Consider the following 56,757-nt stretch of genomic DNA (forward strand, 5'->3'; position numbering starts at 1 on the left):
CAGACCCTGCCGGCCGGTACCGCCGCGCCATCGGCCAGCGCCGATTGTCCCTCCAGGTGGCCGAACGCGCCCACTGTGGTATTGCCTTCCAAAATTGCGTAAGAGCTGATGCAGGCATCGTCGCCGATGCGGATCTGGCCCAGCAACAGGCGGCCCCGCTCGACCCTGGCGTTTTCAAAGTTGACGGCATTGCCCACGCTGACGTTGTTGCCGATGGACAGCAGGTCGGGCGCGCGCAGGGTCATCGAGCCGATGACCACTTCCTTGCCCACCTTCGCGCCGAGCGCGCGCAGCCACCAGCTATTCAGGGACGAGCCGCTGAGCAGGTAGGCGGGCGCCGATTCGACCAGGCGGTCTGCCAGCCACCAGCGGTAGTAGGTGACGCCCCACAGCGGATAGCTGCCCGGCTTCAAACGCCCGGCGATCAGCCACTTGCCGGCAATCGCAATGGCAAATTCGGCCAGGGTCGCCAGCAGGAACACGCCGATCGAGGCGGCGATGGCGCGCGGCACGGTATCTCCCGTGTCGCCCGTGAAGAAGTGGTAGGTGAAGAAGGGCGCCATCCACTGCGCCATGCGCAGGGTGACAAGGCCAGGCACGGCTGCCGCCTGCGCGGCGCCGCAGATCCAGCGCTTCAGGGTGGACGGCGGCGTCCATTCCGCCTCCGGCGTGGCCAGCGCGGGCGCCTCGCTCAAGACGGCGGCGATCTTGCCGATCTGCCGGTTCTGGTAAATGTCGCGCACCGTCATGTGAGCGTAGGCCGGATCCGCGCGCAGGGCGGAGGCCAGGCGCGCGGCCAGGAAGGAGTGGCCACCGAGGTCGCTGAAAAAGTCCAGCTGGCGCAAGATCGCCTGGCCCGGGAACAGCTTGGCCAGAGCCGCGAACAGGGCCGCTTCGGCCGGCGTTTCCGGCACGTCCGATTCGCCTGCCTCGCCTGCCGGCGGCGCGGCCAATGGCATGGCCTTCAAGGCCTTCCTGTCGATTTTTCCCGAGGTCAGGCGCGGCATCAGCGGCAGCAATTCAAAACGGCCCGGCACCATGTAGGGCGGCAAATGCAGGTTCAGGGCGGCGCGCAGGGTCTTTGCCGCCAGGGCGTCCTCGGGCGCCTCCTCGCTGCCGACGATGTAGGCCACCAGGTGGTCGATGCCGTCATCCTTGCGCAGCAACACGGCTACCGTACCCACGCCCGGCTGCTGCGCCAGCACGGCCTCGATCTCGCCCAGCTCCACGCGGAAGCCGCGAATTTTCACCTGGTCGTCGGCGCGGCCCAGGCACAGCACCTGGCCGTCGGCATCGATGCGGGCCAGGTCGCCCGTGCGGTACAGGCGCGCGTCATCCTCGCTGGCCGCCCATGGATTGGGCAGGAATTTTTCCACCGTCAGGTCGGGCCGGCCCAGGTAGCCGTCGGCCAGGCCGGGGCCGATGATGCACAGCTCACCCGTCTCGCCGCGCGGCAGCAGGGCCAGGGGACGGTTTTCTCCCGGCTCGGCCACCTGCAGCACCAGCAAGCCGTAGTTGGGCAGCGGTGTGCCGATGGTCACCGGTTCGCCGGGCCGCAACCGCGCCAGGCTGCACGAGACGGTCGCCTCCGTGGGGCCATAGGTGTTGAACATGGCGCGGCCCGGGCGCGACCAGCGCTCGACCAGGGACTCGGGGCACATCTCGCCGCCCAGGTTGATCAGGCGCAGGCTCGGCACTTCCTCGGCGAACAGGGCCAGCAAGGTCGGCACGGCGTGCAGTACGGTGACCTTGTTTTCGGCCAGCGCGCGCGGCAAGGCTTCCGGGTCGCCCGAGATATCCTTGGGCCCCAGCCACAGGGTGGCGCCCACCAGGTAGGCGATCCAGATTTCCTCGAACGACATGTCGAAGGCGACGGAAAAGCCCTGGTAGACGGTGTCGTCTTGCGTCACTTCCAGCACGGCGTTTTCGCTGCGCAGGAAGTGGCAGATGCTGCGTTGATTGATCAGGATGCCCTTCGGTTTGCCCGTGGAGCCGGAGGTGTAGATCACATAGGCCGGGTGTTCCGGCAGCACGGCGCCGCGCGGGGGCAGCACTTCGCCCGGCGTGGCGGGGGCCAGCAGGCTTTCCGCCGTCCACACGGGACGCTTGACGCCGGCGTCCAGCAGGCGTGGAGCGAATTGTGCGCAGCTGACGACGCCGGCACCGCTGGCGTCATCGAGGCACACCTGCAGGCGCTCGACGGGCGTGTCTTCATCGACGGGCAGCCAGGCGGCGCCCGCCTTGGCGATGGCTGCCTGCATCAGCAGCAGATGGGCGCCGCGCGGCAGCCACAGGCCCACGATGTCGCCGGGCTTGACGCCGGCCGCCACCAGGCGCGACGCGGCCAGGCCCGCCTGCGCATCGAGTTCCGCATACGTGATGCGGCGTTCGCCGTCGATCAGGGCGGTCTGTTGCGGGCAGCGGCGGGCCGTCGCTTCCAGCAGGTCGGCCAGCACTTCCTCGCGCAGCAGATCCGGTCGCGGCGGGCCGTACAGGATGTCGGCGTGGGTGGAGGGAGTGCCTGGGCTGACTGCGGTGAAATCGTTCATGGATGACGCTTATCTGTAATGCGGAGTGAAGAATCTGATGGGCTGCGCATGGCGCGCGGCACAGTTGATACATTACAGCACGCAAGACATTTCAGCGTTGCAGAACGGGGAATTTTGTAGAGCTTTCAGCAATTATGTGGCGGCAGGATCAACCGCCATGATTACGGAATGTAAATCGCGGAAACATGGCGCCGATTTGTGCCAAAGTAGGCGCCGCCGGATAGCCGTGCAGGGGGCGGCCGGACAGCGCCGCGTCCGCGCATCCTTCGGCGCGGAATTGCTGCAGCACGTAGTTGTCGACGCCTTTCGCGGCCAGGGTGGTGGCCAGGGACAGCAACTGTTCGTCCGGCAGCAGGTCCGGGTGGGTGGTGGTGCGGCATTCGTAGGCGACGCCGCTGGCCAGGATGGCGTCCAGGCAGGCGCGCGCCGGGTCGCCGCTGCCGGCCACGCGGGTCACATGACGATAGTCGGCAAACGGCGCCTTGATGTCGAAGCCGACCCAGTCGACCAGGGGCAGCACTTCCTGCAGGCGCTGCGGATAGATGCAGGCCGTGTGCAGGCCGATGCCGAACCCCAGTTCCCTGACGTCCTGCATGGCCCGCCCCAGCGCCGGGTCCATGCACGCTTCGCCGCCGCTGAAGACGACGGCGTCGACCAGGCCTGCGCGGCGGCGCAGCCAGGTCAACACGTCGTGCCAGGGCATGGCGCCTTCCGGCGTGCGCGCCTGCAGGTGAGGATTGTGGCAATAGCCGCAACGCCAGGGGCAGCCCTGCACGAACACTACGGCCGCCAGCTTGCCAGGGTAGTCGGTGGCGGAAAAGGGCGTCAGGCCGCCCACTTTCAGTTCAAGCGCCATGGCAGGCGGGCTGGCCAACCCGGGCGCTCGCTTCCGTAAAGTACTGGCGCTCGTGGAATTCGCCCTGCTTGCCGATGTTGAACGAGGCGACGGGGCGGTGATAGCCCATCACGCGGGTCCAGATTTCGCAGCGCTGGCGTTCGGTGTCGAGCAGGGTGATGGCGGGAGTGAAGTCGGGACGTGCGTTCATGGCGTTTCCTTGAGTGGGTGAGCGAGATCGGACTGCTTGCGCGCGATCAGTTCTGCGTCGCAGGTGGGGCAGAATTCATGTTTGCCGGCCAGGTAGCCGTGGCGCGGGCAGATGGAAAACGTGGGCGTGACCGTGATGTAGGGCAGCGAGAAGCGGCTCAAGGCGCGTTTCACCAGCTCGCGGCAGGCATTCGCGTCCGATAGCGCTTCCGTCATGTACAGGTGCAGTACCGTGCCGCCCGTGTACTTGCGCTGCAGCGCGTCCTGCAATTCCAGCGCCTCGAACGGGTCGTCCGTATGGCCGACGGGCAGCTGCGACGAATTCGTGTAGTACGGGTTGTCGACCGTGCCCGCCTGCAGGATGGCGGGGAAGCGCTTGCGGTCTTCGCGGGCGAAGCGGTAGGTCGTGCCTTCGGCCGGCGTCGCTTCCAGGTTGTACATATGGCCCGTCTCTTCCTGGAATTGCACCATGCGGGCGCGCACGTGGTCGAGCAGGCGCACGGCCAGCGCATGGCCCTCGGGACTCGTGATGTCATGGGCGTCGCCGCTGAAATTGCGGATCATTTCGTTGATGCCGTTCACGCCCAGGGTGGAGAAGTGGTTGCGCAGGGTGCCAAGGTAGCGCTTCGTGTACGGGAACAGGCCTTGCTGCATCAGTTCCTCGATGGTGCGGCGCTTGATTTCCAGGCTCGTCTTGCCCAGTTCCAGCAGGCGGTCCAGGTCCGCCATCAGGGCTGGCTCGTCGCCGCGCCATCGGTGGCCCAGGCGCGCGCAGTTGATCGTCACCACGCCCAGGGAACCCGTCTGCTCGGCGGAACCGAACAGGCCGTTGCCCCGTTTCAGCAGTTCGCGCAAGTCCAGCTGCAGGCGGCAGCACATGGAGCGGATCATGTTCGGCTTGAGTTCCGAATTGATGAAGTTCTGGAAGTAGGGCAGGCCGTAGCGGGCCGTCATCTCGAACAGGCGTTCCGCGTTTTCGCTATGCCAGTCGAAATCCTCGGTGATGTTATAGGTGGGGATGGGGAAGGTGAAGACTCTGCCCTTGGCATCGCCCGCCATCATGATCTCGATGTAGGCGCGGTTGATCATGTCCATCTCCACCTGCAGCTCGCCATAGCTGAATTCCATCTCCTGGCCGGCGATGACGGGAATCTGCTCGCGCAGGTCGTCCGGGCAGACCCAGTCGAAGGTGAGGTTGGTAAACGGCGTCTGCGTGCCCCAGCGCGATGGCACGTTGAGGTTGAAGATCAGCTCCTGCATGTACTGGCGCACGTCTTCGTAGCGCAGGCTGTCCTTGCGGATGTAGGGCGCCATGTAGGTGTCGAAGGAGCTGAACGCCTGCGCGCCGGCCCACTCGTTTTGCAGGGTGCCGAGAAAATTGACGATCTGGCCGATGGCGCTCGACATGTGCTTGGGCGGACCTGATTCGATCTTGCCCGGCACGCCATTCAAGCCTTCGTGCAGCAGGGTGCGCAGCGACCAGCCGGCGCAATAGCCGGCCAGCATGTCGAGGTCGTGGATGTGCAGCGCCGCTTCGCGGTGCGCCGCGCCCACTTCCGGCGGATACACCTGGTCCAGCCAGTAGTTGGCGATGACCTTGCCCGACACGTTGAGTATCAGGCCGCCCAGCGAGTAGCCCTGGTTGGCGTTGGCGTTGACGCGCCAGTCGCGCCGCTCCAGGTATTCATTGATGGACGCGGCGACATCGACCTGGCCGCGTGTGGGGGAAACTGCATTTGTCGTCATGAAACCTCCAATAAACACAACATGCGGTGTTTTTATGGAGGTTAATCACTAAATATAGTGGCGTCAAAGGGCGCGTGCAGTTGCGTGACGAATCCTTGATGCAGGTGAAAAAAGCGCCCCCGTTTACTTTTTCGCGCGGCCCTGGCGCAGGATGAAGCAGCTCAGGCCAAAGTACGCGGCGGCGCAGACGGCGATGCTGATGGCGGAGGCTGGCAGCACGTGCGCCCAGATTTCCAGCGGCGAGAAGGTGCTCCAGCTGGCGACGCGGATATCGAAGGTGACGTAGTTCGCCAGCAGCCAGTAGACGGCCAGCAGGCCCGTGCTGATGGCGGTCTGGCGCGGCACCGGCATGGCGCGGCGCGCGAAGACGGCTTGCAGGAACATCAGCAGCACGCCCGGATACGCGCCCAGTATCTCGGGCGACAGGATGGAGAGCTTTTCTTCGACATAGCCGTCGGCGGGCGCGGCCCACTGCACTTGCAGCACGGTGAGGAACAGGGTGAGCAGGAAGATCAGCAGCGGTTTGCGGGGCATGGCGGGCAATCGAAGAGGGAGAAAAGTGGGGCATTTTACAGCCAGGTCAAGCAAGTTGAACGCGCGCCAGCCATGCATGCATTCCTTCACCTGCGTCAAGGACTGGCCAGCATGGGCGGGGCTATAGTCTGCACCCTGAGCCGATACAGGACTGTGAATATCATGATGCTTGAATCAACCACCGCCACCCGCGTGGCCGGACCGCTGGAACTGGTCTGCCCCGCCGGCAGCCTGCCCGCCTTGAAAGCAGCCGTCGACAATGGCGCCGACACCGTTTACCTGGGCTTTCGCGACGCCACCAATGCGCGCAATTTCGCCGGCCTCAATTTCGACGAGAAGGCCATCACCGAGGGCGTGCGCTACGCCCACCAATATGGGCGCAAGGTGCTGCTGGCGCTGAATACCTATCCGCAGCCGCACAACTGGGCCGTGTGGCGCAGCGCCATCGACCGCGCCGCGCAGGCCGGCATCGACGCCATGATCGTGGCCGATCCGGGCCTGATGGCCTATGCGAGCGAGCATCACCCGCAGCTGCGCCTGCACCTTTCCGTGCAGGGCTCGGCCACCAACTACGAGGCCATCAATTTTTACCATGAGCACTTCGGCATCGCCCGCGCCGTGCTGCCGCGCGTTCTGTCGATGGCGCAGGTGGAGCAACTGATCGCCAAGACGGAAGTCGAGATCGAGGTCTTCGGCTTCGGCTCCCTGTGCGTGATGGTCGAAGGGCGTTGCGCGCTGTCGTCGTATGCGACGGGCGAGGCGCCGAATACCCATGGCGTGTGCTCGCCGGCGAAATCCGTGCGTTGGCTGGAAACGCCGAACGGCCTCGAATCGCGCCTGAACGGCGTGCTGATCGACCGCTATGCGCCCGGCGAAAACGCCAGCTATCCCACCCTGTGCAAGGGCCGTTTCGAAGTCAATGACGAAGAGTATTACGCCATCGAGGAGCCGGCCAGCCTGAATACCCTGGCGCTGCTGCCGCAACTGATCGCCATGGGCGTGCGGGCCGTGAAGATCGAAGGACGCCAGCGCAGCCCTGCCTACGTGGCGCAGGTGACGCGCGTGTGGCGCGAGGCGATCGACGCCTGCCGCGAAGGCAATGCGCGCTACGCCGTCAAGCCGGGCTGGATGGCGGCCATGGACAAGCTGGCCGAAGGCCAGCAGCACACATTAGGTGCTTACCATAGATCTTGGAAATAGAGGATGAACATGCTGAAGCTTTCACTGGGCCCCTTGCTGTACTACTGGCCGCGTGCCACCGTCTTCGAGTTTTACCAGCAGATCGCCGGCACCGCCGTCGATATCGTGTACCTGGGCGAAACCGTCTGCTCGCGCCGGCATGAGGTGCGCCTGGCCGACTGGCTCGATATCGCCGACATGCTGGCCGCCGCCGGCAAGGAAGTGGTGCTGTCGACGCAGGCGCTGATCGAGGCGGGCGCCGAACTGGCGACCCTGCGCCGCATCACGGGCAATGGTCGCTACGGCGTCGAGGCCAACGACATGGGCGCCGTGCACTGCATGGAAAAGGGTACGTCCTTCGTCGCCGGTCCCCATTTGAACCTGTTCAATGGCCCCAGCCTGCAACTGCTGGCGCGCCTGGGCGCGCGGCGCTGGGTGATGCCGCTGGAAATGGGGCAGACGGCGCTGGCCGAGATGCAGCGCCAGAAGCCGGAAGGGCTGGAGACGGAAGTATTCGCCTATGGCCGCATGCCGCTGGCGTTTTCCGCGCGCTGCTTCACGGCGCGCAACCGCAACCTGCCGAAGGACGATTGCGGCTACAGCTGCCTGGAAGAGCCGGACGGCCTGCTGCTGCGCACGCGCGACGAAGTGCCATTCCTGGTACTGAATGGCACGCAGACGCAGTCGGCGCTGGTCTACAACCTGGTGCGAGAACTCGACGCCATGCGCGACATGGGCGTGGCGGTGGCGCGCATCAGCCCGCAAGCCATGCATACGGAACAAGTCATCGCCATCTTCGACCGCGCCCGCCGTGGCCAGGTCAGCGGCATCGGCGCCCAGGCCCAGCTGGCGGCCTGCCAGCCGGCCGGCGCCTGCGACGGCTACTGGCACGGCCAGCCCGGCATGGAACAGCACGCCGCACATTGAACGCATCGAAAGGAAGCACCATGCAAGATCAACTGGAAAGATTGCCGATCCCGGCCAAGCCTCCCATGAGCAAGCCCGGCGTGTCGTACCGCTTGCCGGAACCGCTGGCCGAATTGCTGTCCAAGCTGCCCCCGTATCCCGCCTCCTGGCTGTTCGTGCAAGGCTTGAACCGCCTGCTGGCGCCGCAATTGCCCGACGACGTGCGGCGCAGCCTGGAAGGGCGCAGCCTGCGTTTGCGGCTGCTGGACGCGGGCATCGCCTTCGATTTCGAGTGGCAGGGCACGGTGTTCGTGGCCGAGCGCTATGTCGACGTGCCGGACCTGTGCATCGCGGCCAGCGTGCATGATTTGATGCTGCTGGCGCGGCGCCACGAAGATCCGGACACCTTGTTCTTCAGCCGTCGTTTGAGCCTGGAAGGCGATACGGAACTGGGCTTGCTGTTCAAGAATACGCTCGACGCCATCGAGTTGCCGCCGTTCGACCTGCAGGCGCTGGGACCGCGCCGCGTGCTGGCGCATCTGCGCGACCGGGGCGCGCGCGAAGGCTGAGCGGGAAAAGGGAGGGCAGGCGCTCAGTGGCGGCAGTGGCCGCAAGCGCCGCTGCACGATGCCAGCTGTTCTTCATCCGTCGCTTCGCCCATGAAGCCGGCGTCGTTGACGGCGGCCAGCAGGCGTTCCTGCGTGGCCAGACGTTCGTCGAACTGCACCGTGGCGCCGTGCCGCGCCAGCGAGACGCACACGGTGCTCACGCCCGTAACGGCTTCGAGCGCGCCCGTCAGCCTGTCGGCGCAGCCTTCGTGATCCATCCCGATAATATTCAAGCGCGCTGTCTGCATGTGTTCCTCTTGTTTTTCAAATAAAAAAACAGCGTAGGCGAGGGGCGCGCATGCCGTCCAGAGCAGCACGCAAGATTTATTTCCTATTTGCGGTTTTATTGATCTGGATTAACTCCAGCCTCTCGGCTGCAGTCTGAAACTGCTGTTGTTTTGTACACAGTTGCCGTATTCCAGTCGACAAGCGTGCTCTGCTGCGCGATACTGTCATTCTGATAAGAACGCTATGAATGCGCTGGAAAGGAGGGGCTATGCGGCGCCGCCCCCTGCTCAAGCTTGCCGCCCTGTGGCCGTTGGGCGCGGCCATCGGCGCGGTGCCGCCGTTGCCGCTCGTGTATCCGCGCCATCAGGCGCTCGACGACCCGCAGCAAGGCTATGTGACGGCCTTGCTGCAACAGGCGCTGGCCCGTTCGGGCCAGGCCTATGTCTTGCGCCGCTCCGCACTGCGCATGGTGCAGACGCGCGCCATGCAGGAAATTGCCATGGCATCGGGCAGCGTCGATGTCGTCTGGGCGATGACGAGCCGCGCGCGCGAAACGCAATTGTTGCCAGTGCGCATCCCCATCGACCGCGGCCTCATCGGCTGGAGAGTGGCATTGATCCAGGCGCGCCAGCCGCAACTGCTGCGCGATGTGCGCAGCATTGCCGCCCTGGCGCGGCTGTCGGCCGGGCAGATGCGCGACTGGCCCGACTCCGCCATCCTGCAGGCGAATGGCTTGCGCCTCGATACGTCGAGCACCTATGAAGGCCTGTTCCAGCAACTGGCGGCGGGGCGCATCGATTACTTTCCCCGTTCCGTGATCGAGGCGCAAAGCGAGCTGGCGAGCCACGCGCAATTGCCGCTGGCGCTGGACACTCACCTGGTCATCCGCTACCCGGCCGCGCTGTACTTTTTTGTCGGCAAGCACCGGCCGGAACTGGCGCGCCACATTGAAACGGGACTGGAAACCATGCTTGCCGACGGCAGTTTCGCGCAGCTGTTCCAGCGCCATTTTGGCCGCCTCGCGCAGGGCCTGAATCTGTCCCGGCGCCACGTGCTGGAGCTGGCCAATCCCGACTTGCCGGAAGAGACACCGCTGGCGCGCAAGGCACTTTGGTATCGTCCAAGACATTACTAATAGTTTTGTTGATCGATGTCAAACAAGTGCGTCAATCGTGCGCAGGATGTTTGATGAAAAGCAAAGCAAGTTCAACAGAACACCTGTTGACACTTGTAAAATTTTCACCGAACATAATTCCTCGTAACAACATTTCTCCGGCGCAAGCGTTTATCGCAAGTGCCGTGCAGGATCCGTGCGCCCGTTCAACAGCCAGCTGCCGTCAGCCGCCGAACGCTCTGTTCTCTTGTAACCATCCGTTATCTTTTCGAAGGTTTGTCCATGCTCGATTCGATCACGTCCATATTGCACCAGGTGCCGGAACTGGCCCTGTTCCTGGCGCTGGGGCTAGGCTACGCGGTAGGGCAGATACGCTTCGGCCCGATCCAGCTGGGCGGCGTGTGCGGCACCCTGATCGCCGCGCTGCTGATCGGCCAGCTGGGCATCACCCTGGACGCCAGCGTCAAGAATGTCTTCTTCATGCTGTTCATCTTTGCCCTCGGCTATGCGGGCGGTCCCCAGTTCTTTGCCAACCTGAATGCCAAGGGCTTGCGATTAGGGCTGCTGTGCCTGATCGAAGTGGTGGTGGTGCTGGCGCTGGTGCTGCTGGCCACGCGTTTCCTGGGCCTGGACCAGGGTACGGCGGCCGGCATGATGGCGGGCGCGGCCACGGAATCGGCCGTCGTCGGCACGGCCACGGACGCCATCTCGAAACTGGCGCTGCCGGCGGCCCGCATCGCCGAGCTCCAGGCCAACGTCGTCACCGCGTATTCCATCACCTATATCTTCGGCCTGATCGCCATCGTCATCGCCACCAGCCAGATCTTTCCGCTGTTGTTGCGCGTCAACCTGCGCGAGGAAGCCGATAAATTGTGGGAAAAGATGGGCGGCGCGCAGACCGATGGCGATGGCGTGCAGGCGACGCCGGAGATGGTGGGCCGCGCCTACCGCATCAGCCGTGGCGCGGGACGCCGTCTCGATGCCTTGCAGCATATTTTTGCGGGTCGCGCCAGCATCACGCGCGTGCGCCGGCACGGCAAGGTATTGCCCTTGGAACCGGAACTGCGCCTGCGCAACAACGACGAAGTGCTGGTGATCGGCCACCGTCCCGCGCTGGTGGCGGCCGAAGCCATCCTGGGCGAGGAATTTGCCGACACGACGGGCTTGAACATGGCTGTCTCGGCCGTCGAAGTGGTGCTGCAGCAAGCCGCGCTGGTGGGCCAGCCCTTGCGCCAGCTGGCCTTGCCTTCCGGCGTGCACGTGGCGGCCGTCGTTCGTGGCGAACACAGCATGCCGCCGCTGCCTGATCTTTCCTTGCAGCGCGACGACGTGCTGCGCCTGTACGGCACGACGGAAGGACGCGAGCTGAACACGGCGCTGGCCGCCATCGGCAAGCGCGTGCCCACGGGCGACCGCAGCAATATTGTCTACGCCAGCATCGGCATCGTGCTGGGCGTGTATATCGGCGGCTTTTCCGCCAAGCTGGGCGGCATTCCGTTTTCGCTGGGCACGGGCGGCGGCGCCTTGCTGACGGGCCTCGTGTTCGGCTGGTACCAGGCGCGCAAGCCGGGCATGCAGGGCATCCCGCCCAGCGCGCTCGACATGATGAAGGATATCGGCCTGGCCACCTTCATCGCCTGCGTGGGCCTGGCGTCGGGGCCGCAGGCGATCGATCTGATCCGCCAGTACGGGCTGTCGTTGCCGCTGATGGGCGTATTGATCGCCGTCATCCCCGCCTCGCTGTCCTTGCTGGTGGGGCACTTTTTCCTCAAGCTGGAAGCGCCCGTGTTGCTGGGCGCCATCGCCGGCCAGCAGTGCAGTACGCCGGCTTTGTCCGCCGTGCAGAACGCGGCCGGCAATTCCACGCCCTTGCTGGGTTACACGATTACGTATGCCATCTCGAACGTGGTGCTGCCCCTGCTGGGGCCGCTCATCGTGGCCTTGGCCGGCTCCGTCCACGCATGAGCAGCCGGCAAGGGCACACGCAGTAAAGAATTCCTTCAACACGAAAGGCGGTCCGCATGGAATGGTTGCATGAGTTATTCAAGAAGTCGCCCGAAATTGCCTTGTTTCTCTCCCTGGCAGCGGGTTACTACATCGGCAAGATCAAGTTCGGCTCGTTCCAGCTGGGCGGGGTAGCCGGTTCACTGCTGGTGGCGGTACTCGTCAGCCAGGTGGGCGTCGCCATCGATCCCGGCGTCAAGTCGGTGCTGTTTGCCCTGTTCATTTACGCGGTTGGCTATGAAAGCGGGCCGCAATTCTTCAATTCGCTGGGGCGCCAGTCCGTGCGTGAAATCATCCTGGCTGTCGTGCTGGCCGTGACGGCGCTGCTGACGGTGGTCATTCTGGCCAAGGTGTTTGGCCTGGACAAGGGCCTGGCAGCGGGCGTGGCGGCGGGCGGCTTGACGCAGTCGGCCATCATCGGCACGGCCGGCGACGCGATCACCAAGCTGGGCCTGGCGGCCGACGAGGTGGCGCGCTTGCAGGGCAACGTGGCCGTCGGCTATGCGGTCACATATGTGTTCGGCTCGTTTGGCGCCATCATTGTCTGCGTCAATATCTTGCCCAAGCTCATGGGCCGCACCATCCGCGAAGATGCGATCAAGGCGGAAACGGCGCTGCAGGCGGGTGTGCAAGTGCTGGGGCCGGGCCAGACGCCGGCCGCGCCTGACCTGATCGGCCGCATCTACGACGTGGGCCCCGGTGCCGGCCGCTCCGTGGCGGACATCGAAAGCGCCAATCCGAACACGGCCATCACCATCGAGCGCGTGAAACGCAATGGCCAGATCATCGACGTCAGCCCGGATCTGGTGCTGGCGGCCGACGATATCGTGCTGCTGGTGGGCCGCCGCGAAGCCATGCTCAGCGTCTCTTCCCAGCTGGGCAAGGAATTGCTGGCCGTCGAAGGCATGGAACTGGTGATGCAGCGCCGCGACATGGTGCTGACCAACAAGGCTTACCACAACAAGACCGTGGGCGAAATCCGCAGCGCCACGGCGCCGGGCGTGCGTCACGGCATCTTTGTCGTGCAGCTGAGCCGCATGGGCAAGATTCTCCCCATGCAGGCGGAAACCGTCGTGCAGACGGGCGACGTGGTGACCATCTACGGTGCCGAGCAGGACGTCAAGCGCGTGGCCGCCGAAGTGGGTTACATGATCGTGCCGAGCGCCAAGACGGACTTCGTCTACATGGGCGCCGGCCTCGTCGTCGGCCTGCTGGTGGGCTTGCTGGTGGCGCGTATCGGCTCGATTCCGCTGACCCTGGGCAGCGGCGGCGGCGTGCTGCTGTCGGGCCTGGTATTCGGCTGGTTCCGCGCCAAGCGCCAGACGTTTGGCTACATGCCCAGCGGCGCCGTGCAAATCCTGAAAGACCTGGGCCTGGCCGGCTTCGTTGCCGTCGTCGGCCTCACGTCCGGCCTGCAAGCCGTGCAAACCGTGCGCGAACACGGCCTGACCCTGTTTGGCGTGGGGGTGGTGGTGACCATCCTGCCGATGATCTTGACCATGCTGATCGGCCGCTACATCTTGCGTTATGACAACGTGGCCGTATTCGCGGGCGCCTTGTCCGGCTCGCGCAGCGCCAATCCCGCGTTCGGCGAAGTGCTGAATGCGGCGCAAAACTCGATTCCCACCGTACCGTTTGCCATCACATATGCCTTGGCCAACGTTTTCCTGACCCTGCTGGGGCCGCTGATTGTGGCCTTCGTCTGAGTCTGCCTGTATGTGCAAGAACCCTGAACATTGTCAGTCTATAAGGAGTAGCAAAAATGGATTTCAGTAACCCAAGCAAACTCGCCCTGTTGAGCCCATTTGAATTGAAGGATGTGCTGATCCAGACGGCCAAGCAAAGCAACCGCCTGATGCTCAATGCGGGCCGCGGCAACCCGAATTTCCTGGCGACTACGCCACGCCATGGCTTCTTCCAGTTCGGCCAATTCGCCATGACGGAAGCGGAGCGTTCCTATGTGTACATGGACGACGTGGGTGGTTTCCCCACGCGCGACGGCATCGAGGCGCGCTTTGAAATCTTCGTGCGCCAGCATGCTGAGACGCCGGGCGTGCATTTCATCGAGGCAGCCGTGTCGTATGTGCGCGACCAGCTGGGCTTGAGTGCGGGCGACTTCATCTATGAGATGTGCGAAGCTATCCTCGGCTGCAACTATCCCGTGCCAGACCGCATGCTGCGCCTGTCCGAGAAAATCGTCGGCCAGTATATCCACCGCGAAATGATCGGCGACCATCCATTCGTCGGCAACTTCGACATGTACGCTGTCGAAGGCGGCACGGCGGCCATGACGTATCTGTTTGCCAGCCTGAAATCGAACCATATCATCCAGGAAGGCGACACGATCGCTCTGGGCATGCCGATCTTCACGCCCTACATCGAAATTCCCCAGCTGAACGATTACAAGCTGAATACCGTGCATATCGATGCGCCGCAATCGAACAATTGGCAATTCACCAAGAAGGAGCTGGACAAGCTGCTGGATCCGAAGGTGAAGGCTTTCTTCCTCGTCAATCCGAGCAATCCGCCTTCCGTCAAGATCGATGATGAAACCCTGGAATACATCGCCAAGATCATCAAGAAGCGCCCGGACCTGATCATCCTTACCGATGACGTGTACGGCACCTTTGCCGATAATTTCGTCTCGCTGTTCGCCATTTGCCCGTTCAACACCATCCTCGTGTATTCGTTCTCGAAATACTTCGGCGCGACGGGCTGGCGCATGGGCGTGGTGGCCACGCATGAAAACAATGTGCTTGACGCCAAGATTGCCAAGTTGCCGGAAACCATCAAGAAACAGCTCGATGCACGCTATCACTCCATCACGACGGAGCCGCGCGAGCTGAAATTCATCGACCGCCTGGTGGCTGACAGCCGCACGGTGGCGCTGAACCACACGGCCGGCCTGTCCACGCCCGTGCAGGCGCAGATGACCTTGTTCTCCCTGTTCTCGCTGATGGATGAAGAGCAAAAGTATAAGCAGTCGATGAAACGCATCGTGCTGCGCCGCAAGGAAGCGCTGTACCGCGAGCTGGGCTTGCCGATGGTGCACGACGCCAACTCCGTGCGCTACTACCACCTGCTGGACATGGAGTCGCTGGCCGCGCAGATGCATGGCGTGGAGTTTTCGCAGTGGCTGCTGAAAAAGCTCAAACCGAACGAAGCCCTGTTCCGCCTGGCCGAGGAAACCGGCGTCATCCTGCTGCCGGGCCGCGGCTTCGGCACCACGCATCCGTCCGGCCGCGTGTCGCTGGCCAACCTGAACGAATACGACTACGCCAACATCGGCCGCGCCATCCGCAACATGGCGTCCGAGTTCTTTGCCGTATTTGAAAAGGAAAAGGAGAAGGGTAGCAAGAAGGCGAAGAAGTAATTCGCCGGGTAGCTGCTTGAGCTCAACGGGCGCCCCGCAAGAGGCGCCCGTTTTTATGTGTCGGCTCCGGTAACCAATAGTGCAGCCTGGAATGGACATCCGTAGATATAATTGCTATTGTGAAAGTATAAACATGGCAACCCCGTGCTTTCCCCTCATTCATTGACTGGACGCTACATGGGCAGATTGCAAGGACACTTATCAATATTGCTGGCAGGCGCGCTGGGCGCGGCCCTGCCCGCCCTGGCGGAACCGCTGACATTCAACGAAGCGCTGCAGCAAGCGGCCAAGGCTTCGGGCGCCGTGCAGGGCGCCGCGCTCGACGTGCGCGCCAAAACACTGAAGGCGGAGGCGCTGTCGAATATCGACGGTCCTTCCGTGGACTTGACGGCGTTTCGCGGCCGTTTGTCGACGGACTTGAATATCGATACGAGCGGCCTGTCCGGCGTGGTGGGCGGCATCGAATCCGTGCTGCCGCCGATTCCCGGCTTGCCCACGCCGCACATTCCCAATTCCCTGAACCGCGAAGTGGTGACGGACCTGACCTCCTTCGGCTTGCTGGGCATGTGGCCCATCTATACGGGCGGGCGCCTGGATGCCGTCAAGGGCCTCGCTTCCAGCCTGACCCTGGCCGCGCAAGCGGAGCGCACGGAAGCGGAAGAGCAGCTGGCCACCCTGGTGGCGCAGCGCTATTTCCAGCTGCTGCTGGCCAAGCGGGTGGTAGCCGTGCGGGCCGAAGTGACGGCCGGCGTGACGCAGCACCAGCGCGACGCTGCCAAGCTGGAAAAGGGCGGCCTGATTTCGCGCGCGGAACGCCTGCGCGCCGACGTGGCCCTGGACAGCGCCCGCAGCGAGGAAGCGCAGGCGCGCAGCGACGAGGAAATCGCCCAGGTGGCGCTCGACCGCTTGCTTGCCGTCAACACGCAAGTGCTTCCCAGCACGCCGCTGTTCGTCAACAGCTTGCCGGTGGGTACTTTGCAATCGTTCATCAGCACGGGCATGCGCGAGAATGCGAACTGGAAAAAGATAGACAGCAAGCGCGTGCAGGCCGAGCAAGCCTTGAAACTGCACGGCAAGGAATACGCACCCACTGTCTTCGCCATCGGCAATTACAATTTGAATCGCGGCAATGAAAAACTCGTACGTTCGAACTGGGCCATCGGCCTGGTCGTGTCCGTGCCGCTCGTGCACCGCATCAATACGGGCAAGATGATTGCCGCCGCCAAGCTCGACCAGGAGCGGGTGGAAGTGGTGGCGCGCCAGGCCGAGCGCGACATTCCCACCCTGATCGAAAAGAACTGGCGCGCGCTGGAAAACGCCCGCATCCAGTACCTGTCCACGGCCTCGTCGGTGGAGCTGGCTCGCGAGAATATCCGCTTGCAAACGGTGGCTTTCCAGCAAGGGCAAGTGACGTCGCTGGAAGTGGTCGATGCGCGCCTGAACCTGGCCAAGGTCGAGACCCAGCGCGCGCAGACGGCCTATAACTATGTGATGGGGCTGGCGCAATTGCTGGAAGCGACAGGCGAGACGCAGCGCCTGGGCAGCCTGGCAGCAGCGGCCGATATCCAATTACCTGTGGACAAATAATAATGAGTACCTCCAAAAAACCCTTGGCCATAGTCGCCGCCGTCATCGTCCTGGCCTTCGTGGGCTGGGGCTTGTACCAGGCATTCCAGCCGCAACGCCTGCCCTTGCAGGGACAGATGGATGCGCAGGAAGTCAATGTCTCGTCGAAAGTACCGGGCAGGGTGGGCGAGCTGTACGTCAAGCTGGGCCAGACGGTGCCGAAAGGTGAGCTGCTGTTCCAGCTGACGAGTCCGGAAGTGGATGCGAAGATCGCGCAAGCGACGGCCGCCACGCAAGCGGCCGACGCCGTGGCGAAAAAAGCGGAAGCGGGGGCGCGACCGGAAGAAATCGCCGCCGCCAAGGCGAACTGGGAGCGGGCGCAAACGGGGTCCACCATCGCCAAGACCACGTACACCCGCGTCAACAATATGTTCGAGCAAGGCGTGATCGCCCAGCAGAAACGCGACGAGGCGCAAGCCCAATGGCGCGCGGCCGACCAGCTGGCGCAAGCTGCCCGCGCGCAATATGACATGGCGCAAAAGGGTGCCCGTCCCGAAGACAAGACGGCCGCCGCCGCCCAGGCGCGCCAGGTGGGCGCCGTGCTGACGGAAGCGCAGATCGCCCTGGCCGAGACGAAGATCGCCGCGCCCGTGACGGGACAGGTCAGCAAGATCCAGATACAGCCGGGTGAACTGGCGCCACAGGGCTTTCCCGTAATCACCCTTGTGAACCTCGACGACGCCTGGGCCGTGCTGCAAGTGCGCGAAGATGAAATGGCGGCGTTTGGCATGGGCAGCACGCATACGGCCAATGTGCCGGCGCTGAAACAGCAACTGAGTTTCAAGGTCAGCTCCGTGGCCGTACTGCCGGACTTCGCCACGTGGCGCGCGGCCCGTCCGGGCGGCACGGATTTGCGCACGTTTGAAATCCGCTTGCGTCCCGCCATCAAGGTCGAGGGCTTGCGCCCGGGCATGTCGGTCGTGTTCCCACCGCTCTGATAAGCGATGAACGAAGCGGATAAAGAGCCGGTTTCAGCGCTGGCACGCGAGTGGCGGCGCTTGCGTGGCGACTTTTGGGATATCGGCATGCTCAGCTGGATTCCGGTGGTGCTGTGCGGCATGTTGTGGCTGGTGTTTTCCGCCGGCATCGCGCGCGACTTGCCCATCGTCGTCATCGATAACGACAATTCCACCCTGTCGCGCCAGCTCACGCGCTGGCTCGACGCCTCGCCCGGCATCGAGGTGGCGGCGAAAGTGGCGTCCAGCGATGAGGCCCTGCATCGCTTGCGCGAACGCACGGCGTTCGGCTATCTGCTGATCCCGAACGATTTCGAACAGAAACTGTTGGGCGGACGGCAAGCTACCGTGCAATGGCTGTACAACGCGCAGTTTTCCTCGCACGCGGGCGCCTTGCTGCGCGACGTGCGCACGGTCAGCACGACCTTGTCGGCCGGTATCGAGATGACGGCGCGGGTAAAGAAAGGCATGTCGGGCGTGCAGGCGGCGGCCCAGTTCGAACCGATACGCACGACCTTGAACAGTTTATACAACGAAAACACCAGCTATGAAGCATTTTTGACCCTGGCCCTGATGCCGGCCATGCTGCAGATTTTCATCGTCGTTGCCGTCGTCACCAGTATCGGCCGCGAGTTGCGCGACGGCACGGTGCCGCAATGGCTGGCCTCGGCCGATGGCAGCTGGCTGCGCGCCATCGGCGCCAAGCTGCTGTTTCCCTTGCTTGCTTATTTTGTGCTGGCGCTGCTGTACTTGATGTTCTTCAGCCTGGCGCGGGGCTGGGCCGTGGCGGGCAGCTTGCCGGCCTTGCTGCTAAGCATGCTGCTGCTGGTGCTGGCCTACTGCGGCCTGGCCACCTTGCTGATCGCCGCCACCCTGTCCCTGCGTTTGGCGCTGTCCGGTGCCGCCTTCATCACGGCGCCAGCCTTTGCGTTTGCGGGTCAGGCCTTTCCCCTGATGGCCATGCCGGCACCGGCCCGCGCCTGGGCGGAAGCCTTGCCGCTCACGCATTATCTGCAGCTGCAAACGAAATACTGGCTGGCCGGCGCACCGTGGCGCTATGGCGTGCAGGAAATGCTGATACTGGCCGGCATCGCCATCGGCTGCGGCGCCGTGGGCGTATTCCTGCTGGCGCGCCGCGCGAATGCGCCTGCCGCCTGGGGACGCACATGATGTGGCCGGCCTTTGTCGCCACCTGGCGCGCCATGCTGACGGACAAGGGCGCGCTGACCTTGCTGTTCATCGGCGGCATCATCTATTCCTTCTTCTATCCGCTGCCGTACTCGACGGAAATCGTCCAGCGCGTGCCGGTGGCGGTCGTCGACCAGGACCGCAGCGCCATGTCGCGCCAGCTGACGCGCTTTGCCATGGCCCATCCGTCGCTGCACGTGATCGCCGTCACGCCGGACTTGCCCGTCGCGCAAGATTTGCTGTGGCGCGACCAGGTCATGGGCGTCTTGATCATTCCCGACGGCTTGCAGACGGACGTGCTGGCCGGCCGCGCCGCCCACGCGCAAGTGGCGGGCAATGGCTTGTATCTGATGCTGAACAAGGTGGCCTTGAACGGGCTGGCCGAAGTGGTGGGCACGGTGTCGGCCGGTATTGAACTCAAGCGTTTGGGCGCGGGCACGCCATCCGCTATCCAGGCCAACCAGCAGCGCTCGCCCATCGCCTTCGACGCCGTTCCCCTGTTTAACGTCAAGGAAGGCTATGGCGCGTATGTCGTGCCCGGCGTAGCGACCTTGATCGTGCAGCAGACCTTGCTGATTGGCATGACCATGCTGTTCGGCACCTGGTACCAGCGCAAGAGTTTCCCCGTAGCCGGCACGCGCACGGCGGGTGGGTATATGGGCATGCTGCTGGCGTTCGCCTGCGTGGCCTTCTTGAACTGCTGCTATTTCTTCGGCTTTGTCTTCTGGTTCCAGGATTACCCCCGTGGCGGGAACTTTGGCGGCATGCTCTTGCTGCTGGTGCTGTTTTCCCTGGCGGAAGCGGCCTTCGGCATGCTGCTGGGCATGCTGTTCCGCACGCGCGAACGGGGTACGCAGCTGATGATCGCCACCTCGATGCCGGTGCTGTTCCTCGCGGGACTGACCTGGCCCGTGTCGTCCATGCCCGTCGTGCTGCAATGGCTGCGCTGGCTGCTGCCATCGACGGCCGGCATCCAGGGCTTTGTCGCGCTCAACCAGATGGGCGCCTCGCTGTATGAAATCCGCCATGAAGTGGCGGGCTTGCTGGCCTTGCTGCTGGCCTGCGTGGCGCTGGGCTGGTGGCGCTGGCGCGCCGAGGCGCCAGCACCCGTCATCAAACAAGGATGAGCATGAAATCAGAGCAAGCGCTGGAGCCCCCACTGGCTGTGGCGGAAGAAAGATATGCCACGATTTTGGCATCGATACTGGCTTATACGCAGTTCTGTGACACACATGGCGACGACGACAACACCGAATACGACAGACTCGCGGATCAATTGCAGGCACTAAGCGGAAAGGATATTCCCGCTTCAATTTGCGCGAGTGGTGGGAAGAGGAGGGCGCGGAAGTGCTGGCGTTCAGGATCGCCTTGCCCGATCCAGTGAAACTCGACGGCGTCAGCAGGACGGACATCGCGCACATCGTTGCCAGGTTAGGCAGCTTCGAGTTGCCCGAAAAAGACGCCAGCGAACCACGCTTCCAGCAGATATTCAGCGCTTTTCTTGATGACTACTACCACGCCTGGCTGAAGCTGCACTGCAAGACCTACAACTACCAGAAAATATTCGGTGTGCACAAGGACAAGGACGGAAAGCGCTGGTGGCTGAGCGACGAGGAGAAGGTTGACCTGCTCTGGCCGCATCGCTAGCGACGGGATCCATCATGCCTCCTGATCTGCAATGCTGCCAGCAGCAGCTGGCAAAAACCGTCACGCACGGGGTCGGGCAGGTTGTCATTGGCCCGCAGCAGGCTGGCGACACGGGGTAGCGGCGCCAGCCGTTCCAGTGCCGCATGCCGGTGCACGCCCTGGCCCAGGTTGCGTTCATTGACCACCGCCATGCCCAGGCCGGCGGCGATCGCGGTCAGCACGCCCGCCATCGACGGGCATTCCAGGCCCACGCTCCAGGCCATGCCGGCCTGGCCCAGCTTTTCCTCGGCCAGCCGGCGGTAAAAGCAGTGCGGCCCGTAGGTGATCAGCTTGACGGTCTCGCCCGGCAAAGTCTGCTCTGCCGTGGCAGCGCACCAATGCAGTGTTTCTGTCCATAACAGCGTGTCGGCCGGCGCCGCCATGCCGGCAAAATCCTGATGCAAAATCACATCGAACACGCCGTCGGCAAAGCGTTCGCGCAATACCTGGCTTTGCTCCACCACCAGTTGCACGTCCACCTTGGGGTGGTGATGCGAGAACTGCGACAGCACCGCGCACACGTCCGTCAATGAAATCTGCTCCGTCACGCCGATGCGCAGCCGGCCATGCATCGCCGATGGCGAAAAATGGGCGACGGCGTCATCGTGGGCATCGAGTATGTTGACGGCATGCCGCAGCAGCACGGCTCCCTGGTCGGTCGTGCCAAACAACCCGCCGCTGCGCGCCAGCAGCTGGCAATCGAGCTGCTGCTCCAGTCGCTTGATTTTCCAGCTGACGGCCGACTGGCTCAGATGGAGCAGGCTGGCGGCCTGGCTCATGCTGCCGGTTTGTACCACTGCCCTGAACACACGCAGGGCATCGACGGATAGGCGCAAATTCATGGGTCATGACAAAAGTTGGATTGAAGGTCAAAAGAATGTCACTGGCGTCATGTCCAGTCAAGCCTTAGCCTGCAGGTTCCGCAAACAAAAGGACATCTGATGACGAGTCAAGAACCGCTGTTGAATGGCCACGCCCTGATCCACGGCCACCGTATCGCCACCGGCATCCATGGCGCAGGCACGCCGCTGGTGCTGGTGCATGGCACGCCGGCGCACAGCATTATCTGGCGCGAACTGGTACCGCTGTTCGTCGATGCCGGTTTCCAGGTGCACTTGTATGACTTGCTGGGCTTTGGACGGTCGGAGCGGCCCGTCGATGCCGATACCTCGGTAGCGGCGCAGGTGACCTTGCTGGCAGCCTTGCTCGACCACTGGCAACTGTCGACCACCCATTTGTTCGGCCACGATATCGGCGGTGCCATTGCGCTGCGCCTGGCGTTCGACCACGCGTCGCGCCTGCGCAGCTTGAGCATCGCCGACGCGCCCAGCTACGATTCCTGGCCGTCGCCCACCTGGAAGCATCTGCGCGATGATTTCGCCCGGCGTGCCTTGACGCCGGCCAGCGAGCATCGTGGCACGATGGCGCGTCAGCTGGGCATGGCCGTTTTTCACAAGGACAGGATGCAGGGCGAGCTGCTGCGGTGCTACCTGGAGCCGCTGTGCGGCGTGGTGGGCCAGCCCTCGTTCTACCAGCACCAGGTGGCGCACTATAACGCCTGCTATACGATGGACTTTGCCGAAAGACTGCCGCAGTTGACAGTGCCGGTACAGGTATTATGGGGCCAGCAGGACGAGTGGCAGCCGGTGGCTTACGGCCATCGCCTGCAGCGCGATATTCCCGGCGCCACCTTGCATCTGTTTGACGAGGCCGGGCACTTCCTGATGGAAGACGCGCCCTTGCCCGTCGCGGCGCAAGTCATCGCGTTTATTCATCAGATGCAGAGGAGAAGGCCATGATATTGATCGGCATGCTCGATTCGCCCTACGTCAGGCGCGTTGCCATCGGTATGAAAGTGCTGGGCCTGGAGCACGAACACCGGCCCCTGTCGGTGTTTTCCGATGTTGACCAGGTACGGAGCATCAACCCGGCCGTCAAAGTGCCGACCCTGGTCACGGACGACGGCCAGGTGCTGATGGACTCGACCCTGATCCTGGCGTATCTTGAGGAACTGGCCGCGCATGCTCCCCGCATCCGGCCGGAGCCGGGTCCGGCTCGCCTGCGCGCGCTGTGCCAAACCAGCTATGCTTTGGCCGCCTGCGACAAAGCCGTGCAGATCGTCTATGAACGGCGCTTGCGCCCGCAGGAAAAACAGCACCAGCCCTGGCTGGACCGCGTCCAGCTGCAGTTGCATGGGGCCTGGGCGCAGCTGGAGGCGTCATTGCGCGAAGAGGCGCCAGACTGCTTGAGTATTGCCGGCATCACCATTGCGGTGGCCTGGAGTTTTGCTCAGCAGATGGTGCCCGACGTGATGGCGGCCAGCGATTATCCGGCCGTGGCCGCTTTGACGGCGCTGGCCGAGCAGCAGCCGGTGTTTTTGGCCACGCCGATGGCGGGCTGAGTTGCTTGTCATCCGAACCGGTGCTTGCAGGTGGCTTGTGCAATAATTTCATTTCCTTAATGGAAGAATATTGCCATGCCGTCTTTTAACCTGTTCCAGCGCCTGTCCCAGGCCCCCACCAAACCCAAGTCCGCGCCCGCCGCGCGGCAGTTCGACGTGGCGGACCTGTACCAGGGCCCCATCGCGCTGGGAGCGGAAGGCGAGGCGCAAGCGCGGCCGTTCGATGAAAAGCTGCGCCAGGCATACTTTTGGATCGTCAACCACGCCATCATCAGTCCCCATTACGACATCGAATACAACGATGGCCCGTCGCAGACGTATTCCGTGGGCGACAGCCGCCGCACCCTGAATCTGCCGTCGGCGCAAAGCTATTCCAGTTTTATTTTGCTGCCCCTGCTGACCTTTGCCACGCGCCGCAAATGCCTGTTCGTCGGCGGGCCGGGGCGGGGCAAGACGGCCAGCGCCCTGCTGATGGGCGTGCTGGCCGGCTCCACCGTCAAGGAAGTCAAGCGCGCCATGCAGCATGGCCACCCGCAGATGACGGTGGCCGATTTGCTGGGCAATCCGCTGCCGGCGGACCTGGTGAACGCGCAAAGCATGGACGATATCCGCATCGCCTGGCGCGCCTGGCTGGGCATGCGCGTGAAAATCGTCGATGAATACAACCGCATTCCCACGCGCACGCAAAGCGCGCTGCTCACCGTCATGGGCGACAATTACGCGGAAGTGCTGAACCATATTTACGAATGCCCGGAAGCGGCCTGGTATCTGACGGCCAACGACGATCAGGGCGGCGGCACGTATCAGGTAATCGAAGCGCTGCGCGACCGGGTCGACGTGACGGTGCAGGCGCTCGCTTTCAACCCGCGCTTCCTGAACGAACTGCTGCTGCGCGTGGAAGAAAACGTGCGCCCCGAAGAGCTGGTGCCGCCCGATATCATCTTCACGGAAGGGGAGGTGGATCAGATCGGCGCATCCATCCGTCAGGTGGCCATACCCGACGCCGTACGCCGCCGCCTGGAATTCTTTGCCAGCCAGTTCGAGCTGTTCGAGACGGCCGGCGGCCAGTTTGAATACATGACCAAGGATACGGCCCGCCTGGCCGGAGCCGACCGGGGCGCCGCGCAGGCGGCCGACAATGGGCGCGACCGCCTGAAAGACCTGGGCTGCCAGACCTTGAACGGCATTTCCGTGCGCACCCTGATGGCGCTGATGATCTACGCCAAGGCCATGGCTTATTTCCGCGGCAATGGCGAGGTGGCGCTGGAAGACTTGCGCCAGGTGCTGCCGTTCGTCCTGCATAACAAGCTGCAGCCGGACCCGGATGCGCCATTTTTCGCGCTGCCGGAAAACGCCGCCTACCGCAGCGACAGGCTGGGCTGGCTGCGCCGCCTGTTCGATTTGTCGAACGATGAATTCAACCGCCTGGACCTGGACCGCGATGATCCTGTCGGCGTGCTGTCGGCCGAATTCGACCTGGGCCTCGATGGCGTCAGCGAGCGCGAGACCCTGGCGCGCCTGAACCGCATCGAAAAGCTGATCGGCGAACGCACGAAGGGCAGAAAATTGTACGGTCCCCTGTACGACGACCTGCTGAAGCTCAAATATCTGCACCAGCGCTATACGAACTACCGCACTTGGCTGCGTTCGCAATGAATTACGCTCTGAATATCGATCATTGCCGCGGGTTTCTCGATGCGCTGGCCATGTTGAACAGCGAGGCCAGCGACCTGTGCGCAACTTACGAGCTGCAACGCCTGCCCGACGCGCCAGACCTGGCCACGGCGCTGGGCTTGCGCATCGAAGATTATGCCTTGACCGTCATCGAACCCGCGCGCGACTTGCCGGCGGCCTTGTGGCAGGTCGCGGCAGTGCCGTGCGGGCGCGCGCAGCTGGAGCAGGTGTGCCAGCGCTGGTTCTTCTCGTCGGATCACATGCGCACGGCGCCGCCCGGCCGTTTTCGCGCCTGCCTCGTCGACGGCTTCCTCGAAGCGCTGGACATGTCGCTGGCCGGATTCACCGTGCATGCCGTGACGATGACGCCGCCACCTGGTGTCTGGTACGCGATTCATTGGGACGAGATCGCATTCGAGTCAGGGGATGGGCGCTATCTGCTGCACTTTTCGCACAGCGATTGACAGGCTGCGATGATTTCTCCTGCCTTTTCCTCGATACTTGCCAGCGGCCGCGCCCAGTTCAATGCGCGCGCTGTGGAGGCGCGCCGGCGCTTTCCCGCGCTCGACATGGCCGCCTTTGGCGCCTTCCTGCACGACGGCGTCGATCCGCTGGTGGTGGCCTTGGCCGCCGCCGCGCCCGAGCGCGTGGGCGGCGCTACCTTTGCCGCCTATGACATGGCGCTGGAACTGGTGGGCCATGGTCTGGCCGGGCCTGCCGTGAAAAATTCCTTCCTGAATACCGTCTGGCGCGAACTGGCGCCCTCGTTTGCGCCGTTGCTGGCCACCGCGCCCGTGGATGTATTGGGCATGCTCAGCAACGCCGCCATCCACATTGGCGCCGTGGCGGGAGCGCGGCCCGCGCAATGGCAGGCCGGGATGGCTGCCGTGGCGCCGCAAGTCACCAGCGTCGCGCAGCTGCGTGCCGTGGGCCAGGTGCTGGCCTGGCGCGCCGGCGTCGCGCATTTCCGCCTGGGCGCGCTGGCCGCCGCCGACACCTTGCCGCCAGCGCTGGCGCTGGCCGCTTTTGGCGAGCCGGGCGCGCAATGGCCGCAGGTGCATGCGCAGTTGCTGGCGAATCCCTGGCGCGGCAATGCCGAGGGCAGGGCGTTCGGCAGCTTCAGTGGCCTGGGTGGCGACTTCGGCACGCCGCCGCAAGTGCGCGCGACAAAGGACGGTTTTGTCGTGCGCAGCGCCGAGCGCCACTACCTGCTGGTGGCCGACGCCTATGGCGCCGTGCTGCACAGCGCGACGGCGCAGGAGTTCGAGCAGGCGCCAAGTGCCATGCCGGCGTCCGTGCGCCTCGAGGGGGCGACCGTGCATATCGGCGCGCGCAGCATCGCGCTCGACCTGCCGGCCGGTGATATCGCGCTTGCCGCGAATGCGCATACGCTGGCCGTCACGTCACCGTGGACGCATGCGATCCGCCTGCTGTCGCTCGCATGAAGAACGATGCCGACTTGATCGACCGCTGGCGCGCCGCCTGGCCCGAGGCCCTGGCCGCGTGGAGCAAATTTACGCGCCTGCGCGACCCGAACCTGTGCGCCAGCCGCGTCGAGGCCAGCAGGCAGGGCTTGTCCGGCAGCTTCGCCATGATCCGCTTGCTGGACCAGAGCGTGGTGGTGGACCTGCCGCTGGTGACGGAGCTGGGCCTGGACGACTATGCGCTGGAAGTGCTTGCCCATGAAATCGGCCACCACATCCTCGCGCCGGGCAGTGCCAGCGACCAGTTCCGCCTGCTGGCGCGCATGCGCCGCGCCTTGCCGACCCTGGAGCAGCATGCGCCCATGGTGGCCAACCTGTACACGGACCTGTTCATCAACGACCGTTTGCAGCGCCAGGCGAATTTGCGCATGGCCGATATCTACCGCAAACTGCAGCAGGGGCGCTCTGCGCAAGCCGATGCCAAGGGTAGCGGCGGCGTGTGGACGCTGTACATGCGCATCTATGAAAACCTGTGGCAGCTGCAAAAGGGCGAACTCGGAGGCGGTAGTGCAGACGAACGCCTGGACACGGATGCCTGGCTGGGCGCGCGCCTGATACGCGTCTACGCGAACGACTGGATGCTGGCGGCGGGCCGCTTCGCCACCTTGCTGCTGCCTTACCTGGTGGAAGACACGGATGCCTTGAGCCCGAGCCGCTATCTGCTCGACACGCGCGACGCGGCCCGTGGCTGCCAGACCTATGGCGCGCAGCAGATCGAGGACGACGAGGCGGACGGCGCCATCCACCCGGTGCACGACAAGCGCATTTCCGGCCTTGATGGCGAGGAACCTGTGACCGAGGCGCCCGCCAGGCCGGGCGGCGGGCAACTGCGCGAACCGTTCGAGCTGGGCGATATCTTAAAGGCGTCGGGCGTGAACCTGAGCGACCATGAAATCGCCATCCGCTATTACCGCGAACGGGCATTGCCGCACCTGGTGGCGTTCCCCAGCCGCCCCGCGCCCGAGTCGCAGGAGCCGCAGATGGAAGGGCTGGAAGCATGGGAAATCGGCGACCCTCTGGAAGACATCGACTGGCTGCAATCGGTGATGCAATCGCCGCGCCCCGTGCCGGGCGTGACCACCGTGCGCCGCGTGTACGGCCGCGAACCGGCGCGCGCCACCGATGCCGTGCCCGTCGACCTGGACATGTACGTGGACAGTTCCGGCTCCATGCCGAACCCGCAGGCGCATACCTCGTTCCTGACACTGGCTGGCGCCGTGATCGCCTTGTCCGCCCTGCGCGCCGGCGCGAAGGTGCAGGTGACCCTGTGGAGCGGCAAGAACGAGGTGATGCAAACGCCAGGCTTCGTGCGCGATGAAGACATGATCCTGGGCGTGCTGACGGAATTTTTTGGCGGCGGCACCTGTTTCCCCATCCACCGCCTGCGCCAGACCTATGCGGCCAGGCGCGAACGGCCCGCGCACATCCTGATGATTTCCGACGACGGTATCACCACCATGTTCGACAAGGATGAACTGGGCAACAGCGGCTGGGATATCTCGGCGAAAGCGCTGGCGCAGGGCGGCGCGGGCGGCACCATGGCCCTGAACCTGGAGCGCGGCTGGGATGGCACGGCGGCCCATAAGTGGCTGCAGCAGACCTATGACGATCTGAAGCGCGCGCGCCGCGAGCAGGGCTGGGATATCCACGCCGTCGAGCGCTACGAGGACTTGCTGGACTTTGCGCGCGCGTTCAGCCGGCGCCACTACATACAACAATGACATGCATACTCACGGTCCCCACCTCGAAACCCTGACCCACCGCCTGGCCGACACCCCCGTCGAATTCCTCGCCGAGCCGCGCATCGCCGGCGTCGCCAATGCGCAAGCCGTGGCGGTGGCGGCGCTGGTCAACGACATTTTGCTGCTGCATGGCGCGCGTGCGCCGGCCGCGTCCTTGCAGGGTTTTATCGGCGCGCAGGTGAAGGCGGACCGCAACCGGCTGGCGCTGGCCATGATCCTGTGCTGGCTGCTGGCCGACGACTGGTTCATCGGCCAGCAGTTGCCGCAGCACGATTTGTTGCAGGTGCTGGGCGAGGCGGCGCGCGAACTGGCCGCCAGTACGCCGGCCCACCAGTTCACGCAAGACCCCGAGCGGCGCGAGGAACTGGCGCGCATCGTGCTGGCGCGCCTGGGCTTTCGGCCCCGCGACGAAAGCGTGGCGCAGGCCACGGACCGCTTGTCCGCCATCAGCGGCACGGAGCGCCGCCGCCTGCTCGAAGCGAGCCGGCTGGCCGAGCAGCGCGCGCGCGAAATCCGCGAAGCGCTGGCAAAGAAGGCGGCCGAGGAATCGGCCGACAAGTGGTCGCGCGAATGAGTGTGGACGTCAATTTGCCGGACGGCGCCTGGGAATCGGACTGCGACTACTGTCCCACCCTGACGCAGGCGGGGGCGCGCATGCTGGAAAAACTGCGCAGCCATCCCGCGGCACCCCGGTACCGCAACCGCAGCGGCAACAAGCTGCTGGCCGGGGAGGTCGAAGCGCTGCGCGCCTACGAGCAGGAAGTCATGCAGGCGGAGATCGGCTGGAGCAAAGACGCGCCGCCGCCCTGGCTGGCGGATTTTCTCAGGACGACCTACGCCACCGTGCCGCATTACCGCGCCTGCGGTTCGCCGCCCGCGCGTCTTGCGGACGTGGCACCCATCAGCCGCGCCGAACTGGCCCACGACATCGCCGCCTTCGTGCCCGACGACGCGGACCTGGCGCGCATGATCAACTTCCAGACGACAGGCACGACTGGCCACCCGCTGCTGATCGCCTCGCATCCGCTGGTGGCGGGGCGCTACCTGGCCTTCCACAAGCGCGCGCTGCGCCGCTTCGGCGTCACCCTGCGCCATGGCGCGGGCCAGGTGGGCGTGATGCTGCTGGGGCATCAGCGCCGCTGCTTCACCTATGTCTCCGTCACGCCGACGATGAACGAATCGGGCCTGGCGAAGATCAACCTGCACGAGGACGACTGGCGCGACCCGGACGACCGCGCGCGCTACCTGGACGCCATGGCGCCCGAGCTGATTGCGGGCGACCCCATCTCGTTTGCCGAACTCCTGACCCTGTCCATGACGCACAAGCCGGCCGCGCTGCTGTCCGTGTCGATGATGCTGTTGCCCGGCATGCGCGCGCGCCTCGAAGCGGCGTTCGGCTGCCCCGTGCTCGACATCTATTCGCTCAATGAAGTGGGCCCCGTGGCCGTCTACGACGAGCAGGCGGGTGGCCACGTGCTGTTGCAGCACCGGCTGTACGTGGAAATCCTCGATAGCGCGGGCCAGCCCGTGCCGGATGGCGCACGCGGCGAAATCACCGTGACGGGCGGCTTCAATTTTTGCCTGCCGCTGGTTCGCTACCGCACGGGTGATTACGCCTCGCTGGCGCATGGCCCGCACGGTCCCGTGCTGATGGGCCTGGCCGGCCGCAGTCCCCTGCGCTACAGGACGATCAATGGCGAATGGATCAACAATATCGACATTACGCATGCCCTGAAACCGTTGGCCATCGCCCTGTTCGGCGTGCACCAGCATGGCGACGGCGCCATCGCGCTGCGCCTGGCGCCGAACGCCATGCCGCAGGCTGACCGGGCCCGCTCCTTGCTCGCGCCTTTTTTCGGCGCCATCGCGGTCGAGACCTTGCTGGCGGAAGACAAGATCATTCAATACACCTCGGATTTGCAGGAAGCCGTGGCATGAACCTTTATAAACGCGGCCTCGTGGTCGGTAAATTTTGTCCGCTGCACCAGGGCCATGAACTGTTGATCCATCGTGCGCAGGAGGCCAGCGAAGAACTGCTGGTGGTCAGCTACACCAAGCCCGAATTTCCCGGTTACGAGCCGGCGCGCCGGGAACGGTGGCTGCGCGCGCAATTCCCGCAGGCGCACATCGTCGTGCTGGACGATGCGCGCCTGGCCGCTCTGTGCGCGGCGCGCGGCGTGCCGGCGCGTACGCTGCCGCACAACGACGACGATGGCGATGTGCACCGCCATTTCATGGGCTGGCTGTGCTGGACGGTGCTGGTGCTGCCCGTCGACGCCGTCTTCACCAGCGAGGACTATGGCCCCGGCTTTGCCCAGGTGCTGGAACGGCATTATGCAAGCGGGCCGGTGGCGCACGTGAGCGTGGACCAGGCGAGAACTGCGGTGCCCGTGTCCGGCACGCGGGCCAGGCAAGACCCGCATGCGCACAGCGCCTTCCTGTCGCCGATTGTGCGCGCCGATTTTGTCACGCGCGTGTGCGTGCTCGGTGGCGAATCGAGCGGCAAGACGACCTTGGCGCAAGCACTGGCGGCGCATTTCGAGACGGCCTGGGTGGCCGAATATGGCCGCGAATTGTGGGAAAGCCAGGATGGCATATTGAACTATGACGATCTGCTGAAGATCGGCCGGGAACAGCTGCGCCGCGAAGCGCAGGCGCTATTGGCTGCGCGGCGCTGGCTGTTTTGCGATACCTCGCCCATGACGACGTATTTTTACTGTGTCGAGATGTTTGGCAGGGCCGAACAGGAATTGGCGCAGCTGGCAGAACACCGTTACGATCTGGTGCTGCTGTGCGCCCCAGACTTCCCCTTCATCCAGGATGGCACGCGCCGCGACGAGGATTTTCGCGCGCGCCAGCATGCGTGGTACCAGGACGAGCTGGCGCGGCGGGGGATCGCTTTTATCAATGTGTCCGGCACGGTGGCCGACAGGGTCAGGCAGGTGGCGCAGATGTTGGAGGTGCAAACGTGGCGCTGACTGCCGCCAGGATCTCATCGGAAAACGCGGCATCGTCAACGGCGCGCGCCAGCGCCACGGCGCCCACCATGGCTGACAGCATGACGATGGCTTCCTGTTGTCGGTTGCGCTTTTTCTGCCATGGAAAATGCGTGGCCAGCTTGCCGATGATGGTTTTCAGGTGGATGGTGAAGGCGGGGCGCACTGCCGGCTGCTTGCGCGCGTCGCCGGCCAGGGCGGCCAGCAAACAGCCATCGCCCGGCGCGTCTCGGTGGGCCGCGCTCACGTAATCGCGCACATACTGGCGCATGGCTTCCGGGCTTGCCGTTGCCGCATCGAGCGCCACGCGCGAGTGTTCCGAGCCATGCAGGGTGCTTTCCGCCATCAGCGCTTCCTTCGAAGCGAAGTGGTTGTAAAAGGGGCCATGCGTGAGCCCCGTCGCCTGCATGATCTGTCCCACGCTGACGCCGTCATAGCCCTTTTCACGGAACAGCCGCGCCGCTTGCGTCAGGATGCGCTGGTGCTTTTCAGCGGTTTCTTCGGCGGGATAACGCATGGCAGGCTCCTGATCGCAATTCAAAAATAATGGTTGACATCATACATGATGTTCGTCATGCTTCAACACATTAAACATGATGACCGTCATATTTAATGTGTTGAAGCATGATGACTGTCATGTTTGATGACGCCAGTCCACCCCCTATACTGAAGAAGGAATGATCATGAATGCAGTTACTACCCAAGGCACGGCCCTCGTCACCGGCGCATCGTCGGGCCTGGGCGCCGTGTATGCGGACCGCCTGGCCAGCCGTGGCTTCGATTTGATCCTGGTGGCACGCCGGGTCGAACGCCTGGGCGTGCTGGCCAAGTCGCTGGCGGAAAAGTATGGCGTGTCCGTGCGCGCCATGGCGGCGGACCTGTCCGTACCGGCCGACCTGCAGCGCGTGGCCGATGAACTGGCCAGCAATCCGGCCATCACCATGCTGGTCAATAATGCGGGCGCCTCGATCCTGGCGCCCGTCGTCGATACACCGAAAGCGGGCATCGCCACCATGGACAAGGTCAACGTGACGGCCGTGGCGGAGTTGAGCTACGCCGTGCTGCCGCAGTTCAAGCTGCGCAACAGCGGCACCATCATCAATATCGGTTCCGTGCTGTCCTTCCACATCTTGCCCGTCAGCACGATCTACAGCGCCACCAAGGGCTATGTGATGAATTTCACGCGGGGCTTGCAGCAGGAGCTGGCCGGTACGGGCATCGTGGTGCAGCTGGTGCTGCCCGCATCGACGGCGACGGAAATCTGGGAATTGAGCGGCGTGCCGTTGGCGCAGCTGGACCAGGCCACCATCATGCGCGCCGAAGACTGTGTCGATGCGGCGCTGGCGGGCCTGGATCAGGGCGAACTGGTGACCCTGCCTTCCGTCGAAGACCAGGCCTTGTGGGAGCAGTTTGACTCTGCCCGCCTGGCCCTGTTCGCAGGCGCGATGCGCGGCAAGCCGGCATCGCGTTATGGTATCGCGGGCTGATACACGCGAAAGAGGAAGCTACAGGGGCCGCACGGGGATGCAGATGTCGCAAGAGAATTCGCCGGTGGCCGGGTCCAGCGCCGTGGCCGCGGAAAAGCGCTCGAAGCACGGGCGCTCATCCCACTGCAGGCCGCTGGCCGGCAGCCATTCGCGCGTCATGCGCGTCCATGTTTCGGCAATGGCGCTGGATGGTCCCTTGAATTGCGCCACCGCATAGCGCCCGCCCGGCAGGGTGGTGATGCTGGCCCGGCCGCCCGACTGGAACGCATCGGGCACGGTGACGCAGGCGTCGTAGCGGCATTTGTCTGGCGGCGTGATGCTGGGATCGTCATGGCCGATGCCGTAGCACGTCGCGTCGCCCAGGCCGTGCGACTGCATCCATGGCGCGATGGTGTCGCGCCAGAAGGCGCCGATGGCGGGACCGTAGGGGCCGATATGGCGCTGGCACGCCACCGTGGCGGGCGGCAGGTCGAGGATGGTGACTTGCATGGGACTCTCTCTATGAAGTGGATTGGAGTGCCCATGGTGCTGGAAGTTCGGCCCGTTTTCCTGACCAGGATTGCGCATGGCCTGATCCGGATTGCTATCTTGCCGGCGCAGGCGCATGGCTGCGAGCATGGCAGCGTTTTTTGCGGCGATGCCGGCGCGCCAGGCCGTTGGCGTGCAGCCGAATTTCAGCTTGAAGGCGCGCGCAAACGCTTCGCCGGAACCGAAGCCCGTCGCCAGCGCGATGTCCAGTATCGTTTCGTCGGGGCGGCAGGCCAGCCGCAGGGCGGCCGTTTCCAGGCGCCGGCGGCGCGCATAGTCGCCCAGCGTCTCGCCCATCCAGGCGGCGAATACGCGGTGAAAGTGGAAACGTGAAAAATGCGCGACGTCGGCCAGCTGGGCCAGGTCCAGCGGCGTGTCGAGGTGGCGGTCGATATGGTCAAGCACGGCATTCATGCGCCGCGCGTATTCGGCGCGGAAATGGCCGGATGCCGGCTGCTCAGGGGGAGTAGGAGGGGAAGACATGCCGCCGATTATGGCATGAAGTCCCCTCCGGGCGGCGTGGAAAAGAGGCTTACGCCGCGTTCAAGGCTTGCTCCAGGTCTTCGCGCAAGTCGTCGATATGCTCGATGCCGACGGACAGGCGCAGCATATCTTCCGACACGCCTGCCTTCGCCAGTTCTTCGGGATTGAGCTGGCGGTGCGTGGTGGAGGCAGGGTGCGTGGCCAGCGACTTGGCGTCGCCGATGTTGACCAGGCGCGTGAACAGTTGCAGGGCGTCGAGCACGCGGGCGCCGGCCGCGCGTGGATCTTCACCAGCCGCCAGTTTCAGGCCGAACGATAAAATGCCCGAGGCGCGGCCATTCATGTATTTCTTCACCAGCGCGTGGTCCGGGTGGTCTTCCAGGCCCGCGTAATTGACCCATGCGACCTTCGGATGCTGTTTCAGGTGCCTGGCCAGGGCCAGCGTGTTGTCGCAAATGCGGTCCATGCGCAGGGCCAGCGTCTCGATGCCCTGGATCAGCTGGAAGGCGCTCAAGGGCGAAATCGCCGCGCCCATGTTGCGCAGCGGGACGACGCGCGCGCGGCCGATGAAGGCGGCGGGTCCGAACGCTTCCGTGTAGACGACGCCGTGGTACGACACGTCCGGTTCGTTCAGGCGCTTGAAGCGTTCCTTGTGTTCGGCCCACGGGAATTTGCCGCTGTCGACGATGGCGCCGCCCACGGTGGTGCCGTGGCCGCCCAGGTATTTGGTCAGCGAGTGCACGACGATATCGGCGCCATGCTCGATGGGACGGAACAGATAGGGACTCGGCACCGTGTTATCGACGATCAGCGGGATGCCGTGCGCATGCGCGATCTCGGCCAGTTTCGCTACATCGGTGACATTGCCCAGCGGGTTGCCGATCGATTCGCAGAAGATGGCCTTGGTGCGCGCGTCGATCAGAGCGGCAAAGGTCTCGGGCTGGTGCGCGTCGGCGAAGCGCACTTCGATACCGATCTGCGGCAGGGTGTGGGCAAACAGGTTGTAGGTGCCGCCATACAGCTGGCTGGCGGAGATGAAATTGTCGCCCGCTTCGGCGATGGTCTGGATCGCATAGGTGATCGCCGCCATGCCCGACGCCACGGCCAGCGCGGCCACGCCGCCTTCCAGCGCCGCGACCCGTTTTTCCAGCACGTCCTGCGTGGGATTCATGATGCGCGTGTAGATATTGCCGGCGACCTTGAGGTCGAACAGGTCGGCGCCATGCTGGGCATTGTCGAAGGCGTAGGCCACCGTCTGGTAAATGGGGACGGCGGCGGCCTTGGTGGTCGGGTCGGGGGTGTAGCCGGCGTGCACGGCCAGGGTTTCGATTCTCATGTGGTCTCCGGTTGCTATGGTATGCGGTGGTGAAATCCGCAGCCATTGTGCCATGCGCCCGTTAGCTGGTTGCTACGCTTGATAGAATTTTAATTCATAAGCTAGTGTTGTCTTGATATAAGTCATGCAGCTCTGCCAGCCCGATGAACCGTTCATGCGTGCCGTTCTGCGCGCAGGCAAATGCGCCGCCGATGGCGCCGCGGCGCATGGCGGCGTCCAGGCCCGCGCCGCCCAGCCAGGCATGCAGGAAGGCCGCCACGAACGAGTCGCCGGCGCCGTTCGTGTCCACCACGGGCAGATTCAAGCCTGCCGTCGGCGTGTGACGCACTGTCTCGCCGCCCCGTTCCAGCAGATAGGCGCCATCCGCGCCCGCCATGGCGATGACGGCCTGCGCGCGGCCTTCCGAGATAATGGCGCGCATGACGGACTCCGTGCGCTCGCCCAGCGCTGCCGTGCTGAGGAAGACCAGGTCGGCGCGCAGCGCAAAGACCTTGTGGTGCGGGTTGACGCCATCCCAGTCGTGCAAATCCGTCGACACCGTGGTGCCGCACACTCGCGCATCGTCAAATAGCTCGGCCACCCAGCCCATGATGGAAAAGTGCGCATGGCGCGCCGGGCCCAGGTAGGGAAGATAAAAAGCGGCCGGCATGCGCACGTCTTCCGGATGGCGTCCGTCGTACAGCGACAGCCGGCGTCCTTGCGGATCGACCAGGTTGACGCTGCGCCGCGTGCCCGAGGGTTCCACGAGGTGTGAAAAATCGAGCCTGGCTTCCTTGTAGCGCTGCAGGATGGCCGCGCCCTGCGCATCGTCGCCGATGAAGTCGATGAACTTGCAGCGCAATCCCAGCGCGTGGCAGCCCAGCGCCACGCCGTTGCCCGTGTGCGCCACGTAGTCGTGGATGGGCGGCACGTGCAGCGAATCGGCGACGGGCAATTGCAGGTCGGGGACGCGCACGATCGTGTCGATGCCGGCGCCGCCGACCACTAAAATGTCATAGGTACTCATGGTGCAGCTTTCTCCAGCAGGACGGTGCCGGCCGCGTTCACCGCGACGGTGCCGTTTTTTACGATATAGGTTTGATTCGTGTAAGCGTCGCGCAGACTGGTGTCGTCGGCGAACACGCCGTGCACTTTCAGTTCGAGCGGGCCTTGCGCCTCGGGCACGGCGATGATGGCGTCGCCATCCATCACGCGGGCGAATGCGTACGGTTTTTCGTCGATGAAGCGGTGTTCGCCGCGCGCCAGGGCAGGGTGGCGCAGCCGGAACTGACCCAGCTTGCGCGCATGCGCCAGGGTGGGCGCATCCATCGAGCTCCAGTTCATGTCGGAGCGGGTGGCCTGCTGTTCGTCGCCGATGGGCGCCGCGCCAGGCTGGCGCGCGCTTTCATCGCCATAGAACAGCTGTACGCCGCCCGGCGCCAGCAGCAGGGCGGACAAGCCATGTTTCAGCCGGTCGCGCGGGAACAGGCTGGTGTCGTGCGACGAGATATATGACAGGATGTCGTAGCGGGGGCCCGGGCCCTTGCCCAGCAAGCCCGCGTACTGGCGGTAGACGCCATCGATGCTTTTCCAGTCTCCGCCAGCGCGGCTTTGAAAGTCGAAATTGATCATCGAATCGAAACCGGCGTCATGCCAGCTGCTGCGCTCGGGGCCGTGGCCCCACGCTTCGCCCGTCATCCAGAACGGCGCGTCATCGATCTTTTGCTGTGGATGGCGGGTTTTCCAATCCTTGAGGGCATCGGTGGCTGCCGCGCGCAGGGCCAGCCAGCTTGCCGGCTCCACATGCTTGACGGTGTCGGCCCTGAAGCCGTCGACGCCGAATTCGCGCACCCAGTCGGCCAGCCAGTTGACAAGGTAAGTGCGGACAGTCGCATCGGGCAGGGCCACGGCGCGCGTGTCGGCCTTGCGCTGCAAAATTGGCGGCAAGCCCACGGCCTTGCCGCTCTCCGTGCGGAAGTCGGGCAGGTAGGCCAGCTGCATGGTGAAATCATCCTTGCCACCGTCGGCGTAGCCGGGCAAGCCGGCGCGCACCCAGTCCGGGCTCCACCACTGCTTGAATTCGAAGTTGTTGTAGTCGATGAAGCTGTGATAGTCGCGCAGCACGGCCTGCTCATGGCCGGGCCACAGGACCTGCACCTTGTATTCGGACAGGGTGCGCAAGTCCGCGTAGCCGGGATGGTTCAGCACCACGTCGAACAGCACGCGGATGCCTTGCGCATGGGCTGTATTGATCATCTCGCGCAGTTCCTCGCGCGTGCCCATGTTGGCATCCATGGTCGTGTAGTCGAGCGCCCAGTAGCCGTGATAGGCGTAGTGCTGGAACTGCTGCTTGCCGCCCACCACCCAGCCGTGGATCTGCTCGTACGGCGCCGTGATCCACAGGGCGTTGACGCCCAGGTCGCGGAAGTAGCCGGCTTTGAGCTGCTGCGTGATGCCGGCGATGTCGCCGCCGTGAAAGCTGCCCACATCGCCGCCTTGCGGGTCGGCGGCGCGGCCATAACTGTGGTCGTTGCCAGGATTGCCGTTGGAAAAACGGTCCGTTACGGCGAAGTAGACGATGGGGTTGTTCGCAAAGCTCCCTGCCTGCGCCGAAGCGCTGAGTAACAGGGCGGCCAGCGTAGTCAGGGCGCGGTGCATGGTCAGCCCTTCACGCCGCCAGCCGTCAGGCCGGAGATCATCCATTTCTGCGCCAGCAGGAATACGGCCGTGATGGGCAGGCCGGACAAAATGGCTGCCGCGGCGAAGTCGCCCCACAGGTATTTTTGCTCGTACAGGAACAGTTTCGAGCCGACGGCCAGGGTCAGGTTGTTCTGTTCATGCAGCAGCACGGAGGCGATCGGGTATTCGATGATGGCGCCGATGAACGACAGCAGGAATACCACCATCAGGATCGGCACCGTCATCGGCAGCAGCACGTAGATGAACGCCTGCCATTGCGTGGCGCCGTCGACCTTGGCCGCTTCCTCGATTTCGATGGGGATGGTTTGATAGTAGCCCTTGATGGTCCAGATATGCAGGGCGATGCCGCCCGTGTAGGCCAGCACCAGGCTGCCGTGGTGGTCGATGCCCAGCCACGGCACGTAGCTGCCCAGCACATCGAAGATGGCGTAGATGGCCACCAGGGCCAGCACGGCGGGGAACATCTGCAGCAGCATGAGCGCCGACAGGGTTTGCGACTTGAAGCGGAACTGCATGCGCGCGAATGCGTACGCGCAGGTGGTCGACAGCAGCACGGTGACGGTGGCGCTCATGCTGGCCACCTTGATGGAATTCCATAGCCACAGCAGCACGGGGAAATCCGGTTCGACCAGGGCGCCGTTGGGCGCCTGGTAAGACATGCCCAGCGCCAGGCGCCAGTGCTCGAAGCTGATCTCGGGCGGTATCAGGCTGCCCGAGGCGAAGTTGCCGGGGCGCAAGGAGATCGACAAGATCATCAGGAAGGGGAACATCACCAGCGCGATCAGCGCGATCACGGCGACGTGGGCCGCCAGGATGCGCCAGCGATTGGAACGGTCGACAACGATAGCCATATGCTGTCCTTTATGCTTTGTTCATGCGCGTCAGGCGCATGTTGACCAGCGAAATCGCGGCCACGAGGAAGAAGATCAGGGTCGAGATGGCGGCGGCCAGGCCAAAGTTCTGGCCGGAATCCTCGAACGCGATGCGGTAGGTGTAGGACACGAGCAAGTCCGTCGTGCCGGCCGGCAAGGTGGTGTCGAGGAAATCTGGACGCCCGCCCGTCAGCAAGCTGATTAGTACAAAGTTATTGAAATTGAAGCCCAGGCTGGCCACCATCAGCGGCGTCAGTGGCTTGATGATCAACGGCAACGTGATCTTGAAGAAATTCGTCAGCGGTCCCGCGCCGGCCAGGGCCGAGGCTTCGTACAGGTCCGACGGGATCGCCTTGATCAAGCCCATGCACACCACCATCATGTAGGGGTAGCCGAGCCAGGTGTTGACGATCAAAATCATGGCCTTGGCCAGCGTGGTGTCGGAGAACCAGGCGGGCTTGATGCCGAACAGGGCGTCGAGCACGAGGTTGATTTCGCCGAAGTTATTGTTGAACAAACCTTTGAAGACCAGGATGGAGATAAAACCCGGCACGGCGTACGGCAGGAACAGCAGGGTGCGGTACAGGCCGCGGAAGCGCAGCGCATCCCAGTTCAAGAGTACAGCCAGCACCATGCCCAGGCCCGTCGTCGTGGCCACGCTGATCAGGGCGAAAACGATGGTCCACACGAAAATGCGCAGGAAGGGGCCGCGGAACGCTTCATCGGAGAAGATTTTCACGAAGTTGGCGAAGCCGACATTGACCTTGAAGCCCGGTTCCAGCTTGGTGCCGTCCGGCATTTCATAAAAGCCCGTCTTGAAGTTCGGTGTCACGAGCTCGCCCGTGGCGATTTTCTTCAGGGTCTTGTCGGGCAGTTGTTTGTAGACATGCGCGACGGGGCCGAATTCGCGCAAGCCCACCATGCGCAGCTCGATCTTGTTCGGCATGACCAGGGTGAGCAGCTTCAAGTCCTTTTGCAGGGCGATGATGTCCTTGATGGGCAGCGGCGCGGCCAGCACGGGCGCCTGCACGGGGTCGAGCGGCGCCACTTCCACGTTCAGGGGGACGGCGCGCTTGAGGGCCAGCGGCTGCGTCAAGAGCACTTCGCCCGTGTCCGGGCTTTCCAGGCGCAGGCGGTATTCCTTGTTGTCGGCATGCACGGTCATGGCATAGCCGGCGCTTTCCACGCGCTGCGTCTCGTCGAGCAGGTATTGCGTGGCCCGCTCATACGTGAGCAGATTGCGCGAACTGAAATTGGTAAAGCCGATCGACACCGTGTACACCATCGGCAGCAGCACGAAGACGATGACCGCCGTAATGCCGGGAAACAGATAACGGTAGGCATAGGCGCGCGGCGACGTGAAGACAAACGTCGTCAGGGTCAGCAAGCCGAGGAAAACGGCGGCCAGCATGGTCTGGCCGGAAATGTACAACATGAAGAGCAGATACAGACCCAGCGCCATGCTGATGGTCAATACCGTAGGGCCGATAAACTTGCGCACGATGGATACCTGTGAAGATGGAGTGATACGAGATGGCGTAGGTCGGACTAGCGGCTATGCCGCGTAATCCGACAACATTGTTGGCTGCTGGTGTCGGATGACGGCCCTTCGGGCCTAATCCGACCTACGCCTTGACCTGCTTAATTGGCGGTCGTAATCCGCTTTGCCGCCGCATCCAGGCCATCCTTGGTCGTCTGGCGGCCTTGCGTGATGTTTTCCAGCGCCGATTGCATCGACGACCAGAAGCGGCCCATTTCCGGGTTGTTCGGCATCGGGCGGCCCGCTTGCGCGCTTTCCATCGTCGCCTGGATGTTCGGATTGGCTTTCAATTCCGCGAACAGCACCTTGTTCGCTGGCGTGCCCAGCGGGACGTCGGCGTTGATGGTTTTCAGGCCATTGATCTGCAGCATCTGGTTTTCCAGGAATTCCGTGGCCAGGTCCTTGTTCGGGCTAGCCTTGGAAATCATCGCGCCCAGCACGCCCACGAACGGGGTGGCCGTCTTGCCTGCCACGGTAGGGATCGTTGCCACGCCAAAGTTGATCTTCGACTTGCGCGCATTGTCCCACGACCATGGGCCGTTGATCATCATGGCGATCTTGCCCTGGTTGAAACCGGCTTCCATTTCCGCGTAGCCCGCGCCCTTCGGCATGGCACCGCTGTTGATCAGGGTCATCAGCGCATTCACGCCTGCCTGCGAACCGGCATTGTTCACGCCCGTTTTTGCCGCATCGTAGCGGCCGTCGGCCTTGACTTCAAACGGGAAGCCGCCGCCCGCGCCCAGCAAAGGCCACGTGAAATAGGTATTCGTGTAATCCCACAGGATGGCTTTCTTGCCTTGCGCGGACAATTTCTTGTCCAGCGCGGCGATTTCCTCGAAGGTTTTTGGTGGCGTCGGCACCAGGTCCTTGTTGTAGACGAGGGCGACGGCTTCGATGGAGATCGGGTAGCCCCAGGTCTTGCCGCCCACCGTGAAGGCATTCCAGGCCAGCGGCAGGATGGCGGCGCGCGCTTCCTTGCTTGGCGTCAATGGTTGCAGCAAGCCGGCGTCGATCCAGGTGCCGATGCGATCGTGCGGCCAGATCCAGATGTCCGGACCCTTGCCGGCGGCCGCCGCTTGCTGGAATTTGTTTGGCGCATCTTCCGGATGCTCGACGACGACCTTGACGCCCGTTTTCTTGGTGAATTCCTCGCCGACCTTGGCCAGGCCCTTGTAGCCCTTGTCGCCATTGATCCAGATCAAGAGGGTGCCTGCTTCGGCCGCGTTTGCCATGCTGACGGCGGCCAGGTTGCCGATGCCGGCCAGGGCGGCGGCGATCAGGGTGGTTTTGATGAAGCTGCGTTTCGCGTGTGTGAAGGACATGTCAATCTCCAGTGTCTTTTTTTATGTTAAGTATCAAGGCTGAGACGATACAACCAGGCCAGGCGGCGCCTGTAGCGCCTGGCCCTTTAAATTCGGAATCAGGTACGGGTCTGGCCATGCTCGTCGAACACGTGGACGCGGGCGGGCGCCACTTGCAGCGCCACGGATTGGCCAATGGTCCAGTCCGTTTCCGCATCGGCGCGCACCACCAGCGGCTCGTCGCCGCCCGGTACTTGCACATACAGATAGCTGATGTCGCCCAGTTTTTCCACCGCCTGCACGGTGGCCGTGATGGCGGCAGTGGCGCCGGGCGCGCACGCCTGCACGTGTTCGGGACGTGCGCCGACGGTGACGGGGGTGCCGCTGGCCAGCGGCTGCGTCAGGACGGCCTGCAGCATGCCGCCCGCGTTGGTGGCGATGGTGGCCACGCCATCGGCATAGCTGTGGAACTTGCCTTTGAGGAAGTTCATGCGGGGCGAACCGAGGAAGCCGGCCACGAACAGGTTGGCGGGATGGTGGTACAGCTCCAGCGGCGCGCCCACCTGTTCGATGCGGCCCGCGTTGAGCACGACGATGCGGTCGGCCAGGGTCATCGCTTCGACCTGGTCATGCGTGACGTAAATCATGGTTGAGCGCAATTCGCGGTGCAAGTTCGCCAGTTCGATGCGCATCTGCACGCGCAGCGAAGCGTCGAGGTTGGACAGCGGTTCGTCGAACAGGAAGACGTCGGGCTTGCGCACGATGGCGCGGCCGATGGCCACGCGCTGGCGCTGGCCGCCCGACAAGTCCTTCGGTTTGCGTTCCAGCAAGGGTTCGATGCGCAGGATCTGCGCGGCGCGTTGCACGGCGTCGGCGATCTGCACCTTGCTCATGCCGGCCAGCTTCAAGCCAAACGCCATGTTCTGCGCCACGCTCATGTGCGGGTACAAGGCGTAGCTCTGGAACACCATGGCGATGCCGCGCTTGGCGGGCGGCACGTCGTTCATGCGGGTCTTGCCGATGAATAAATCGCCGCCGCTGATCTCTTCCAGGCCGCAAATACTGCGCAGCAAGGTGGATTTGCCGCAACCGGACGGTCCCACGAACACCATGAATTCGCCATCGGCGATCTCCAGGTCGATGCCGTGCAGGGTTTGCACGTCGCCATATGCCTTCTTCAGGCCTGTTAACTTCAGTCCAGCCATGTCTGTCGTCCTCAATCTCACTGAATGTGCCTGGCCAAATCTACTGCGCGTCGAACTTGCTGCTGGCGATGCTCACTGTGCCTTCGCACAGCTGCGCTTCTCAGCCACAACTTTCATCCGCTCGCTATGATTTTGCCAGGCACTGATACGCTGTTGTTCGGCCCCGCTGATGCGCGGGGCTCGTTATTGTAATTGGCGGCATGGCCGCCAAAGCCTGCGATTTACGCCAGGGTGCCGAACCAGCCGCCATGCGGGGGCAGGCTGAGCTGCTGGCCATCTTTGCCGCCCGGCAAGCCGTGACCGGCCAGGTCGGCCGCTTGCGCCGCGTCCGGCCAGGAAAACGTGACGGCTTGCGTGCCCAGGTTGAAGGCGGCCAGGACGGACGGTTGGCCGGGCAAGTCGCGGCGCAGGGCCAGCACGGGTTCCGGCGCATCGAAGAAGATGATGTCGCCGCGCAGCAATTGCGGCAGGGTGCGGCGCCAGGCGAGGATGTTCTGTGAAAACTGCAATGGTGAAGCAGAATCGTTTTCTTCGACATCAACGGCGCGCGCCAGATGCTCGGGCGGCACGGGCAGCCAAGGTTTTGCCGTGCTGAAACCGCCATGCGGCGCATCGGCCACCCACGGCATCGGCGTGCGGCAGCCATCGCGGCCCTTGAACTGGGGCCAGAACGGGATGCCGTACGGGTCTTGCAGCGCCTCGAAAGGAATGTCCGCTTCCGTCAGGGCCAGCTCGTCGCCCTGGTACAGGCAAGGCGTGCCTTTCAGCGCGGCCTGCACGGCCAGCACCACCTTGGCCAGCGATGGCGACGGATTCTCGCCGCCCCAGCGCGTCATGACGCGCACGCTGTCGTGGTTGCCCACGGACCAGGAAGCCCAGCCGTCGGCCACTTGCGCCTCGAACTCTTCCACCTGGGTGCGGATGTGCGCGGCGGAAAACTCCGCCGTCAGCAAGTTGAAGCTGTAGGCCATGTGCAGCTTGTCGGCGCCGGTGTAGGCAGCCATGGTGGCCAGCGCATTGTCGTCGCCCACTTCGCCGATGGAAATGGCCTGGTATTCATCGAGCACGGCGCGCACGCGCTGCAGGTAGGCGATGTTTTCCGGCTGCGTCTTGTCGTACACGTGCGCTTGCATGCCATACGGATTGATGGCGGACACGCTGCTCGCGTCGCGCTGCACGGCGGGCGGATTGTCGCGCAGCAATTGGTCGTGATACGGGAAGTTGCAGGAATCGAAGCGGAAGCCATCGACGCCGCGCTCGAGCCAGAAACGCAGGTTGTCCAGCTGGGCCTGCTGCACGGCCGGATTGTGGAAATTCAGGTCGGGCTGGCTGGCGAGGAAATCGTGCAGGTAATACTGGCCGCGGCGCGGCTCCCATTGCCAGGCGGAACCGCCGAACACGGACAGCCAGTTGTTCGGCGCCGTGCCGTCCGGTTTCTGGTCGGCCCACACATACCAGTCGGCCTTGGCATTGTCGCGGCTGGAGCGGCTCTCCACGAACCACGGGTGGTTGTCGGACGAGTGCGACAGCACCTGGTCGATCATCACTTTCAAGCCCAGCTCATGGGCGCGCGCCACCAGGCGGTCGAAATCGGCCAGGGTGCCAAACATGGGGTCGACGTCGCAGAAGTCGGCCACGTCGTAGCCGAAGTCCTTCATCGGCGACGTGAAGAAGGGCGAGATCCAGACGATGTCGGCGCCTAGGGCGGCAATGTAATCGAGCTTGGAGGTGATGCCAGGCAAGTCGCCGATGCCGTCGCCATTGCTGTCGAGGAAGCTGCGTGGATATACCTGGTAGATGACGGCGCTGCGCCACCAGTCGGCGGGCAGGTGGGCGAGATTGTTCTGGATGGTCGGCATGAATGATTTCTTAAAAGTTGCCTGTAGCCGTGGCTATCAGGGCGGCGCTGCTGGTTGGTAGGCGAACGTCTTATTTTAAAATTCAAAGCGCTTTGGGTATGAAATGAGTATAGTTCAAAGCGCTTTGAAAAGTAAAGCGATACACGCGCCAGACATACGATTTTTTTATGAGGGTGATTCAGGACAACAATGCGACACCGCCGGCCAGGCGGCCGGCGGCGCAGGAACAGCGGAAAACGCCTAGTGCGGCACGGGCCCTGCCGACTCGCCCGGCAGCAGTTCGCACGGCCACAGTTCCTGCAGGTCGGTGACGGGCGTGCCATCCATCAGGGCCAGCAGCATGTGGATCATCTTCGCGCCGGCGCCGCGCGGGTCGGGCTGGACGACGGTGGTGACGTTGTGGCCAGCCAGGGAATCCTCCATCACGCCCCAGACGATCAGCGACATTTCGCTGCCGATGGCGATGCCCGCGTCGAGCAGGGCGCGCACGGCGCCCACGCCCGACATGTGATTGTCGACGATGACGGCCGTGGGGCGGGGCGAGCGGGCCAGCAGGCGCTGCATGGCCTGGTAGCCGGCGCGGCGGTCGTGCGCATTGTCGACCAGGTTGTCCGGGTCGACGGCCAGGCCGCCCGCCTGCATGGCGTGCTGGAAACTCTCGACGCGCTGGCGCACGAAATTCATGTCCGGCGTGGCGCTGATCAGGCCGATGCGCTGGTGGCCCAGCTGCGCCAGGCGCTCGACGGCCAGGCGCATGCCCGCCTCATTATCGTAGTCGAACCACGCGTGTGGCTGGTTCAGCTGGGTGCGGCCATGGGCGACGAACGGCATGCCCTGCTGCGCCAGGTAGGCGATGCGCTCGTCGAACGGTTTCGTGCGTCCGACGATCAGGCCATCGATGCGGCGCCCCTTGACCATGCGTTCATAGGTGTGGAATTCGTTGCCGGCCGAGGCGGGTGCGATCATCATGTCCATCTGCTGGGCTTCCAGCGCTTCCGACATGCCGCCCACGATTTCGATGAACATGGGGTCGGCCAGGTCGTTCGGCATCAGCGGGTAGATGATGCCGACGATATTCGTGCGTCCCACGGCCAGGCTGCGCGCCATGGGATTGGGACGGTAGCCGGCCGCCTGCGCGGCGGCCAGCACCCGCTCGCGCGTGCGTTCGCTCACTTCCGGATAGCCATTCAAGGCGCGGCTGACGGTGGTTTCGGATATTCCTAGCGTTTTGGCGAGATTTTTGAGGTTCATGGATGCTGCAGTTGGGGTCTATCCAGGGTGGGTCGGGAGCGATGCGGTGCGATGACGGGTAGTTTATCTGATAAATGCCGGAATGATCAGGGGTATGACAAGCGGCGGCAGCGCCCAAAAAAATACGCGGGCAAACCCAGGGGCGCCCGCGCTAAAAGAGGATACTGCTGAATCACTACATTGAAGCTGCCGGCCATCGCGTGCAGCGGCGAAATGGTGGGTCCGGATATTACTTGCCCCTGGATAAGCGGGCGGTGTTGCTGCCACTGGCAAGCGTCCGGGGACGCTTGCCAACGTTCTAGCGGCCTGCTATTACCACCAGGATTCCACTTGGAAACCGACGGAGCTGCCGTTGGTCTTGCCACCAAACACGCCCGTCGACGACAGCGCCGATTCCGCGGCGGCGGCCGACTGGGCTGCCTTGTTCCATTTGGCATAGGTGTAGAAGGCGCGCAGCACGGGACGCGACCAGAAGCTGTTGCCGGCTGACAGTTGCGGTGCGAACGTCAGCTTGGTCAGGTTGCGGCTTTCGCCGCCTTCCGGCTTGACGATGTCGTGGCCCAGTTCCACGGCCAGGCTATAGTTGTCCGTGAAGTGGTAGACGGGGCGCGCGCCGATCGATGTCCACTTGCTGCTCACGCCTGCCGTTTCCTTGTCTTCATAGACGAAGGTGCCCATGCCCGACCAGGCGCCTTTGGGCTGGATCATGATCTGTTCCGTCAGACGCACGACCTTGTCATCCTTGCCGGCGCCCAGGCTGAAGCCGCCCGTGTTGGCGGCGCTACCTTTGCCATACTGCAATGCCACCTTGTTGAAGCCGCCCAGCAGATTGCCTTGCGTATGCATGATGGTCAGCAAATGGCCGCTGGCGATGGGGGCCGCGCCTTGCGCATTGCGTTTCTGGTTGAATTGCAGGCCCAAGGTCAGTTCGCCATCGGGATTGACCTTGATGCCGGAGAAGCGCAAGTCGTGGGACAGGCCCATGCGCTTGCTGTCGCCGTCATCGGCCGTGCGCACGACGGCGTAGGCCAGCTTGGCGGCGCCCAGGTCGATGTTTTCCAGGCCGGCGCCAGGGCCGCTGTTATTCCAGAAGTAGTAATCGGTGATGTGCACGTCCTGGCGGTCGTAGTAGCGCTTGCCGACCCAGGCGCGCGCTTCGGCGAAGGCGCCCGTGCCGATCTTGTCGGCGACGACGTTCATTTCGCGCCACGACGGGTCCGATTGCTCCCAGTCCTGATTCTGGTTGACGGAGAACGCCACCAGGGTATTGATGCGGAAGGTGGTGCCGTTGGCTGCCTTGAAGGCTTCGCCGCCGAATTTCAGCTCGCCATAGGTTTCGCACTCATTGCCCAGACGATACTTGGACGAGGCGCCGGCCAGGCCGAAACACGCTTCCTTGCCGCCTTCGCTGCTGGTGCCGAAGCCCGAGCGGATATAGCCGCCGAAGTCGATCGGCAGGGCGGCCTGGGCCGACGCACTCAAGGCCATCAGCACTGCCGCTGGCAACGCTTTCAAGAAAAATTTGTTCATTGTGTCTCCAGTGTTTTTATAGGTGTGGGATCGGCGCGCATCAATTTGCACAACCAAAGCGCTTTAACTATGTTTAAAAGCGCTTTGAGTATAGTTCAAAGCGCTTTGATAAGTAAACTCGTTTTGTTCTTGAAAACTTTTGAGGTGTTGCAGAGAAACATCAAAGGCGGGCGGCGGCGCGTGGGCGCCGCCGGGTATGGCGGGGCAGGGGATGGTTGCCGCGGGAAAGCCGGGCGGCTTAGTTGGGCGCCTTGCAGGCGGGCAGGGCGGCTGTGTCCCGTGCGGCATCGGCCGCATTCGCCGGATGGCGCAGGAAGGCGAGGATCAACAGGGCCGACGCCGTCGTGATGCTGGCCAGCACATACAGCAAGTGGCGGAAGGCCGTGCCATACACTTGCGCCAGGTCGGCGGCGCCCGCCTGAGGTAGCAGGGTAGCGGCATGGCGCAGCTCGCCCAGCGCCAGGAAGGGGCCGGCATGCGCCGCCTGCTCCGCGCCGATGCCGGCAATGCCGGCGCCGCCCAGCGCCGCGACGGTGAGCGTACCCAGCAGCGCGCTGACGATGGCCAGCGCCAGGCCTTCGCCCGCCACGCGCGTCGTATTGAAGATGCCGGCTGCCATGCCGGCCCGCTCGACGGGCACGACGCTGATGGCCAGGCCATCCATCAAGCCCCAGGGCAGGCTGATACCGCAGCCGATCAGCAGCAGCGGCCCGATCAAGGTAGCGGGCGCTTGCCCTGGCGCGCAAGTGGAGAGCCACAGCAAGCCGCCCGCCGCCAGCAGCAGGCCGCTGGCGCAAATGTGGGCGGCGGCGAGGCGCTGCGCCGCCATGCCGGCCAGGATCGGCAGCACCAGCATGGGTGCCGACAGGGCGATCATCATGCGTCCCGCTTCCAGCGCGCTGTAGCCTTCGATGCCGATGAAGCGGGCCGGCAGCAGTACCAGCAGTACGACAAAGGAAAACGCGGGCGCTGCCGCCAGCAGTTGTACGCCGGCAAAAGCAGGCAGGCGGAACAGGGTCAAGTCCAGCATGGGCCGCGCCGCGCGCCGCTCCACGCGGATGAATGCGCCCAGCAGCAAGGCCGCGCCACTGAGCAGCCCCAGGCTGGCAGCACTGCCCCAGCCGCTGTCGGGCGCCTGCAGCAAGCCATAGGTGAACAAGGAGAGGGCGCTTGTAAACGTCAGGGCGCCGGGCCAGTCGACGCCCTGCGCCTGCGGGTCGCGCGATTCGCGCATGGCGCGCGCGGCGGCCAGCAGGGCGGCCAGGCCGGCCGCGGCAGTGGCGACAAAAATGGCGCGCCAGCCCGTGTGGGTGATCAAGGTGCCTGCCAGGAAGGGGCCGAAGGCCAGGCCCACGCCAAAGGCCGTGCCGATCAGGCTGAAGGCGCGCGCGCGGGCGGGGCCGTCGAATTCCTGTGCCAGGGCCGCCAGTCCGCTCGACAGGGCCATGGCGCAGCCCAGGCCCTGGACGGCGCGCAGCACGTCGAGCCACAAGATGCCGGGCGCGGCCGCCAGTGCTAGCGCGGCGGCGGAAAACACGCCCATGCCCAGCAAGAACACGCGCTTGCGGCCATAGCGGTCGGCCAGGGCGCCGGCCACCATCAGGCAGCCGCCAAAGCTGAGCATGAAGGCGTTCGTGATCCATGCCAGCGCCAGCGGCGTGCCGTGCAAGTCGGCGGCGATGGCGGGAATGGCGATGGCCGGTCCCGTAAAACTGAGCGGCATGCACAGCGCGGCCAGGCAGACGGCGGCCAGCACCAGCGTGCGCCGTGCAGTCGCTTGGTCCGGGTCTTGCGCGGGAAGATTCGTATCCATGGGAATGATTCCAGAAAGAGGGAATCCGATGATAATATGGGCGTAATCAATGAAAAAGTGGCTGAAAATCCACTCATAACGGACAAATATTCCCTAATCGAGATGGCGAGATGGCATGGATAATCTGAATGGCATTGCCGCCTTCGTGCGCGCGGCGGAAACGCGCAGTTATGTGGCGGCCGGGCGGCTGCTCGGCGTGTCGGCCTCGGCCGTGGGCAAGAGCGTGGCGCGGCTGGAAGAAAAGCTGGGCGTGCGCCTGCTCAACCGCAGCACGCGGCGCATCAGCCTGAGCAACGAGGGTGCGCTGTTTTACGAACGCTGCCAGCGCATCCTGGCCGACCTCGGGGATGCCGAGGCGGAACTGTCGCACCTGGCCGAGGCGCCGCGCGGCAAGCTGCGCGTCAGCCTGCCCGTGATCGGCTACCGCATCATCCTGCCCCTGCTGGCCGAGTTTACGCGGCGGTACCCGGAGATCGAGCTCGACCTCGATTTCAACGACCGCCTGGTCGACGTGGTGGCCGAAGGCGTCGACGTGGCCGTGCGCAGCGGCACCTTGACGGATTCGCGGCTGATGGCGCGCGAGCTGGGGCCGTTTGCTTTTGCCATCGTGGGCTCTCCCGCATATTTCGCCCGTCACGGCGTGCCGGCCACGCCACGCGCGCTGGAAGGGCACGCCTGCGTGCGTTATAAGTTTCCCACCACGGGCAAGCTGCAGGAATGGGCGCTGCAGCGGGCCGACGGCGACAGCGGCGGCGAGTTGCGCTTGCCGACCGCCTTGACCTGCAACAATATCGAGGCCTTGATCGGCGCCGCCACGCAGGGCGTGGGCCTGGCTTACCTGCCTGACTTTATCGTGCGCGACGCCATCGCGCGTGGCGAACTGCAAGCCGTGCTGGCCGATTGCCTGTTGTACTCGAGCAAGTTCTGGGTGCTGTGGCCGTCGAGCCGTCACCTGTCACCTAAAATCCGCGTCTTTGTTGACCATTTGTGTACCCACCTGCATTTTTCTCCGCCCCCTCCCGACCCTGCATCATCCCTTTGATGGCCCTGGCCGCCGCGCTGGCGGCTGCTTGGGGAATATTCCTACCCCAAAACGATTATTCCTACCGCCGCTGGATTTATATTTGCTGCGCCGCATCACGCCATGCCGCACGGCATCAACTTATGGCCTTCCTGAATACCCGTCATTCGTTATGGAAATTGCCATAAGGAATTTATTTATGTTAATTTCATATCTGTTTCTGCAACATTGCATCGGCTGGTCGCTTGCGGGAACATGTGCAGGATTAGGCGCCATAAGCGTGTAGTAACCAACAATTAAGGGATGGTAACCCCGTTCCGTTCAGGGAGTGTGCATGAAGACAGTCACTACGACGCCGCAGGATCCGGCGCCAGCCACGACAGCGAAACCGGCCCGCAAAACGGGTTTGCTGCTGGGTGGCGGCGCACCAAATTCCACCTTGATCGCCGGCGCCCTGGCTGCTTTCCTTGACGAGGGCATCGAGTTCGACGTTATTTCCGCCTCGGGTGCCGGCGTGTTGATGGGCTTGCTTTACACGACGCCGCACGAGGCCACGCCGCGCCAGGCCTTGCAAAGCTGGGCCGACACGGGCGTGGCCGACAGCATTTACAAGATGATTCCGATCAACTACAAGGTATTCCAGAAGCCGGGCATGCACGCGAGCACTTTCCGCGACGCCTTCCAGCCGCCGGCCAACAATCCTTTTTTCCAGGCATTCCAGCAAACGTTTGCGGGCGTGCCCACGGCTTGGTCGGATTGGGGCAAGCTGATGGTGTCGTCGCTGTCGCCATCGGACCTGTCGGCGAAAAGCCTGGGCCTGTGCGCGCACTTGCCCTTCCTGGAAAAAGCCGTGGATTTCTCGGGCGTGGCCCGCATGCGCCCCGATTTCTACATCAATGCCTACAACCTCAGCGAGCACCGCATGCAAATCTGGGGCAAGCACGAGATCGAAGCTATCCACGTGCGCGCCGCGTTGTCGTTTCCCTTCCTGTATGCGCCCACGACCATCGCCGGCGACGACTATATCGAAGGCGCGGCGCTCGATACGCTCAATTTCGACCCGTTTATCGAAGGCAAGGGCGAGCACCATGACGCCGATACGCTGGTCATCCTCGACATCCTCGGCGACGAGCGACTGCTGCGCAAGCCGCGCAACCTGTACGACGCCTGGGTGCGCTCCATCATCACGCCGCTGGTGAAAATTTCCAAGAGCGAGCTGCGCCTGTTCGAACTCGAACACAACACGGATGCGCGCACGGGCCAGCCCAAGCGGCGCCTGCTCAAGCTCGACTTGATGGGCGGCATCCCGGAGCAGCACTGGCCCGATACGCTGGACTGGTCCAGTTCGAACATGCAGTTGCTGTTCGACGTGGGCCACAAGGCGGGCCTGGCGTTTTGCCGCCAGCATGGCGACTTGCTGCGCCGCGCGCCCGAGGCTTCCCCGCTGGCGGCCTAGCAACCGATCCCCGGCCACCTGATCGGCAGCTACTTATCCTGCCTGGCCTTGCCAGGCTACCTTTTTACTGTGACACACCATGAATATCACCAAGCAATTAATTCTGACCCTGACCATCGCCTTGCTGGCCCTGCTATTGCTGGGCGCCGGCGGCGCCATCCAGCTGCAGCGCGCCCAGGAGCGTTTTGATACCGTGCAAAACCGCATCATTCCCAGCATCCAGGGCTTGAATGCGGCCAAGGGTTTCCTGGCCGACTCGCGTCTGGCCGGTTACCGCCTGTCCGTATTCTCGAACCTGGCCGACAAGACGGCGCTGGACAAGGCCGTGGCCGATGCCAACACGAATTTCGACAAGGTCATCGCCACCTACCGCGCCGAGCGCCTGTATGACGCGACGGACAGCAAGATGCTCGACGCCGACCAGGCCGCCATGGAAGCCTACCGCCGCGCGCTGGCGCCATTCTTTGCCGCCGCCTACGCGGGCGACATGGATGGCGTACGCGCCACCTTGCTGGCCGGCACGCCGCTGGCCATCACGGCCGCCGCCGCCAAGAAAAGCATGGATGACCATATCGCCTACAACAACAAGCTGGTCGATGACGTGAAGGCCGAAAGCCTGGCCGCCTACGACACGGCGTTCAACACCATGCTGGCCGTGCTGGGCGTGGCCGTGTTGCTGACGGGCGCGCTGGCTTGGCATATCTACCGCACCATCAGCGGCGGCCTGGGCAATATCGAACACACGCTGGAGCGCGTCAGCGCTTCGCTGGACCTGTCCGCCGCCATGCCCGTCGAGCGCATGGACGAAGTGGGCCGCACGGCCACCGCCTTCAATAAATTCCTCGAGCGCATCGTCGGCGTGATCGCCACCGTGCGCGCCTCGGCCGATACGGTCAGCGTGGCGGCCGCCCAGATTTCCGCCGGCAACGCGGACTTGTCGGTGCGCACCGAACAGCAGGCGTCTTCCTTGGAAGAAACGGCATCCAGCCTGGAAGAGCTGACCTCGGCCGTGCGCCAGAATACGGACAATGCGCGCCAGGCGAACTCGCTGGCCGTGTCCGCCTCGGACGTGGCCCGCAAGGGCGGCGCCGTGGTGGCGCAGGTGGTGGGCACGATGGGCTCGATCAACGAATCGGCGAAGAAGATCGCCGACATTATCGGCGTGATCGACGGCATTGCCTTCCAAACCAACATTCTGGCGCTGAATGCGGCCGTGGAAGCAGCGCGCGCGGGCGAGCAGGGCCGGGGCTTTGCCGTGGTGGCCACGGAAGTGCGCAACCTGGCGCAGCGTTCGGCGGCAGCCGCCAAGGAAATCAAGGGCTTGATCGAGGATTCCGTCGACAAGGTCAACACGGGCAGCGCGCTGGTCGACCAGGCGGGCGCGACGATGGAAGAAATCGTCGCCAGCATCCGCCGCGTGACGGACATCATGGGCGACATCGCCAACGCCAGCCACGAGCAGAGCGCAGGCATCGAGCAGGTGAACCAGGCCATTTCGCAAATGGACCAGGTCACCCAGCAAAACGCGGCCCTCGTGGAAGAGGCGGCCGCCGCCGCGTCGTCGCTGCAGGATCGCGCCGTGGAACTGGTCGACGTGGTGGCCGTGTTCCGCCTGCGTGGCGACACCCAGGCAAAATCGTTGACAGTGGCGGGTGGCTTGCCGGCCCCGGCTTCAGCCTCAGCCAGCCAGCGCCTGGCGCTGCCTGGCCGCAGTGCCCGCGCTTAAGTTTAGTCATTGAATTGCCCCGGTACGCCGGGGTTTTGGTGATGTCATTGTTCTATTCGGGGGGGGGCGTTGATGTTCGGTATCTGTGACGACGGTAAGTAAGGTTTCCCGGGCTGACAGGGAAGGAGGGCACTGCCCTGTTTCGCAAGTCAGGGTGCCTGCCTTTCGCACACGTGAGTCCGCTTTCGCCCCGTTGCGGTCAGTCGCGTGCGGTCACTCATCATTGAACGACGCGTAGATTTCGACTGAAAGTGCGATGTTGCGTTCGCCCAGCATCAGCAGCGACTGCGGCGATATGGCAACCCCTTCGCTTGATCCGTGCATAAACCAGCCGCAGTAAATATCGATTTCGAATCGTTTCCCTAATTCCAACCAGACATCGGTCCCTATCGGAATTTGCGCTAGCAGCTGGGAGATTTGGCCATCGAAGTCGCCGGTTTCTGAAAGGTCGGCATCAAGTATCCACGCCCCGGTTTTTCGCAGGACGGTCGCACCGGATGAAGTCGTATATTGATAACCCTTCATCCATGCCTTCGAAGGGAAATGGCCGAATAGACGGCACACCTCTTCGGGAATGAGGTCGTCGCCAAATAATCGTATCGACGCTTCACATCTGTTGATTAGGCCCATCTGTCTCCCTGTTTACGACTGACTGCTTCTGGCCGAACTCGGTCTCTAATCAAAAACAATTCGCTGTCCCACTTCGAATTCATTCTCATGGCAATAAAACAGGATAAGCGGTGTGTCGTGCGAATAGATCATCGCGTCGTCACGTGATGGGATAAAAATATCCGACCAATTCTCGACCAGGAACACAGTGCTGCACAAGAAACATTCGTCTTCTCCAAACACCACCACGACCTGCTGGTTTCCCGGCACACGGGCACGTAACCATTTGCTTGCGGTGGCCGCATCGTCTCCGGATGCGAACCGCTCGATCGAGTCAACGGTGTTTATGTTCAGGCCGAGATGGGTCTTTGAGTCGTGAAGGCATGCTACCTCATAGGCGCGGCGGGCGTCTTCGGCATTCAGCCAGGCGATATCCGCTGAGTGATGCTGTAGTTCCTGAACCCGCCAATGTGCTGTATTCATCATTTCTCAAAGTTTCATATGCTCATGGCCATGGCGAGCAGCAGCTTTCGGTCGAATCCGGAGCATCCCTTGATCCTGGCGCAAAACAAGGCTGTCATCATGGCCCGGCTTTATCTGCGACCAGTATAACCAGAATCTGATTCTATTGGCATGATAAAAAAACAGTGTATCCTGCAATTTCAGCGGATATATTTTTGTCGAGGCAAAGAAATGGCTGCGGCATTTATTCCTGCTGGCGGAGTATCTTTGAATTGGCGCAATGGCATGGCGATACTGCGTGATGAATGCTATGCCGCGGGCCAATATTCAGACACTGCATGGCGCCGGATAACAGGCCCAGTTACTTTCACACAATGATAGGGAGATCCCCCAAATTGGCGCAAATTGAAGAAAGCATCCACATTGCCGTCCCGCCTATGGTCATCGACCAGATTTGGAGCGAGGTCGACCGCTGGCACTTGTGGGATCCGGATACAAAGCAAGCCCGGCTCAATGGACCGTTCGCGGTGGGAACACAGGGCAGGATAGTTCCCAGCAAGGGGATGGGTATTGCGATGCTGGTCACGGAGCGCTCGGCAGGCCGCTCGTTCACCGTCGAGGGCTACATCCCTTGGTTCCGCATCCATTTCGAGCACACGGTTGCCGCCGTCAATGACGGATCGCAAGTCGTTCACCGCGTGTGGTTCACTGGAGCCCTTGCCTTTCTGTTCGGCCCAGGCGTTGCCAGACAAGTCCGGGACGGGCTTCCCAGGACGATGCGCTCGCTCAAGGCCTATGCCGAGAAGCGCAACGACACTCTCCACAACGCCGAGGAGGGCGGAGCTAACGCGACAACAGCCTGATAGATAGTTTCTCTTCGTCAATTCCTTGCAAACTGCCCCGTCAAATTAACGTGCCGTTCCCGTCATGATGGAATACAATTCCTGCGTGGCAGCCAGCTTGCCTGGCAAGGCCGGGCACGGCGCCTTTGACCTTGGAAAGATGTTGGCTTATGACTCTGCAGTTCCCTCAGCGAACGGCGCCTTGCGCGCCATCCACGCTCCGCATTTCACGCAAGCCCACCGTTTCCCTGTTCGTCCTGACATTTTCGTGCCTGCTGGTCACGGCGCCCGTCATGGCGGCTGCGCCTGCCAGCAGCAGTGTCATGCTGGAAGAGCTGACCAGCACGGAGTTGCGCAGCCGTATCGACCACGGCGCCACGACCGTGCTGGTGCCGATTGGCGGCGTCGAGCAGAGCGGGCCGTATATCGCGCTGGGCAAGCACAATGTGCGCGCCGGCCTGCTGGCGCGGCAGATTGCGCAAAAGCTGGGCAATACCATCGTCGCGCCCGTCGTTTCCTACGTGCCGGAAGGCGCGGTTTCTCCGCCGGCCGGCCACATGCGCTTTGCCGGCACGATCTCGATTCCGCCGGCCGCCTTCGAAGCCGTGCTGGAAGGGGCGGCCGCCAGCCTGCGCCAGCATGGTTTCCGCGACATCATTTTTCTCGGCGACCATGGCGGCTATCAAAAAAACGAGCAGAACGTGGCCAACAAATTGAACCGCGCCTGGGGCAAGGCTTCCGCCGGCAAGGATGCGCGCGCTTACGCCTTGCTCGACTACTATGACATCACGCAATCGGCCTATATTGCCGAGTTGCAGAAACGCGGCTACAGCAGCGCCGAGATCGGCCTGCACGCGGGCTTGGCGGATGCGGCCTTGATGCTGGCGACGGACCCGTCGCTGGTGCGCAGCGACGCCATGGCCCACGGACCCAAGCCCGGCGTGGCGGACGGCGTGCGCGGCGACGCGACGCGCGCCACGGCTGAACTGGGCCAGATCGGTGTCAAGCTGCAGGTGGATACCTCGGTGGCTGCCATCAAACAGCTGCTGAAACGTAATAAATAACTTCCGCTGGAAGTGCTGAACTTCCGGCTTTTGCAACGAAACGACGCGAAATCACATGAAAAAATCTCAACGACGCACCATCGTCACCTTGTCCGCCCTGGCTGCCGCACTGGCCGGCCTGGGCGTGGCCAGCCAGGTCACCGGCGCCAGCACAGCGGCTCCAGCCGCCGTCGCGCCGGCCGCCGCCTATTCGCCGCTGCCGGGCATGCCGCCGCTGGTGGATCCGAAAAACGTGTACGGCAGCATCGCCAGCAGCAATATGAGCCCCGTCGTCAAGGATCATTTGCGCCGTGTCTACGTGCCCAACCTGCGCTCGAACGATGTCTACGTGATCGACCAGGAGACCCTGAAAGTGGTCGACAAGTTCAAGGTCGGCAGCGGCCCGCAGCACGTGGTGCCGTCTTGGGACTTGCGCACCCTGTGGGTGGCGAACAATGCCGAGCGCACGGACAAGGGCAGTTTGACGCCTATCGACCCTTTGAGCGGCAAGCCGGGCAAGGAAGTGCCCGTCGATGATCCCTACAATATGTATTACACGCCGGACGGCAAATCGGCCATCGTCGTGGCCGAAGCGCGCCACCGCCTCGATTTCCGCGATCCGAAGACCATGGCGGTGCAGTATTCGATCGACACGCCCCAGTGTGGCGGCATCAA

General features: G+C 63.6%; 50 protein-coding genes (2 of these 50 running past the window's edge). 28 read left to right on the forward strand and 22 right to left on the reverse strand.

Annotation, left to right across the window (positions count from 1 at the left end):
• The 5 genes from BLT98_RS18705 to BLT98_RS18725 form a co-directional block, all read right to left on the reverse strand.
• Nucleotides 1–2,549 carry the 5' portion of a Pls/PosA family non-ribosomal peptide synthetase gene (locus tag BLT98_RS18705; protein WP_092610339.1) on the reverse strand. Its footprint begins 1,507 nt before the window's first position, so only the first 2,549 of its 4,056 coding nucleotides appear in the window; its start codon is at nt 2,547–2,549; its stop codon lies off the left edge, out of view.
• A 148-nt stretch (nt 2,550–2,697) separates the two neighbouring features.
• On the reverse strand, nt 2,698–3,405 hold the full coding sequence (locus tag BLT98_RS18710; protein ID WP_092610342.1) for an anaerobic ribonucleoside-triphosphate reductase activating protein: 708 nt from the start codon (nt 3,403–3,405) through the stop codon (nt 2,698–2,700).
• Nucleotides 3,395–3,595 carry an anaerobic ribonucleoside-triphosphate reductase gene (gene nrdD / locus BLT98_RS29705; RefSeq protein WP_092610345.1) on the reverse strand — a complete coding sequence of 67 codons (201 nt, stop codon included), beginning with the start codon at nt 3,593–3,595 and terminating at the stop codon, nt 3,395–3,397. The genes BLT98_RS18710 and nrdD overlap by 11 nt, the downstream gene beginning before the upstream one ends.
• The gene (locus BLT98_RS18720; RefSeq protein ID WP_092610348.1) at nt 3,592–5,340 is read right to left on the reverse strand and encodes a ribonucleoside triphosphate reductase; all 1,749 of its coding nucleotides are present in this window, start codon (nt 5,338–5,340) and stop codon (nt 3,592–3,594) included. Before BLT98_RS18720 ends, nrdD begins: the two co-directional genes overlap by 4 nt.
• 123 nt (nt 5,341–5,463) lie before the next feature.
• Nucleotides 5,464–5,874 carry a hypothetical protein gene (locus BLT98_RS18725; protein ID WP_092610351.1) on the reverse strand — a complete coding sequence of 137 codons (411 nt, stop codon included), beginning with the start codon at nt 5,872–5,874 and terminating at the stop codon, nt 5,464–5,466.
• Nucleotides 5,875–6,039: 165 nt separating this feature from the next.
• Between BLT98_RS18725 and BLT98_RS18730 the strand changes: the two genes are divergently transcribed.
• From BLT98_RS18730 to BLT98_RS18740, 3 genes are read left to right on the forward strand one after another with little or no spacing between them, the layout of a single operon-like run.
• Entirely contained in the window at nt 6,040–7,074 is a 1,035-nt protein-coding gene (locus BLT98_RS18730; protein ID WP_092611088.1) for a ubiquinone anaerobic biosynthesis protein UbiU, read from the forward strand.
• Nucleotides 7,075–7,083: 9 nt separating this feature from the next.
• Nucleotides 7,084–7,980: a ubiquinone anaerobic biosynthesis protein UbiV gene (locus BLT98_RS18735; RefSeq protein WP_034783050.1), complete on the forward strand. Its 897-nt coding sequence runs from the start codon at nt 7,084–7,086 to the stop codon at nt 7,978–7,980.
• A gap of 20 nt (nt 7,981–8,000) precedes the next feature.
• Nucleotides 8,001–8,528 carry a ubiquinone anaerobic biosynthesis accessory factor UbiT gene (locus BLT98_RS18740; protein ID WP_081345836.1) on the forward strand — a complete coding sequence of 176 codons (528 nt, stop codon included), beginning with the start codon at nt 8,001–8,003 and terminating at the stop codon, nt 8,526–8,528.
• Between the two features lie 23 nt (nt 8,529–8,551).
• On the opposite strand, the gene BLT98_RS18745 is transcribed toward BLT98_RS18740, so the two are convergent.
• Nucleotides 8,552–8,815, reverse strand: a complete 264-nt coding sequence (locus tag BLT98_RS18745) for a heavy-metal-associated domain-containing protein (RefSeq protein WP_070259219.1) — start codon at nt 8,813–8,815, stop codon at nt 8,552–8,554.
• A gap of 248 nt (nt 8,816–9,063) precedes the next feature.
• Between BLT98_RS18745 and BLT98_RS18750 the strand changes: the two genes are divergently transcribed.
• From BLT98_RS18750 to BLT98_RS18790, 9 genes are all read left to right on the forward strand, one after another.
• Nucleotides 9,064–9,930 (forward strand): substrate-binding periplasmic protein, encoded by an 867-nt coding sequence (locus BLT98_RS18750; protein WP_092610354.1) that lies wholly within the window; start codon nt 9,064–9,066, stop codon nt 9,928–9,930.
• Nucleotides 9,931–10,191: 261 nt separating this feature from the next.
• Complete coding sequence (aspT, locus tag BLT98_RS18755; RefSeq protein ID WP_092610357.1) at nt 10,192–11,874, forward strand: aspartate-alanine antiporter; 1,683 nt, start codon at nt 10,192–10,194, stop codon at nt 11,872–11,874.
• A 56-nt stretch (nt 11,875–11,930) separates the two neighbouring features.
• Nucleotides 11,931–13,619 carry an aspartate-alanine antiporter gene (gene aspT, locus BLT98_RS18760; RefSeq protein WP_034783003.1) on the forward strand — a complete coding sequence of 563 codons (1,689 nt, stop codon included), beginning with the start codon at nt 11,931–11,933 and terminating at the stop codon, nt 13,617–13,619.
• Nucleotides 13,620–13,675: 56 nt separating this feature from the next.
• Nucleotides 13,676–15,286 (forward strand): bifunctional aspartate transaminase/aspartate 4-decarboxylase, encoded by a 1,611-nt coding sequence (locus tag BLT98_RS18765; RefSeq protein WP_092610360.1) that lies wholly within the window; start codon nt 13,676–13,678, stop codon nt 15,284–15,286.
• A 177-nt stretch (nt 15,287–15,463) separates the two neighbouring features.
• Complete coding sequence (locus tag BLT98_RS18770) at nt 15,464–16,873, forward strand: TolC family protein (protein WP_244517569.1); 1,410 nt, start codon at nt 15,464–15,466, stop codon at nt 16,871–16,873.
• A gap of 2 nt (nt 16,874–16,875) precedes the next feature.
• Nucleotides 16,876–17,850, forward strand: a complete 975-nt coding sequence (locus BLT98_RS18775) for an HlyD family secretion protein (RefSeq protein ID WP_092610366.1) — start codon at nt 16,876–16,878, stop codon at nt 17,848–17,850.
• A gap of 87 nt (nt 17,851–17,937) precedes the next feature.
• Nucleotides 17,938–19,038, forward strand: a complete 1,101-nt coding sequence (locus BLT98_RS18780; RefSeq protein WP_244517571.1) for an ABC transporter permease — start codon at nt 17,938–17,940, stop codon at nt 19,036–19,038.
• Nucleotides 19,035–20,183 (forward strand): ABC transporter permease, encoded by a 1,149-nt coding sequence (locus BLT98_RS18785; protein ID WP_092610372.1) that lies wholly within the window; start codon nt 19,035–19,037, stop codon nt 20,181–20,183. The genes BLT98_RS18780 and BLT98_RS18785 overlap by 4 nt, the downstream gene beginning before the upstream one ends.
• A gap of 187 nt (nt 20,184–20,370) precedes the next feature.
• Nucleotides 20,371–20,703 (forward strand): hypothetical protein, encoded by a 333-nt coding sequence (locus BLT98_RS18790; RefSeq protein WP_092610375.1) that lies wholly within the window; start codon nt 20,371–20,373, stop codon nt 20,701–20,703.
• Here BLT98_RS18790 and BLT98_RS18795 read toward each other — a convergent pair.
• Nucleotides 20,700–21,584, reverse strand: a complete 885-nt coding sequence (locus tag BLT98_RS18795; RefSeq protein ID WP_092610378.1) for a LysR family transcriptional regulator — start codon at nt 21,582–21,584, stop codon at nt 20,700–20,702. The two genes, BLT98_RS18790 and BLT98_RS18795, sit on opposite strands and share 4 nt — an antisense overlap.
• 99 nt (nt 21,585–21,683) lie before the next feature.
• Between BLT98_RS18795 and BLT98_RS18800 the strand changes: the two genes are divergently transcribed.
• The 9 genes from BLT98_RS18800 to BLT98_RS18840 all read left to right on the forward strand — a co-directional run bounded on the left by BLT98_RS18800 (nt 21,684) and on the right by BLT98_RS18840 (nt 31,021).
• On the forward strand, nt 21,684–22,541 hold the full coding sequence (locus BLT98_RS18800; protein WP_092610381.1) for an alpha/beta fold hydrolase: 858 nt from the start codon (nt 21,684–21,686) through the stop codon (nt 22,539–22,541).
• A complete protein-coding gene (locus BLT98_RS18805) occupies nt 22,538–23,143 on the forward strand; it encodes a glutathione S-transferase (protein WP_092610384.1) in 606 nt (201 codons plus the stop codon). Before BLT98_RS18800 ends, BLT98_RS18805 begins: the two co-directional genes overlap by 4 nt.
• Before the next feature lie 75 nt (nt 23,144–23,218).
• Entirely contained in the window at nt 23,219–24,799 is a 1,581-nt protein-coding gene (locus BLT98_RS18810) for an AAA family ATPase (RefSeq protein ID WP_070259207.1), read from the forward strand.
• On the forward strand, nt 24,796–25,281 hold the full coding sequence (locus BLT98_RS18815) for a hypothetical protein (RefSeq protein WP_092610387.1): 486 nt from the start codon (nt 24,796–24,798) through the stop codon (nt 25,279–25,281). The genes BLT98_RS18810 and BLT98_RS18815 overlap by 4 nt, the downstream gene beginning before the upstream one ends.
• Nucleotides 25,282–25,290: 9 nt before the next feature.
• Entirely contained in the window at nt 25,291–26,262 is a 972-nt protein-coding gene (locus BLT98_RS18820; protein WP_092610390.1) for a hypothetical protein, read from the forward strand.
• Nucleotides 26,259–28,022 carry a vWA domain-containing protein gene (locus BLT98_RS18825; RefSeq protein WP_092610393.1) on the forward strand — a complete coding sequence of 588 codons (1,764 nt, stop codon included), beginning with the start codon at nt 26,259–26,261 and terminating at the stop codon, nt 28,020–28,022. The genes BLT98_RS18820 and BLT98_RS18825 overlap by 4 nt, the downstream gene beginning before the upstream one ends.
• A 1-nt stretch (nt 28,023) precedes the next feature.
• Nucleotides 28,024–28,617 carry a hypothetical protein gene (locus BLT98_RS18830; protein WP_092610396.1) on the forward strand — a complete coding sequence of 198 codons (594 nt, stop codon included), beginning with the start codon at nt 28,024–28,026 and terminating at the stop codon, nt 28,615–28,617.
• Nucleotides 28,614–29,981, forward strand: coding sequence for a phenylacetate--CoA ligase family protein (locus tag BLT98_RS18835; RefSeq protein ID WP_092610399.1), 1,368 nt, complete (start codon nt 28,614–28,616; stop codon nt 29,979–29,981). The genes BLT98_RS18830 and BLT98_RS18835 overlap by 4 nt, the downstream gene beginning before the upstream one ends.
• Nucleotides 29,978–31,021 carry an AAA family ATPase gene (locus tag BLT98_RS18840; protein ID WP_092610402.1) on the forward strand — a complete coding sequence of 348 codons (1,044 nt, stop codon included), beginning with the start codon at nt 29,978–29,980 and terminating at the stop codon, nt 31,019–31,021. The genes BLT98_RS18835 and BLT98_RS18840 overlap by 4 nt, the downstream gene beginning before the upstream one ends.
• Here BLT98_RS18840 and BLT98_RS18845 read toward each other — a convergent pair.
• Nucleotides 30,978–31,556 (reverse strand): TetR/AcrR family transcriptional regulator, encoded by a 579-nt coding sequence (locus BLT98_RS18845; RefSeq protein WP_092610405.1) that lies wholly within the window; start codon nt 31,554–31,556, stop codon nt 30,978–30,980. The two genes, BLT98_RS18840 and BLT98_RS18845, sit on opposite strands and share 44 nt — an antisense overlap.
• Nucleotides 31,557–31,722: 166 nt before the next feature.
• On the opposite strand from BLT98_RS18845, the gene BLT98_RS18850 reads away from it, so the two are divergent.
• Nucleotides 31,723–32,526 carry an SDR family NAD(P)-dependent oxidoreductase gene (locus BLT98_RS18850; RefSeq protein ID WP_092611091.1) on the forward strand — a complete coding sequence of 268 codons (804 nt, stop codon included), beginning with the start codon at nt 31,723–31,725 and terminating at the stop codon, nt 32,524–32,526.
• A gap of 18 nt (nt 32,527–32,544) precedes the next feature.
• On the opposite strand, the gene BLT98_RS18855 is transcribed toward BLT98_RS18850, so the two are convergent.
• From BLT98_RS18855 to BLT98_RS18910, 12 genes are all read right to left on the reverse strand, one after another.
• Nucleotides 32,545–33,537, reverse strand: coding sequence for an AraC family transcriptional regulator (locus BLT98_RS18855; protein ID WP_211615012.1), 993 nt, complete (start codon nt 33,535–33,537; stop codon nt 32,545–32,547).
• Between the two features lie 49 nt (nt 33,538–33,586).
• Nucleotides 33,587–34,873, reverse strand: a complete 1,287-nt coding sequence (locus tag BLT98_RS18860; RefSeq protein WP_092610411.1) for an O-acetylhomoserine aminocarboxypropyltransferase/cysteine synthase family protein — start codon at nt 34,871–34,873, stop codon at nt 33,587–33,589.
• A gap of 94 nt (nt 34,874–34,967) precedes the next feature.
• The gene (locus BLT98_RS18865) at nt 34,968–35,879 is read right to left on the reverse strand and encodes a carbohydrate kinase family protein (protein ID WP_092610415.1); all 912 of its coding nucleotides are present in this window, start codon (nt 35,877–35,879) and stop codon (nt 34,968–34,970) included.
• Entirely contained in the window at nt 35,876–37,555 is a 1,680-nt protein-coding gene (locus BLT98_RS18870) for an alpha-amylase family glycosyl hydrolase (RefSeq protein WP_244517573.1), read from the reverse strand. The genes BLT98_RS18865 and BLT98_RS18870 overlap by 4 nt, the downstream gene beginning before the upstream one ends.
• A complete protein-coding gene (gene malG, locus BLT98_RS18875; protein ID WP_034783032.1) occupies nt 37,513–38,403 on the reverse strand; it encodes a maltose ABC transporter permease MalG in 891 nt (296 codons plus the stop codon). Before malG ends, BLT98_RS18870 begins: the two co-directional genes overlap by 43 nt.
• A gap of 10 nt (nt 38,404–38,413) precedes the next feature.
• On the reverse strand, nt 38,414–39,925 hold the full coding sequence (gene malF / locus BLT98_RS18880; protein WP_071653298.1) for a maltose ABC transporter permease MalF: 1,512 nt from the start codon (nt 39,923–39,925) through the stop codon (nt 38,414–38,416).
• 140 nt (nt 39,926–40,065) lie between these two features.
• Nucleotides 40,066–41,286, reverse strand: a complete 1,221-nt coding sequence (gene malE, locus BLT98_RS18885; RefSeq protein WP_070259175.1) for a maltose/maltodextrin ABC transporter substrate-binding protein MalE — start codon at nt 41,284–41,286, stop codon at nt 40,066–40,068.
• Nucleotides 41,287–41,384: 98 nt separating this feature from the next.
• The gene (ugpC, locus tag BLT98_RS18890) at nt 41,385–42,470 is read right to left on the reverse strand and encodes an ABC transporter ATP-binding protein (protein WP_092610421.1); all 1,086 of its coding nucleotides are present in this window, start codon (nt 42,468–42,470) and stop codon (nt 41,385–41,387) included.
• A 221-nt stretch (nt 42,471–42,691) separates the two neighbouring features.
• Nucleotides 42,692–44,329 (reverse strand): alpha-glucosidase, encoded by a 1,638-nt coding sequence (locus tag BLT98_RS18895; RefSeq protein ID WP_092610424.1) that lies wholly within the window; start codon nt 44,327–44,329, stop codon nt 42,692–42,694.
• Between the two features lie 240 nt (nt 44,330–44,569).
• Entirely contained in the window at nt 44,570–45,580 is a 1,011-nt protein-coding gene (locus tag BLT98_RS18900) for a substrate-binding domain-containing protein (protein ID WP_092610427.1), read from the reverse strand.
• 312 nt (nt 45,581–45,892) lie between these two features.
• Nucleotides 45,893–47,110 (reverse strand): maltoporin, encoded by a 1,218-nt coding sequence (locus tag BLT98_RS18905; protein WP_034783044.1) that lies wholly within the window; start codon nt 47,108–47,110, stop codon nt 45,893–45,895.
• Nucleotides 47,111–47,348: 238 nt separating this feature from the next.
• Nucleotides 47,349–48,923 (reverse strand): MFS transporter, encoded by a 1,575-nt coding sequence (locus BLT98_RS18910; RefSeq protein ID WP_092610430.1) that lies wholly within the window; start codon nt 48,921–48,923, stop codon nt 47,349–47,351.
• Nucleotides 48,924–49,038: 115 nt separating this feature from the next.
• On the opposite strand from BLT98_RS18910, the gene BLT98_RS18915 reads away from it, so the two are divergent.
• The 3 genes from BLT98_RS18915 (at nt 49,039) to BLT98_RS18925 (ending at nt 53,126) form a co-directional block, all read left to right on the forward strand.
• Entirely contained in the window at nt 49,039–49,965 is a 927-nt protein-coding gene (locus tag BLT98_RS18915; protein ID WP_052140180.1) for a LysR family transcriptional regulator, read from the forward strand.
• 313 nt (nt 49,966–50,278) lie between these two features.
• Nucleotides 50,279–51,400, forward strand: a complete 1,122-nt coding sequence (locus BLT98_RS18920) for a patatin-like phospholipase family protein (RefSeq protein ID WP_070259166.1) — start codon at nt 50,279–50,281, stop codon at nt 51,398–51,400.
• Nucleotides 51,401–51,479: 79 nt separating this feature from the next.
• Nucleotides 51,480–53,126 (forward strand): methyl-accepting chemotaxis protein, encoded by a 1,647-nt coding sequence (locus BLT98_RS18925; protein ID WP_092610433.1) that lies wholly within the window; start codon nt 51,480–51,482, stop codon nt 53,124–53,126.
• 213 nt (nt 53,127–53,339) lie between these two features.
• Here BLT98_RS18925 and BLT98_RS18930 read toward each other — a convergent pair whose 3' ends face one another.
• Nucleotides 53,340–53,756, reverse strand: coding sequence for a DUF4279 domain-containing protein (locus BLT98_RS18930; RefSeq protein ID WP_092610436.1), 417 nt, complete (start codon nt 53,754–53,756; stop codon nt 53,340–53,342).
• 45 nt (nt 53,757–53,801) lie between these two features.
• Nucleotides 53,802–54,221: a hypothetical protein gene (locus tag BLT98_RS18935; RefSeq protein WP_092610439.1), complete on the reverse strand. Its 420-nt coding sequence runs from the start codon at nt 54,219–54,221 to the stop codon at nt 53,802–53,804.
• Nucleotides 54,222–54,592: 371 nt separating this feature from the next.
• Here BLT98_RS18935 and BLT98_RS18940 point away from each other — a divergent pair, with 371 nt between their 5' ends.
• The 3 genes from BLT98_RS18940 to BLT98_RS18950 all read left to right on the forward strand — a co-directional run.
• Entirely contained in the window at nt 54,593–55,060 is a 468-nt protein-coding gene (locus tag BLT98_RS18940) for an SRPBCC family protein (protein ID WP_244517575.1), read from the forward strand.
• A 272-nt stretch (nt 55,061–55,332) separates the two neighbouring features.
• A complete protein-coding gene (locus BLT98_RS18945) occupies nt 55,333–56,103 on the forward strand; it encodes a creatininase family protein (RefSeq protein WP_092611100.1) in 771 nt (256 codons plus the stop codon).
• 55 nt (nt 56,104–56,158) lie between these two features.
• Nucleotides 56,159–56,757 carry the beginning of a YncE family protein gene (locus BLT98_RS18950; protein ID WP_070279067.1) on the forward strand. The gene runs 673 nt beyond the window's last position, so 599 of the gene's 1,272 nt are visible here — the first part of the coding sequence; it begins with the start codon at nt 56,159–56,161; the stop codon falls past the right edge of the window.

The sequence above is a fragment of the Janthinobacterium sp. YR213 genome, assembly GCF_900099875.1.
Taxonomy (GTDB): Bacteria; Pseudomonadota; Gammaproteobacteria; order Burkholderiales; family Burkholderiaceae_D; genus Janthinobacterium; species Janthinobacterium lividum.

What these genes read in the sequence shown, in the direction of transcription:
- BLT98_RS18920 (WP_070259166.1), top strand. Translation starts at nt 50,279, where the DNA reads ATGAAGACAGTCACTACGACGCCGCAGGATCCGGCGCCAGCCACGACA.
- BLT98_RS18735 (WP_034783050.1), top strand. Translation starts at nt 7,084, where the DNA reads ATGCTGAAGCTTTCACTGGGCCCCTTGCTGTACTACTGGCCGCGTGCC.
- BLT98_RS18800 (WP_092610381.1), top strand. Translation starts at nt 21,684, where the DNA reads ATGACGAGTCAAGAACCGCTGTTGAATGGCCACGCCCTGATCCACGGC.
- BLT98_RS18810 (WP_070259207.1), top strand. Translation starts at nt 23,219, where the DNA reads ATGCCGTCTTTTAACCTGTTCCAGCGCCTGTCCCAGGCCCCCACCAAA.
- BLT98_RS18740 (WP_081345836.1), top strand. Translation starts at nt 8,001, where the DNA reads ATGCAAGATCAACTGGAAAGATTGCCGATCCCGGCCAAGCCTCCCATG.
- aspT (WP_092610357.1), top strand. Translation starts at nt 10,192, where the DNA reads ATGCTCGATTCGATCACGTCCATATTGCACCAGGTGCCGGAACTGGCC.
- ugpC (WP_092610421.1), bottom strand. Translation starts at nt 42,470, where the DNA reads ATGGCTGGACTGAAGTTAACAGGCCTGAAGAAGGCATATGGCGACGTG.
- nrdD (WP_092610345.1), bottom strand. Translation starts at nt 3,595, where the DNA reads ATGAACGCACGTCCCGACTTCACTCCCGCCATCACCCTGCTCGACACC.
- BLT98_RS18840 (WP_092610402.1), top strand. Translation starts at nt 29,978, where the DNA reads ATGAACCTTTATAAACGCGGCCTCGTGGTCGGTAAATTTTGTCCGCTG.
- BLT98_RS18865 (WP_092610415.1), bottom strand. Translation starts at nt 35,879, where the DNA reads ATGAGTACCTATGACATTTTAGTGGTCGGCGGCGCCGGCATCGACACG.
- BLT98_RS18815 (WP_092610387.1), top strand. Translation starts at nt 24,796, where the DNA reads ATGAATTACGCTCTGAATATCGATCATTGCCGCGGGTTTCTCGATGCG.
- BLT98_RS18910 (WP_092610430.1), bottom strand. Translation starts at nt 48,923, where the DNA reads ATGGATACGAATCTTCCCGCGCAAGACCCGGACCAAGCGACTGCACGG.
- BLT98_RS18720 (WP_092610348.1), bottom strand. Translation starts at nt 5,340, where the DNA reads ATGACGACAAATGCAGTTTCCCCCACACGCGGCCAGGTCGATGTCGCC.
- BLT98_RS18710 (WP_092610342.1), bottom strand. Translation starts at nt 3,405, where the DNA reads ATGGCGCTTGAACTGAAAGTGGGCGGCCTGACGCCCTTTTCCGCCACC.
- BLT98_RS18845 (WP_092610405.1), bottom strand. Translation starts at nt 31,556, where the DNA reads ATGCGTTATCCCGCCGAAGAAACCGCTGAAAAGCACCAGCGCATCCTG.
- BLT98_RS18935 (WP_092610439.1), bottom strand. Translation starts at nt 54,221, where the DNA reads ATGATGAATACAGCACATTGGCGGGTTCAGGAACTACAGCATCACTCA.
- BLT98_RS18745 (WP_070259219.1), bottom strand. Translation starts at nt 8,815, where the DNA reads ATGCAGACAGCGCGCTTGAATATTATCGGGATGGATCACGAAGGCTGC.
- BLT98_RS18930 (WP_092610436.1), bottom strand. Translation starts at nt 53,756, where the DNA reads ATGGGCCTAATCAACAGATGTGAAGCGTCGATACGATTATTTGGCGAC.
- BLT98_RS18785 (WP_092610372.1), top strand. Translation starts at nt 19,035, where the DNA reads ATGATGTGGCCGGCCTTTGTCGCCACCTGGCGCGCCATGCTGACGGAC.
- BLT98_RS18820 (WP_092610390.1), top strand. Translation starts at nt 25,291, where the DNA reads ATGATTTCTCCTGCCTTTTCCTCGATACTTGCCAGCGGCCGCGCCCAG.
- BLT98_RS18765 (WP_092610360.1), top strand. Translation starts at nt 13,676, where the DNA reads ATGGATTTCAGTAACCCAAGCAAACTCGCCCTGTTGAGCCCATTTGAA.
- BLT98_RS18870 (WP_244517573.1), bottom strand. Translation starts at nt 37,555, where the DNA reads ATGGATGATCTCCGGCCTGACGGCTGGCGGCGTGAAGGGCTGACCATG.
- BLT98_RS18805 (WP_092610384.1), top strand. Translation starts at nt 22,538, where the DNA reads ATGATATTGATCGGCATGCTCGATTCGCCCTACGTCAGGCGCGTTGCC.
- BLT98_RS18770 (WP_244517569.1), top strand. Translation starts at nt 15,464, where the DNA reads ATGGGCAGATTGCAAGGACACTTATCAATATTGCTGGCAGGCGCGCTG.
- BLT98_RS18775 (WP_092610366.1), top strand. Translation starts at nt 16,876, where the DNA reads ATGAGTACCTCCAAAAAACCCTTGGCCATAGTCGCCGCCGTCATCGTC.
- BLT98_RS18945 (WP_092611100.1), top strand. Translation starts at nt 55,333, where the DNA reads ATGGCGGCTGCGCCTGCCAGCAGCAGTGTCATGCTGGAAGAGCTGACC.
- BLT98_RS18925 (WP_092610433.1), top strand. Translation starts at nt 51,480, where the DNA reads ATGAATATCACCAAGCAATTAATTCTGACCCTGACCATCGCCTTGCTG.
- BLT98_RS18750 (WP_092610354.1), top strand. Translation starts at nt 9,064, where the DNA reads ATGCGGCGCCGCCCCCTGCTCAAGCTTGCCGCCCTGTGGCCGTTGGGC.
- BLT98_RS18900 (WP_092610427.1), bottom strand. Translation starts at nt 45,580, where the DNA reads ATGAACCTCAAAAATCTCGCCAAAACGCTAGGAATATCCGAAACCACC.
- BLT98_RS18780 (WP_244517571.1), top strand. Translation starts at nt 17,938, where the DNA reads ATGCTCAGCTGGATTCCGGTGGTGCTGTGCGGCATGTTGTGGCTGGTG.
- BLT98_RS18730 (WP_092611088.1), top strand. Translation starts at nt 6,040, where the DNA reads ATGCTTGAATCAACCACCGCCACCCGCGTGGCCGGACCGCTGGAACTG.
- BLT98_RS18835 (WP_092610399.1), top strand. Translation starts at nt 28,614, where the DNA reads ATGAGTGTGGACGTCAATTTGCCGGACGGCGCCTGGGAATCGGACTGC.
- BLT98_RS18850 (WP_092611091.1), top strand. Translation starts at nt 31,723, where the DNA reads ATGAATGCAGTTACTACCCAAGGCACGGCCCTCGTCACCGGCGCATCG.
- BLT98_RS18725 (WP_092610351.1), bottom strand. Translation starts at nt 5,874, where the DNA reads ATGCCCCGCAAACCGCTGCTGATCTTCCTGCTCACCCTGTTCCTCACC.
- BLT98_RS18860 (WP_092610411.1), bottom strand. Translation starts at nt 34,873, where the DNA reads ATGAGAATCGAAACCCTGGCCGTGCACGCCGGCTACACCCCCGACCCG.
- BLT98_RS18795 (WP_092610378.1), bottom strand. Translation starts at nt 21,584, where the DNA reads ATGAATTTGCGCCTATCCGTCGATGCCCTGCGTGTGTTCAGGGCAGTG.
- BLT98_RS18855 (WP_211615012.1), bottom strand. Translation starts at nt 33,537, where the DNA reads ATGTCTTCCCCTCCTACTCCCCCTGAGCAGCCGGCATCCGGCCATTTC.
- BLT98_RS18905 (WP_034783044.1), bottom strand. Translation starts at nt 47,110, where the DNA reads ATGAACAAATTTTTCTTGAAAGCGTTGCCAGCGGCAGTGCTGATGGCC.
- malE (WP_070259175.1), bottom strand. Translation starts at nt 41,286, where the DNA reads ATGTCCTTCACACACGCGAAACGCAGCTTCATCAAAACCACCCTGATC.
- BLT98_RS18895 (WP_092610424.1), bottom strand. Translation starts at nt 44,329, where the DNA reads ATGCCGACCATCCAGAACAATCTCGCCCACCTGCCCGCCGACTGGTGG.
- aspT (WP_034783003.1), top strand. Translation starts at nt 11,931, where the DNA reads ATGGAATGGTTGCATGAGTTATTCAAGAAGTCGCCCGAAATTGCCTTG.
- malG (WP_034783032.1), bottom strand. Translation starts at nt 38,403, where the DNA reads ATGGCTATCGTTGTCGACCGTTCCAATCGCTGGCGCATCCTGGCGGCC.
- BLT98_RS18825 (WP_092610393.1), top strand. Translation starts at nt 26,259, where the DNA reads ATGAAGAACGATGCCGACTTGATCGACCGCTGGCGCGCCGCCTGGCCC.
- BLT98_RS18830 (WP_092610396.1), top strand. Translation starts at nt 28,024, where the DNA reads ATGCATACTCACGGTCCCCACCTCGAAACCCTGACCCACCGCCTGGCC.
- BLT98_RS18915 (WP_052140180.1), top strand. Translation starts at nt 49,039, where the DNA reads ATGGATAATCTGAATGGCATTGCCGCCTTCGTGCGCGCGGCGGAAACG.